Genomic DNA, 57,671 nt, shown 5'->3' on the forward strand with positions numbered 1-57,671 from the left:
CCGCGCATGCTGCTCGGTGAAGTTGGCGAGGGCCTGTTCGGACTCGGCCAGCTTGGCGCGTTCCTTCTCGATGACCGCAGGCGGTGCCTTGTCGACGAAGGCGGCGTTGGAGAGCTTGCCGCCCACGCGTTGCACTTCGCCTTGCAGACGCTGGATTTCCTTGTTCAGGCGCGCCAGCTCGGCATCCTTGTCGATCAGGCCAGCCATAGGCACCAGCACTTGCAGGTCACCGACCAAGGCAGTGGCCGACAACGGCGCCTCATCAGCATCCCCCAGGACGGTGAACGACTCGACCTTGGCCAGTTTCTTCAGCAGCGCTTCGTTTTCCTGCAGGCGGCGCTGGTCGTCGGCGTTGGCGTTCTTCAGGAACAGCGGCAGTGGCTTGCCTGGGCCGATGTTCATTTCGGCGCGGATATTGCGCAGGCCGACCATCAGCTCCTTCAGCCACTCGATGTCGCCTTCGGCAGCCGCGTCGATACGGGCTTCATTGGCCACTGGCCAAGGCTGCAGCATGATGGTCTTGCCTTCGATACCGGCCAGCGGCGCGATACGCTGCCAGATTTCTTCGGTAATGAAAGGCATGAACGGGTGCGCCAGGCGCAGCGCCACTTCCAGTACGCGCACCAAAGTGCGGCGGGTGCCACGGGCGCGCTCGACCGGGGCGTTTTCGTCCCACAGTACCGGCTTGGACAGTTCCAGGTACCAATCGCAGTACTGGTTCCAGATGAACTCGTACAGCGCCTGGCTGGCCAGGTCGAAGCGGAACTGCTCCAGCTGGCGGGTCACTTCGGCTTCGGTGCGCTGCAGCTGCGAGATGATCCAGCGGTCAGCCAGCGACAGCTCGTAGGCTTCGCCGTTCTGGCCGCAGTCCTCGCCCTTGTCCAGCACATAGCGGGCGGCGTTCCAGATCTTGTTGCAGAAGTTGCGGTAGCCTTCGACGCGGCCCATGTCGAACTTGATGTCGCGGCCAGTGGAGGCCAGCGAGCAGAAGGTGAAGCGCAGGGCGTCGGTGCCGTAGCTGGCGATACCCTCGGGGAACTCGGCCTTGGTCTGCTTGGCGATTTTCTCGGCCAGCTTGGGCTGCATCATGCCGCTGGTGCGTTTTTCCAGAAGGGCGTCGAGGGTAATGCCGTCGACGATGTCCAGCGGGTCGAGGACGTTGCCCTTGGACTTGGACATCTTCTGGCCCTGGCCGTCGCGTACCAGGCCGTGCACATACACGGTCTTGAACGGTACCTGCGGGGTGCCATCTTCGTTCTTGATCAGGTGCATGGTCAGCATGATCATGCGCGCAACCCAGAAGAAGATGATGTCGAAGCCGGTTACCAGCACATCGGTGGAGTGGAACTTCTTGAGGAACTCGGTCTGTTCCGGCCAGCCCAGGGTGGAGAAGGTCCACAGGCCCGAGCTGAACCAGGTGTCGAGTACGTCGTCGTCCTGGCGCAGGGCCACGTCGGCGCCCAGGTTGTGCTTGGCACGCACTTCGGCTTCGTCGCGGCCAACGTAGACCTGGCCGGCCTCGTCGTACCACGCCGGGATGCGATGGCCCCACCACAGCTGGCGGCTGATGCACCAGTCCTGGATGTCACGCATCCAGGAGAAGTACATGTTCTCGTACTGCTTGGGCACGAACTGGATGCGGCCATCTTCCACGGCAGCGATGGCAGGTTCTGCCAGCGGCTTGGTGGAAACGTACCACTGGTCGGTCAGCCACGGCTCGATGACGGTGCCCGAACGGTCACCTTTCGGTACTTTCAGGGCGTGGTCGTCAATGCTCACCAGCAGGCCCTGGGCGTCCAGGTCGGCAACGATCTGCTTGCGCGCGACGAAGCGGTCGAGGTTGGCGTACTGGGCCGGCAGGCGGGTGTCGACCTGCTCGTTGACGCTGCCGTCGAGGTTGAACGCCTGGGCACTGGCCAGCACGAAGGCGTTCTTGTCGAAGATGTTCAGCAGTGGCAGGTTGTGGCGCTTGCCGACTTCATAGTCGTTGAAGTCGTGAGCCGGGGTGATCTTCACGCAGCCGGTACCGAACTCGGGGTCGCAGTAGTCGTCGGCGATGATCGGGATGCGGCGGCCGACCAGCGGCAGTTCGACGAACTTGCCGATCAGTGCCTGGTAGCGTTCGTCGTTCGGGTTGACCGCAACGGCTGCGTCACCCAGCAGGGTTTCCGGACGGGTGGTGGCGACGACCAGGTAGTCCAGGCCTTCGGCGGTCTTGGCGCCGTCGGCGAGCGGGTAGCGCAGGTTCCACAGGTGGCCTTTTTCGTCGTGGTTTTCCACTTCGAGGTCGGAGATGGCCGTGTGCAGCTTGGTGTCCCAGTTGACCAGGCGCTTGCCGCGGTAGATCAGGCCGTCTTCATGCAGGCGCACGAAAGCTTCCTTGACCGCTTCGGACAGGCCGTCGTCCATGGTGAAGCGCTCGCGGCTCCAGTCTACCGACGAGCCCAGGCGGCGGATCTGGCGGCTGATGTTGCCGCCGGACTGGTCCTTCCATTCCCAGACCTTTTCCAGGAACTTTTCGCGGCCCAGGTCATGCCGGTTCTGGCCCTTGGCTTCGAGCTGGCGCTCGACCAGCATCTGGGTGGCGATACCGGCGTGGTCGGTACCTGGCTGCCAGAGGGTGTCGCGGCCTTGCATACGGCGGAAACGGATCAGGGCATCCATGATCGCGTTGTTGAACCCGTGGCCCATGTGCAGGCTGCCGGTCACGTTCGGCGGCGGGATCATGATGGTGTAGGACTCGCCTGCACCTTGTGGGGCGAAATAGTTCTCGGACTCCCAGGTGTTGTACCAGGAAGTTTCGATGGCGTGCGGCTGGTAGGTCTTATCCATGCGCGGCGGGACCCTGTGCATTTATTCGGGAAAGCCGGGAAGTATAACCAAGCTGGGGTGTTGAGGCGACAGCCGCTGGGGCTGCTTTGCAGCCCATTCGCGGCGCAAGGCCGCTCCTACAGGGATCGCGGTGCCTGCAGAAGCGGCCTTGTGCCGCGAATGGGCCGCAAAGCGGCCCCGGAATATCACTCGGTACGCTTGATCAAGCGCTCGATCCGCGCATCCAGCCGGCGCTTGATCTCGTTTTCGATATGCGGGGTGAAGTCGTTGATCACGTCCTGCATGATCATCTGCGCCGCTGCGCGCAGCTCGCTTTCCAGGTGCAGCAGGGTGTCCTGCCGGCGGGTCTGCGGGTCTTCCTCGGGCTCGACAGCGATCGGTTTGCTATCAGGTGCAGGGTGACCGGCAGGTTCTTCCAGCAGCAACGGGATCTGCTCCACCGTCTCGGTCAGCAGCGGCGGTTGCAGGTCGGCATCGCCAAGCAGCTGGCGGATCGACTCGAGGTCATCGAGCAGATGGGCGGAGTCGGGCAAAGGGGAGGGCTTGTCCATCGTCGTCAAAGTCGCTGTAAGCGGTGGTCTTGCAGAGCATAGCCCTGTTCGCGGTAGAAACGGAATCGTTCACGGGCGGATTGGCGGATGCCAGGCTCTTCCACCACGATTTCGGCCACGCGCTCGAACTGGCCGACGAAGCCCGGCACGCCGGCCCCCAGGTTGATCAGCAGGTCGCGGTGATCGCCCGCGCTGTCATCCAGGCCAAGGGCCACGCCGGCATCGGCATGCAGCTCGGCCAGGTCGTGGGGCACGAAGGCCTCACCCTTGAAGCGCCACAAACGCAGGTCCAGCTCGTTGCGCTGCTCGGCATCCTGGCAATGCAGATAGACCCGGTGACCGAGGCGCCAGGCCTTTTCGCACAGTTTGCAGGCGAAATCGAGCCGCGCCGACAGCGAGTCGGTGGGCAAGATGTAGAAGTCGACTTTGCTCATGGTGGTCATCGCCGGCCGATGGTGCGCTAGACACCACCGGCCTCACGGCATCAGGCGCCAGCGCGGTCCAGCAGGTACTGGGTCAGCAGGGGCACCGGGCGGCCTGTGGCGCCCTTGTCCTTGCCACCACTGATCCAGGCGGTACCGGCGATGTCCATGTGCGCCCAGTTGTAGGCCTTGGCGAAGCGCGACAGGAAGCAGCCTGCGGTGATGGTCCCGGCCTTCGGCCCGCCGATGTTGCCCATGTCGGCGAACGGGCTGTCCAGCTGCTCCTGGTATTCGTCGAACAGCGGCAATTGCCAGGCACGGTCGTCGGCGCGCTTGCCAGCGTCGAGCAACTGGCCGACCAGGTCGTCGTTGTTGCCCATCAGGCCGGTGGTGTGGCTGCCCAGGGCGACGATGCAGGCGCCGGTCAGGGTGGCGATGTCGATCACCGCCTGCGGCTTGAAGCGCTCGGCGTAGGTCAGGGTGTCGCACAGCACCAGGCGGCCTTCGGCGTCGGTGTTGAGAATTTCCACGGTCTGGCCGCTCATGGTGGTGACGATGTCACCCGGGCGGGTGGCGCCGCCGCTTGGCATGTTCTCGGCGCAGGCCAGCAGGCATACCAGGTTGATTGGCAGTTGCAGTTCAAGCACTGCACGCAGGGTGCCGAGCACGCTGGCAGCGCCGCACATGTCGTACTTCATTTCGTCCATGCCGGCGCCTGGCTTGAGGCTGATGCCGCCGGTATCGAAGGTGATGCCCTTGCCCACCAGCACGAACGGCTTGTCAGCCTTCTTGCCGCCCTGGTAGTTGAGCACGATCAGGCGCGGTGGCTGGTCGCTGCCCTGGCCCACGGCGTAGAACGCGCCCATGCCCAGGTCCTTGATCTTCTTCTCGTCCAGTACCTCGACCTTCAGCGCCTTGTGCGCCTTGCCCAGGTCCTTGGCCTGTTCGGCGAGGAAACTTGGGTGGCACAGGTTAGGCGGCAGGTTGCCCAGGTCGCGGGTGAAGGCCATGCCGGTGGCAATGGCGCTGGCGTGCTTGACGGCACGCTCGACTTCCGCCTGGCCGGCCTTGTCGGCCAGCAGGGTGACTTTTTTCAGGGCGCGTGGCTCGACCTTCTGGCTCTTGAAGCGGTCGAACACGTACTCGCCGTCGAGCAGGGTTTCTGCCAGCAGGCGGTATTTGCCGTAGTGGGCATCGCGGTTGTTGACTGCGACATCGTCCAGGGCCAGCACGGCATCGGCGCCATTCAGGCCCTTGAGCACGCCGGCCACGCTGGCGACCAGTTTGCGCCAGGTGCGGTCACCCAGGGCTTCGTCCTTGCCACTGCCCACCAGCAGCACGCGCTCAGCTTTCAGGCCCTGCAGGTTCTGCAGCAGCAGGGTCTGGCCTGGCTTGCCAACCAGGTCGCCGCGTTTGAGCACAGCGCTGATGGCACCTTCGCTGGCCAGGTCGACCGCCTTGGCAACGGCGCCAAGCTTGCGGTTTTCACCTACCGGAATGACCAGGGTGGCAGTTTTTACGGATGCAGCAGCTACGCTTTTTACAACCAGTTCCATGTCAGGGTCCCCGAATGATCGATACAAGTGGCGCTGTGTGTTCCAGCGCTCAGGACGGGCTTGGCCGCGTAGTCGCGCGCCAGCGGAAAAGCTGCCAGTTTGAGCCTGCGGCAAGCGTGCTGACAACCCCGATATGCGCCTTCATGCGCGGCCAAGTGACAGGCGCGGTCAATCACAGGATAATGCGCGCACTTTACATGGAGGTTCGCCTTTGGCGAACCGGCATTGGTCTTGGCTGTACTAAGTCATTGTTTGGCGCCATTGCATGGCAGTCCGCCCTGACAACCCAGGAGTGTCTGGTTTGATCGTCTTTCGTTATCTGTCCCGCGAGGTCCTGGTGACCTTGAGCGCCGTCAGCGCAGTGCTGCTGGTGATCATCATGAGTGGGCGCTTCATCAAATATCTGGCCCAGGCCGCTCAGGGCGTGCTCGATCCGGGCGTGCTGTTCCTGATCATGGGCTTCCGGCTGCCGGGTTTCCTGCAACTGATCCTGCCTCTGGGGCTGTTCCTCGGCATTTTGCTGGCTTACGGGCGGCTGTACCTGGAAAGCGAGATGACCGTGCTGTCTGCAACCGGTATGAGCCAGCAGCGCCTGTTGGGGCTGACCATGGCGCCGGCGGCCCTGGTTGCCCTGCTGGTGGCCTGGCTGAGCCTGAGCCTTGCGCCGTTGGGCGTTGCCCAGGTGCAGCAGATCATTGCCCAGCAGGACACGCTGACCGAGTTCGACACCTTGGTGCCGGGCCGCTTCCAGACCCTGCGTGACGGTTCGCGGGTGACCTACACCGAGCAGCTGTCGGACGACCGCGTCAACCTGTCCGGGGTGTTCATCTCCGAGAAGCGCTTCAACCAGGACAAGACCAAGGACCGTGCCCCGTCGGTACTGGTCGCTGAAAAGGGTCACCAGGAGATCCAGGCCGACGGTAACCGCTACCTGGTGCTGGAAAACGGCTACCGCTATGACGGCAATCCTGGTCAGGCCGATTACCGTGCGATCAAGTACGACACCTATGGCGTGCAGCTGCCCAAACCGGAAGTGGCCGAAGAAGTGACCGAGCGCGAAGCCATTCCCACTTCCGAGCTGATCGGCAAGGAGGGCCTGCGAGAGCGCGCCGAGCTGCAGTGGCGGTTGTCGCTGCCGATCCTGGTATTCGTCGTTACCTTGCTGGCGGTGCCGCTGTCCCGGGTCAACCCCCGTCAGGGCCGCTTCCTCAAGCTGCTGCCGGCAATTCTTTTGTACATGGCTTACCTGACAATGCTGATTTCCGTACGTGGTGCCCTCGAGAAGGGCAAATTGCCGATTGGCCTGGGCATGTGGTGGGTCCACGGCCTGTTCCTGTTGATCGGCCTTGGCCTGTTGTACTGGGAACCGCTGCGCCTCAAGCGTGCCGCCCGTCGTGCGGAGGTGGCCCATGGGTAAGCTGGACCGCTACATCGGCCAGAGCGTGCTGCTGGCCATTCTGGCTGTGCTGGGCATCATCCTCGGCCTGGCCTCGCTGTTCGCCTTCATCGACGAGATGGGCGACCTGAGTGATACCTACACGTTGATGGAGGCCGGCAACTTCGTCCTGCTGACAGCACCCCGGCGGCTCTATGACATGCTGCCGATGGCGGCCTTGATCGGCTGCCTGATCGGCCTGGGCAGCCTGGCCAGCAGCAGCGAACTGACCATCATGCGTGCGGCCGGGGTGTCTATCGGCCGCATCGTCTGGGCGGTGATGAAGCCGATGCTGGTGCTGATGCTGGTAGGGCTGCTGATCGGCGAATACGTGGCACCGGTGACCGAGAACAAGGCCCAGGCCGACCGTTCCCTGGCCCAGGGCGGTGGTGAGGCGCAGAGCTCCAAGCGCGGCATGTGGCACCGCCAGGGTGAAGAATATGTGCACATCAACTCCGTACAGCCCAACGGCCTGCTGCTGGGTGTGACCCGTTACCGCTTCGACAGCGAGCGCAAGATCGTCACCTCAAGCTTCGCCCGCCGCGCGCAGTACCAGAACGACCACTGGCTGCTCGCCGACGTGCGTACCACCTACTTCCGTGGCGACCACACCGAAGTGGTCGGCGCGCCGCAGGAGCGCTGGGACGTTTCGCTCACGCCAGAACTGCTCAATACCGTGATCCTGGCGCCGGAGTCGCTGTCCATTACCGGGTTGTGGGATTACATCCACTACCTGTCCGACCAGGGCCTGAACAATGCCCGTTACTGGTTGGCGTTCTGGACCAAGGTGCTGCAGCCGATGGTTACGGCGGCGCTGGTGCTGATGGCGATCTCGTTCATCTTCGGCCCGCTGCGTTCGGTCACCCTGGGCCAGCGTGTGTTCACCGGTGTGCTGGTGGGTTTCGTGTTCCGTATTGCCCAGGACCTGCTGGGGCCTTCTAGCCAGGTGTTCGGCTTCCCGCCGCTGCTGGCGGTGGTGATCCCGGCGGGGATCTGCGCCTTGGCCGGTGTCTGGCTGTTGCGTCGGGCGGGTTGATGGCCTGAGCTTCATGAAAAAGCCGACCTCAGGGTCGGCTTTTTTGTGGCTGATGGCCCTATGGCCGTAGTAGGCAACACAACGCTCAAGTCATTTCTTTTGCTTCGGTACCCGCACCAGCTGGCTTTCCGAATAGATGTCATGCCAGCCACGCTTTCGCTTGTCGATCAACACCCAGAAAAAACCCAGCCCCAGGCACAGCCATGAGGCAATGGATACCACGAAGCGCAACAATGCCTGCCACAGGCTGATGGCTGAGCCATCGGCATTCTGCACGCGCACGCCCCACACCTGCATGCCCAGCGTCTGCCCGCCATGGGTCCAGAACTTGGCAAAGAAGCCGAACAAGGCGAACAGCAGTACCGTCGACAGTAGCGGGTCGCCATCCAGTGCACCGGCCTCGGTCAGCTCACGCATGCGCGCTTCGCCAATGATCGCCATCTGGATCAGCTTGTAGGCACCGGCGGTCACGATCAGCAGTGCAGTACACAGCAGGAAGTCGTAGAACATCGCGGCCAGTCGTCGGCCAAAGCCAGCGGCGGGAAAGTCACCCTGTGGGAGAAGGTGGGGCTTGGGCATCGCTGGGCAGCTCCGAATGGAAAAGGCTCATTCTATGGAATTGCAAGCAAAAAAAAGCCCCTGCGCGTCAACGCAGGGGCTCTTTTATAGAAGTTTCAGCCTTCTGCCTGGACTTCGTCAGCCTGCATGCCCTTTTGGCCTTGCACAGCAATGAAGGTCACCTTCTGGCCTTCTTTCAGGCTCTTGAAGCCGTTACCTTGGATTGCGCGGAAGTGCACGAACAGATCCGGACCGCTTTCTGGGGTGATGAAGCCGTAACCTTTTTCGTCATTGAACCACTTGACGGTACCGTTCTGACGCTCAGCCATTGTCTTATTTCCTATGAAACTAATTTTTGATGACAGTTTCTTCTGCATTGTTTGTAAGCAAAAGATTACTGGGCTGGGTTGCAGGAAAGTAAGAGACGTCGAACGGGTTGTAGCAGATTGCGGCTACTGGCCCAGGTCACGAACTGTTGCGACCCATGCAAACACAGTACAGTGACTCTACGCCAACTCCCGAGCGAAAAACAAGCCCTTGCCCGCACGGAAAATCGATCGCTTGCCGATAACCGACCGAGTTGTCGGAAACGGCATGGCGCCTGGCCTGGCGCCATGTTCAAAAGTTATTGGGCAGGTTCGAAATCGAATATCTCGAACCTGACCGCAACCTTCACAAAGCCGTTTCAGCCACGGTAGTAACGTTGCGCCACGAAAGGCATTTTGCTGACCTTCAGGGCAACCTTCTTGCCACGCACTACGGCAAACAGTGCGGTATCGAGTGCAGCATGTTCATTATCGACATAACCCATTGCAACCGGTGCGCCGAGTGTCGGCCCGAAGCCACCGCTGCACACTTTGCCCACCGGTTTATCGTTGGCATCAACAATATCGGCGCCTTCACGTACCGGCGTGCGCTCCTGGGGCAACAGGCCAACACGTTTGCGCGCCACACCGTCGCGCTGGTGGGCAAAGATCGCTTCGGCGCCGGGGAAGCCGGCAGCACGTGCACCGTCGGCACGGCGCACCTTGGAAATCGCCCACAGCAGGCTGGCTTCGATCGGGGTCGTCTCGGTATTCATGTCATGGCCATACAGGCACAGGCCGGCTTCCAGGCGCAGCGAGTCCCGCGCGCCCAGGCCAATGGGCTGTACTTCGGGCTCGGCCAGCAGGCTGCGGGCCAAGGCGTCGGCGGCATGGACCGGTACCGAAATTTCGTAGCCGTCTTCGCCGGTGTAGCCTGAGCGGCTGACGAAGCAGTCTTCACCCAGCAGTTTTACCGGCCGGAACTGCATGAAGGTCATGCCGGCCACTTCCGGGGCCATGCGCTCCAGCACCTTGACCGCGGCCGGCCCTTGCAGGGCGAGCAGGGCACGTTGGTCGAACAGCGGCTGCACCTCGCAACGGCTCCCGATGTGTGTTTGCAGGTGGGCCAGGTCCTGGTCCTTGCAGGCTGCGTTGACCACCAGGAACAGGGTATCGTCGCCCAGGTTGGCAACCATCAGGTCGTCAAGGATGCCGCCTTGTTCATTGGTGAACATGGCATAGCGCTGCATGCCCACCGGCAGGTCGATGATATCCACCGGCACCAGGCTTTCCAGGGCCTTGGCGGCATCGGCACCGCGCAGGATGATCTGGCCCATGTGCGAGACATCGAACAGGCCGGCCTGCTCGCGGGTGTGCAAATGCTCCTTGAGCACGCCCAGCGGGTACTGCACCGGCATGTCGTAGCCGGCGAACGGCACCATGCGCGCACCCAGTTCCAGGTGCAGGGCGTGCAGTGGGGTCTTGAGCAGTGTTTCGGACATCGGTGACTCCTTGGTTTTATTGTGGGGTCAACATTCGATGATGTTGACGGCAAGACCGCCGCGGGCGGTCTCCTTGTATTTGCTTTTCATATCGGCGCCGGTCTGGCGCATGGTGCGGATGACCTTGTCGAGCGACACGAAGTGCTGCCCGTCGCCGCGCAAGGCCATGCGCACGGCGTTGATCGCCTTCACCGAGCCCATGGCATTGCGCTCGATGCAGGGCACCTGAACCAAGCCGCCGATCGGGTCGCAGGTCAGGCCCAGGTTGTGTTCCATGCCGATTTCGGCAGCGTTCTCCACCTGTTGCACGCTGCCCCCCATCACTTCGCACAGTGCCCCCGCCGCCATGGAGCACGCCACGCCGACCTCGCCCTGGCAGCCCACTTCGGCGCCGGAGATAGAGGCATTCTCCTTGTACAGGATGCCGATGGCTGCGGCAGTGAGCAGAAAACGCACCACCCCGTCTTCGCTGGCGCCCGGCACGAAGCGCATGTAGTAGTGCAGCACCGCCGGGACGATGCCCGCCGCGCCATTGGTGGGCGCGGTAACCACACGCCCGCCATTGGCATTTTCCTCGTTCACCGCCAGGGCATAGAGGTTGACCCAGTCGAGCACCGACAGCGCATCGCGCAGGCTGGCCTCCGGGTGACGGCTCAGCTGGCGGTACAGGGCTGGGGCCCGCCGCTTGACCTTGAGCCCGCCTGGCAGAATGCCCTCATGCTGGCAGCCGGCATCGACACAATCCTGCATCACTTGCCAGATACGCAGCAGCCCGGCGCGGGTTTCTGCCTCCGGGCGCCAGGCGGCCTCATTGGCCAGCATCACCTGGCTTACCGACAGGTTCTGCGTGGTGCAGTGGCCAAGCAGTTCCTTGGCGGTTTTGAACGGGTAGGGCAGCACGGTGCTGTCCTCGACGATGCGGTCGTGGCCGGCGGCATCCTCGTCGACCACGAAACCACCGCCCACCGAGTAGTATTCGCGGCTGCGGATTTGCAGGCCGGCGTCGTCGAAGGCGCGGAAGATCATGCCGTTGGGGTGGTAGTCCAGTGGCTTGCGGATCATTGCCAGGTGTTGTTTCTCGTTAAAGGCAATGTCGAGTTCGCCGAGCACACGCAGGCGGCCGCTGTCGCGGATCACTTGCAGGCGCGCGGGGATGGATTCGGTGTCGACGGTGTCCGGGTGCTCGCCTTCGAGGCCGAGCAAGACCGCCTTGTCGCTGCCGTGGCCCTTGCCGGTTGCGCCCAGCGAGCCATACAGCTCGGCCTTGACGCTGGCGGTGCGGGTGAGCAGGTCATCACGGCGCAGCCCTTCGGCGAACCGTGCGGCGGCGCGCATCGGGCCGACCGTGTGGGAGCTGGAGGGGCCGATGCCGATCTTGAACAGGTCGAAGACGCTCAGTGACATGGTGGTTCCTCCAGCCAGGGATATTAGGCGGACGGTGAAGCCTGTGGGGGCGGGCGCGCCCGCTCCCACAGAGGTCCACCTCAAGTCAGGTAGCGGGCCTGAGCGCAATCAGGCGTCCTGATAGCTCTCGATCGACGGGCAGGCGCACACCAGGTTGCGGTCGCCGAACACGTTGTCGACCCGGCCAACCGGCGGCCAGTACTTGCTTTCCACCAGGCTTGGCAGCGGGTAAACCGCTTGTTCGCGGCTGTAGCCGTGGGCCCATTCGCCAACCAGTTCGGCCGCAGTGTGCGGAGCGTTCTTGAGCGGGTTGTCGTCCTTGTCCACGGTACCGCTCTCGACCGCACGGATTTCTTCGCGGATCTGGATCATCGCGTCGCAGAAGCGGTCCAGTTCTTCCTTGGACTCGCTTTCGGTCGGTTCGATCATCAGCGTGCCGGCCACCGGGAAGGACATGGTCGGGGCGTGGAAGCCGAAGTCGATCAGGCGCTTGGCCACGTCGTCGACGCTGATGCCGCTGGTGTCCTTCAGCGGGCGCAGGTCGAGGATGCATTCGTGGGCCACCAGGCCATTGCCACCGGTATACAGAACAGGATAGTGCTCTTCCAGGCGGCGGGCGATGTAGTTGGCGTTCAGAATGGCCATCTGCGAAGCACGCTTGAGGCCGGCACCGCCCATCATGCGGATGTACATCCAGGTGATCGGCAGGATGCTGGCGCTGCCGAACGGTGCGGCGCACACCGCACCTTGGGTGTTTTCCAGCTGCGCGTGGCCAGGCAGGAACGGCGCCAGGTGCGACTTGACGCCAATCGGGCCAACGCCTGGGCCGCCACCACCGTGCGGGATGCAGAAGGTCTTGTGCAGGTTCAGGTGGGACACATCGCCGCCGAACTTGCCCGGGGCGCACAGGCCGACCATGGCGTTCATGTTGGCGCCGTCAATGTACACCTGGCCACCGTTATCGTGAATGATCGCGCAGATTTCGCCGATCGCTTCTTCGAACACACCGTGGGTCGACGGGTAGGTGATCATGATCGCGGCCAGGCGCTCGCGGTGCTCGATGGCCTTGGCGCGCAGGTCCTCGACATCGACGTTGCCGCGGGCGTCACAGGCGGTAACGACGACGCGCATGCCAGCCATGTGTGCGGTGGCCGGGTTGGTGCCGTGGGCCGACGACGGGATCAGGCAGATGTCGCGGTGCGCTTCGCCACGGCTGCGGTGGTAGGCGCGGATAGCCAGCAGGCCTGCATATTCGCCCTGGGAGCCGGCGTTGGGCTGCAGCGACACGGCGTCATAGCCGGTGGCGGCGCAGAGCATGGCTTCCAGCTCGGTGGTCATCTGCAGGTAGCCCTGGCTCTGTGCGGCCGGGGCGAACGGGTGCAGGTTGCCGAACTCGGCCCAGGTGACCGGGATCATTTCGCTGGCGGCGTTCAGCTTCATGGTGCATGAGCCCAGCGGGATCATGCTGCGGTCCAGTGCCAGGTCCTTGTCGGCCAGGCGGCGCAGGTAGCGCATCAGCTCGGTTTCGCTGTGATAGCGGTTGAATACCGGGTGTTCGAGAATGGCCGACTGGCGCAGCAGGGCAGCCGGCAGCAGGGAGCCGGTGCTGGCTGCCAGTGCGCTGAAGTCAGGCTGTGCCTGCTCGCCACCCAACAGCTGCCACAGCGACTCGACGTCAGCCTGGGTGCTGGTTTCGTCCAGCGACAGGCCGACATGTGCGGCGTCTACCTGGCGCAGGTTGATGCCCTGGGCGCGTGCCTTGTCATGCAGGCTGGCAGTGGTACCGCCGGTGGCCAGGGTCAGGGTGTCGAAGGCGCTGCCGCCCACCACCGATACGCCCAGCGCCTTCAGGCCGGCGGCCAGAATCGCGGTCAGCGCATGGGTACGCTCGGCAATGCGCTTGAGGCCGGCCGGGCCGTGGTAAACGGCGAACATGCTGGCGATGTTGGCCAGCAGCACCTGGGCGGTGCAGATGTTGCTGGTGGCCTTTTCGCGACGGATGTGCTGCTCGCGGGTCTGCATGGCCAGGCGCAGGGCAGTTTTGCCGAAGCGGTCGATCGACACGCCGACCAGGCGGCCCGGCATGTCGCGCTTGAACGCGTCACGGGTGGCGAAGTAGGCCGCGTGCGGGCCACCGAAGCCCAGTGGTACGCCAAAACGCTGGGCGCTGCCGATGGCCACGTCGGCGTCGAACTCGCCCGGTGGGGTCAGCAGGGTCAGGGCCAGCAGGTCGGCCGCGACGGCGACCAGGGCATTGGCGGCGTGGAAGCGCTGTACCACTTCACGGTAGTCGAACACTTCACCGTTGCTGGCCGGGTATTGCAGCAGGGCGCCGAAGAAGGCGCTGACATCCCCCAGCTCGCGCTCGTCACCGACCACCACCTCGATACCCAGCGGCTCGGCACGGGTGCGCAGCACGTCGAGGGTTTGCGGGTGGCAGTGCACGGAGGCGAAGAAGGCGTGGCTGGCCTTGTTCTTCGACAGGCGCTTGCAGAACGTCATGGCCTCGGCCGCAGCAGTGGCTTCGTCGAGCAGGGAGGCGTTGGCGATCGGCAGGCCGGTCAGGTCGCTGATCAGGGTCTGGAAGTTCAGCAGCGCTTCCAGGCGGCCTTGGGAGATTTCTGGCTGGTACGGGGTGTAGGCGGTGTACCAGGCAGGGTTTTCCAGCAGGTTGCGCAGGATCGGCGCTGGGGTGTGGGTGTTGTAGTAGCCCTGGCCGATGTAGCTTTTGAACAGCTGGTTCTTGCCGGCGATGGCCTTGAGCGCAGCGAGCGCGTCGGCTTCGCTCTGGCCATCGTGCGAGCCAAGCACGCTGGTGCCCTTGATGCTGTCGGGGATGACTGCGGCGGTCATGGCGTCCAGCGAGTCGAAGCCCAGGGCGGCGAGCATGGCCTGCTCGTCAGCGGCGCGCGGGCCGATGTGACGGGCAATGAATTCGTTGGCGGTACCGAGGTTGATGGTCATTGCGGAACTCCTCAGGCGTCGTCGTTGGCTTTGATAAGGCGGTCGTAGGCGTCCTGGTCGAGCAGGGCGGTAACTTCGCTCCTGTCGGCTGGGTTGAAGCGGAAGAACCAGCCTTCGCCCATCGGGTCTTCGTTGACCAGTTCAGGGCTGCTTTCGAGCTGGCCGTTGACCTCGACCACTTCACCGGCCAGGGGCATATACACGCCGCTGGCGGCCTTGACCGATTCGACGGTGGACGCTTCGCTGCCTTTTTCATACTGCTGCAACTCTGGCAGTTGCACGAACACCACATCGCCAAGGGCGTTCTGCGCGTAGGCGGTGATGCCCACGGTGACGCTGCCATCGGCTTCGACGCGCAGCCATTCGTGATCTTCAGTGAAACGCAACTCGCTCATGGGGAATCCTCGGGAAGCAGGGCGTTGGGCGCGGTGGGTCCGCGCTCTTGGGTTGGTATTCCCTTAGCAAAAACGCGGCCAATCACAAAAAATATATATAAAACAACAAGTTATTGGTTTTTTGCGTTCGCCTTGAGGTTCTTGTGGAACGAGAACGCTACAGATGGCGAAGCATAAAAAAGCGTTTGGGGATCAAACCCTTGCGCAGCCGCTTTCTAACGGGGTTGTACTGATTTCGATACGGTGTATTTAAATCGATACACCCATGGTTTCACGGGCTGTCGCTGGAACCACCGCATATCAATTCTAGGAACACAAGTTTGACCCAAGCGGCGGAATTAATAAGTTTCAAATAACCGGCTTTTTAATGAGGTTATTGCACCAATGAAACTAATCTTGATGCGTGCTGCGAAGTCAAGTTGATCAGGTAAAGATGCGGTGTCGCGATCTCAACTATTTATGTCTCCTGCATATTAGTTTGCAAATCGCTGAACTAATTATTTGCCCGCTGCGATTTTACCGGCACGGGTGCATCACCAGAATCGCCCCCCTTGAATGTTAATGCTCAGCCTGACTGCCTGGCCCGCAAAGTGGGTCAGGAAGGCTGTCGGGCAACCAGGTGTCTCGCCGTCTGGGCGGATGCAACCAACACCGGATACCAGGAAAGGAAAGTGTCATGGGAATGACGAGGCGTAAGTTTTTGATCGGCGGTGGCGTCTTGGCTGTTGCGGGGGGCGCGGGGATTCTGACCCCCCTGCTGACGCGCGAAGGCAGGCTGATCCCCGGCAAACCACGGTTTGGTTTTGTAGGGGGCACTGAGGGAGAGCTGCCCAAGCAGGCGGATGTAGTCGTCGTTGGCGCGGGCATTCTTGGGCTCATGACGGCGATCAACCTGGTCGAACGTGGCCTTTCCGTAGTTGTCGTTGAAAAAGGTGAAATTGCCGGCGAGCAGTCGTGCAGGTTTTATGGTCAGGTGATGACCTACAAGATGCCGGACGCAACTTTCCAGTTGCACCATCTTGCCAAGCAACGTTGGCGTGAAATGAATGCCAAAGTGGGTGCAGATACCAGCTATCGCACGCAAGGTCGGGTGGAAGTGCCGTTCGATGAAGAGGACCTGGAAGGCGTCAGGCAGTGGATCGATAGCAAAGGCCGTGAAGTGGCAGCGGATATACCGTTCAACACGCGAATCATCCAGGGCAATGAACTTGAACAGCGTCTGCGTGGAGCATCGTCAAACTGGAAGGTCGCGGGTTTCGAAGAAGATTCCGGTAGCCTCGATGCCGAGCGCGCATCGTTTGTCATGGCGGAGTACGCCAAGAAAATGGGCGTGCGTATCTACACCCACTGCGCCGCAAGAGGGCTGGAGACCCAGGCGGGAGCCATCTCTGATGTGGTGACCGAGAAGGGCGCCATCCGGACTTCGCGGGTGGTCGTGGCGGGTGGGGCTTGGTCCAGGCTGTTCATGCAGAACCTGGGGGTCGATGTGCCGACCTTGCCCGCTTACCAGTCCCAGCAAATCATCAGTGCGGCCCCCCGTGCACCCGGCGGCAACGTTGCATTGCCGGGGAATATCTACTTCCGTGAGCAGGCCGACGGTACCTACGCCACTTCGCCACGCGTCGTGGTTGCCCCGGTAGTGAAAGAGTCGTTCATGTACGGCTACAAGTACCTGCCTCTGCTGGCCATCCCGGACTTCCCGGTGCACATCTCGCTCAACAAGCAGCTCATTGATTCGTTCATTCAGCCAACCCACTGGAGGCTGGACGAAGTTTCGCCTTTCGAGAAAAACCGGCTGATGACGGCGGCCCCGGACCTTCCGGAGCTGAATGCATCTCTGGAAAAACTCAAGGTCGAGTTCCCTGCCTTCAGTGATGCGAAGCTGATCGATCAGTGGAGCGGTGCGATGGCCATTGCTCCGGATGAGAACCCCATCATCTCGCAGGTCAACGAGTACCCGGGGCTGGTCCTCAACACCGCAACCGGCTGGGGAATGACGGAGAGCCCGGTGTCGTCCGAGCTGTCGGCCGATTTGCTGCTTGGCAAGGCGCCCGTGCTGGACCCGAAACCCTTCAGCCTGTATCGATTCTAAGCGCACCTGGCGCAATGGAATGACCCGTGTGCGCATCATCCATGCGTGCACATGCTTGGTACTTTTCAGGAGAACACCATGAAAGTCGCTTTGAACACCGTGGCTGCACTGGCATTGGCCGGTATCGGCAGCGCCCATGCACAAGATATCGTGCGCCATGGCGCAGGCAGTTTCCCGATCTCGTCAGCTGTAGAAGTCCCCGCGGGCAAGACGGTCATCTACCTGAGTGGTTCGGTCCCGTCGGTTATCCATCCCGATGCACCCAAGGAGTCACTGGAAGCCTACGGTGACACCAAGGCACAAACCATCAATGTGCTTGAAAACATTCAGCAGCAACTGAAAGAACTGGGTCTTGGCCTCACGGATGTGGTGAAGATGCAAGTGTTCCTGGTGGGTGGGCCAGAGAACGGCGGCAAAATGGATTTTGACGGTTTCATGGCCGGCTATACCCAGTTCTTCGGGCCTGCCGCCAAACAGCCGGTTCTGCCCGCGCGTTCCGCGTTCCAGATTGCGGGCCTGGCACACCCGGCCTGGCGCGTTGAGATCGAAGTTACAGCGGTTCGTCCCTGAGCGGATGTGCTTCGTCCTGGGCCAACGCCCAGGACGGCCAGCAACAGGGTTGGCTGAGTTACCCCGCGATAAACAAGGGCAATGCCAAGTACAGCTTGATCACGATGACATTGATGATGTCGATGAAGAACGCGCCCACCATCGGCACTACCAGGAAGGCGATGTGCGAGGCGCCATAGCGCTGGGTCACTGCTTGCATGTTGGCAATGGCCGTCGGCGTTGCACCCAGGCCGAAGCCACAGTGCCCGGCCGCCAGCACTGCCGCATCATAGTTGCGGCCCATCACCCGGAATGTCACGAAGATCGCAAACAGTGCCATGACCAGCGTTTGCGCGGCCAGCAACGCAAAGAACGGTAAGGCCAGTGCCGCCAGGTCCCACAACTTGAGCGACATCAAGGCAATGGCCAGGAACAGGGACAGACTGACATTGCCCAGCACCGAAACTTCTCGTTCGAACACACGATAAAAGCCGAATGCCGAAAGCCCGTTGCGCAGCAGTACGCCCACGAAGAGTACACAAACGAATGTCGGCAGTTCGAATGCCGTGCCTCTCAATACTCCATTCAGTAATGTACCGGCCAGCAAACTGACGGCAATCAGTGCCAGCGTTTCGATAAATGAAAAAGAGGTGATCAGACGCTCTTTATTCGGCTGTTCAAAGCCTTTTGGCAGATGTGGAACTTCTTCTTCCACCCCCTGCGTCTTTACCCGCTTGATCAGCAACCTGGCAACCGGGCCACCAATCAAGCCGCCCAGTACCAGGCCGAAGGTGGCAGAGGCCATCGCCAGTTCGGAAGCCGAAGCCACCCCAAACTTTTCAGTGAACGTGGCGCCCCAGGCGGCGCCCGTGCCGTGACCCCCGGACAGGGTGATCGAACCAGCCAGCAGGCCCAGCAATGGGTCGAGCCCCAATGCCGTTGCCAGGCCTATGCCCATGGCGTTCTGCACCAGCAGCAAGCCAGTCACCACCAGCAGGAACACAGCGACCACACTGCCGCCCTTCTTCAGGCTGGCGAAGTCTGCACTCAGGCCGATGGTGGCGAAGAACGCCAGCATCAACGGTGTCTGCAATGAGGTATCAAACTGGACCTGTACATCGAAACTGCGCAATGCCAAGAGCGCCAAGGCCACTACCAATCCGCCTGCAACAGGTTCCGGGATATTGTAAGCGCGCAGGAAACCAATGCGTGCGACCAGCCCGCGCCCCAGTAGCAATACCAGGGAGGCGGCTACAAGTGTCCCGTAAAAATCGAGTTCAAACATCAGGGTACTCTTCGTTCAAGGTGACATGCGAAATAACGATGTCATCATTCTACGGCGAGCACGCCAGTCAATTGCGGCCAAGCGGCTAGGAAAAGTCTGAATGAGCTGTCGGCTTTGACGACGCGTATCAAAGTTTTCCGGGTATTCCATATTTACGCAGCCGCTGGGCAATAGCGGTATGCGAAGTTTGCAAGCGCCCGGCCAGCTGACGCGTCGACGGGTAACTGGCATACAGGCGCTGTAACAGTTCGCGCTCGAAATCACCCACGGCCTGTTCCAGGCTGGCCACTTCACCGTCCTGTCCTCTTGCCACCGAGGTGCCGGCGATGTCCAGGTCGCCGATATCCACCAGGTTGCCCTCGCAGATGGCCGCAGCGCGGAAGATTACGTTTTGCAGTTGACGCACATTGCCCGGCCACGGGTTGGCCAGCAGTGCCGAATGGGTGGCCGGGGTCAGCCGGCAGGCTGGGCGCTGGATCTGCGTGCAGGCCTGCTGCATGAAGAAGTGCGCCAGCATCAGGATGTCCTGGCCCCTGTCACGCAGTGGCGGTACCTGCAGGTTGAGCACGTTGAGGCGGTAGAACAGGTCTTCGCGGAAGCTGCCTTCGGCGACCATGCGCTCCAGGTCGCGGTGGGTGGCACTGATGATGCGCACATCCACCTTCACTTCGCGGTCGCCGCCCACCCGGCGGAAGCTGCCATCGCTGAGAAAACGCAGCAGCTTGGCCTGCAGGTAGGGTGACATTTCGCCAATTTCATCGAGGAACACCGTGCCCTGGTTGGCCAGTTCCATCAGCCCGGGCTTGCCACCGCGTTGCGCGCCGGTGAAGGCACCGGGTGCATAACCAAACAGCTCGCTCTCGGCCAGGCTCTCGGGCAGTGCGGCGCAGTTCAGGGCGAGGAACGGGGCGGCGTGGCGGCTGCTGATGGCGTGGCAGGCGCGGGCGACCAGCTCTTTGCCAGTGCCGGTTTCGCCGTGCACCAGCAGCGGTGCATCGAGCGCCGCCACGCGCAGGGCGCGGGCCTTGAGCGTGCGGATGGCGGGCGACTCGCCGAGCAGGGCATCGAAGCCTTCGGCATGGTCGTGGTGCAGGGCCGACAGGCGCTCGCCCATGCGCGTGGGCGGGTAGAGCGTGAGCAGGCCACCTGCGTTGGTGATCGGCATGGCGTCCAGCAGCAGGCTTTGGCCGTTGAGCTGCATTTCGCGCATGGGCAGGTGGAAGTTGTTGTCCAGCAGCGCCTGCAGCAGCGCGGGGTCGCCAAACAGTTCGCCCACCGAACGCCCGGCGGATTCGCGGCCGCACAGGGCGATCAGCGCCGGGTTGGCCAGCAGCACCAGGCCTGCGCTGTCCACGGCCAGTACCGGGTCGCTCATCGCCGCCAGCAGGGCGTCGAGCTGCAGGTGGCGGCGCTGGCCGGGGAGGATGTCGACCACGTCCACCGATTGCACGCCCTGCACCTCGAACAGTGCGTCATGCAGTTCTTCGAGCACGGCAGGGCTGAGGGTGGGAGCATCGATGTAAACGTTCGGCGGGACCATCTCCACCGCGTCCAGGTTGAGGTTGCGGGCACCGAGCAGGGCGAGGACTTCCTGGGTGATGCCGACGCGGTCGATGAAGCTGACATGGATGCGCATTGGGGAGGGGCAAGGTGGTGGCCGGGGAGGGCGGTAGTATGCCTTAACATCGCCGGGGCTGCGCAGCAGCCCCAAGTACGCGAAATCACTCCAGATGTTCAGGCTTGATGGGGTCGCCCGATTTCACGTCAAGCTTTTCGCGAATGTCCGCGAACATATCGTCATAGAGCTTGTGCGGCGAACTCAGTGTCTCGAATTTTTTCGGCGGCGCGAGATATGACTGAGCCTTGCGGGTCAGCAGCATGAGGAAGCTGGGCAATACCTGGTCCTTGGCGAGGAAGAACTTTTCTTCCACCGGCTTGCCTTCGATGCTGCCATGCATGCGGAACTGAATGCCTCTGCCTTCCTTGGGGTCCGACGCTGCCTCGTAGTCGATGTTCAGGTCATAGCTGTGGTCGGCACTGTTCAGCGCAGAGCGCTCGATATGTACATGACCAGGTTCATAATGGGCCATGGCTAGCTCCTTTGGAAGGTCGAAAACGGCGGGCGCCAGGCACCCGCCAACTGCATTCAACGGTAGCTGATCCCAGGCTTCTCGGTGGAGACCCGTGTGCCAGCAGTACCTTTGACAATGTCTTCAATGTTTTCCAGCGAACTGATCACTGCCACCTTGCCGGTGTTGCGGGCAAAGTCACTGGCAGCTTGCACTTTTGGCCCCATGGAGCCTGCGGCGAAGCCAAGGCGCTCGAGTTCGTCCGGATGGGCCTGGGCAATGGCTTTTTGCGTGGGCTTGCCCCAGTCAATGTAGGCCGCGTCGACGTCGGTGGCGATAATCAGAAGGTCGGCTTCCAATTGCTCGGCCAGCAGTGCAGAGCACAGGTCTTTGTCGATCACCGCTTCAATGCCCTTGAGCTTGCGGTTTTCATCGTACATGGTGGGGATGCCGCCACCGCCTGCGCAAATCACGATGCTGCTCTTTTCCAGCAGCCACTTGATCGGGCGGATTTCAAAGATGCGCTTGGGTTTCGGGCTGGCCACCACACGGCGGTACTTGTCGCCATCGGCCTTGACCACCCAGCCTTTCTCTTTGGCCAGGCGCTCGGCCTCTTCCTTGCTGTAGACCGGGCCAATGAACTTGGTCGGGTCCTTGAAGGCGGGGTCGTTGGCGTCCACTTCCACCTGGGTCAGCAGGGTGGCGAATGGCACCTCGAAATCCAGCAGGTTGCCCAGTTCCTGTTCGATCATGTAGCCGATCATGCCTTCGGTTTCGGCACCCAGCACGTCCAGCGGGTAGGCCTCGTCAGGCTTGTAGGACAGGGCCTGAAGCGACAGCAGGCCGACTTGCGGGCCGTTGCCGTGGGCAATGACCAGTTCGTTGCCAGGGTGGATCTTGGCGATCTGTTCGGTGGCGGTGCGGATATTGGCGCGCTGGTTGTCAGCGGTCATGGGCTCGCCGCGACGCAGCAGGGCGTTGCCGCCCAATGCAACAACGATACGCATGGGGAATGTCCTTTACGCAGATGGGGTGAGCACCTCGATCCTTTGTGGGAGCTGGCTTGCCGGCGATCACCGGCGAAGCCTGCCCCCAGGCGCGGGGCGATTGTCAGAGGTCAGCCAGGGTCGAAACCAGAATCGCCTTGATGGTGTGCATGCGGTTTTCCGCCTGCTCGAAGGCGATGCAGGCCGGCGACTCGAACACGTCGTCAGTCACTTCGATGCCGTTGGCCAAGTCCGGGTACTGTTCGGCAATCTGCTTGCCGACCTTGGTGTCGGAGTTATGGAACGCCGGCAGGCAGTGCATGAACTTGGTCCGCGGGTTGCCGGTGGACTTCATCAACTCGGCATTCACCTGGTAAGGCTTGAGCTGCTTGATGCGCTCACCCCAGGCTTCGATCGGCTCGCCCATCGAAACCCACACGTCGGTATGAACAAAGTCCACACCCTTGACCGCCGCTTTCGGGTCTTCGGTGAGGGTGATGCGGGCGCCGCTTTCCTCAGCGTACTTCTTGCAGCGCTCGACCAGGTCGTCATGCGGCCACAGTGCCTTGGGCGCGGCGATGCGCACATCCATGCCGAGCTTGGCGCCAATCAGCAGCAGCGAGTTGCCCATGTTGTTGCGGGCGTCGCCCAGATAGGCGTAGCTGATGTCGTGCAGCGGCTTGTCGCTGTGCTCGCGCATGGTCAGCACGTCGGCAATCATCTGGGTCGGGTGGTATTCGTCAGTCAGGCCGTTGAATACCGGCACACCAGCGAACTTGGCCAGCTCTTCGACGATTTCCTGCTTGAAACCCCGGTACTCGATCGCGTCATACATGCGCCCAAGCACGCGAGCGGTGTCTTTCATGCTCTCCTTGTGGCCGATCTGCGAAGAGTTGGGGTCGATATAGGTGACGTTGGCACCTTGGTCGTAGGCAGCGACTTCGAAGGCGCAGCGGGTACGGGTGGAGGTTTTTTCGAAGATCAGCGCAATGTTGTTGCCCTTCAGGTGCTGCTGCTCGGTACCGGTGTACTTTGCACGCTTGAGGTCGCGGGACAGGTCCAGCAGGTAGCGCAGCTCGCGGGTGGTGTGGTGTTCCAGGCTGAGCAGGTTGCGGTTGTGAATGTTGAACGCCATGATTGCTTCTCCTTGAGTCCGGTAGTGTCCCGGCCGGCGCTTTGTGGGCGCGGCCGGGTGCAATGGTCGTTAGTAATCGATCGGGTCACGCACAATCGGGCAGGTCATGCAGTGGCCGCCGCCCCGGCCCCGGCCCAGTTCGCCGGCGCTGATGGTGATGACCTCGATACCGGCCTTGCGCAGCAGGGTGTTGGTGTAGGTGTTGCGGTCGTAGCCGATGACCACGCCCGGCTCGAGGGCCACCACGTTGTTGCCGTCATCCCATTGTTCGCGCTCGGCGGCAAAGCTGTTGCCGCCAGTCTCGACCACCCGCAGCTTGTCTTTCTTGCCCAGCAACTGCTCGGACACCACCTCGAGGAACGAGGCATCCTGCGGCGCGATGTTCATGCCATAGGGCTTGCTGGAATCTGGGGTGATGATGAATGGCTTGATCTCTTTCACCACCTCCGGGAATACCGTTACCAGGTCGCGGTCGCAGAAGCTGAACACGGTGTCCAGGTGCATCGCCGCGCGGGACTTCGGCAGGCCAGCGACGATGATTTTCTCGGCCGCGCCCTTCTCGAACAGATTCTGAGCCAGTTGGCCGATGGCATGGCGCGAAGTGCGCTCACCCATGCCGATCAGCACGATGCCCTTGCCGACCGGCATCACGTCGCCGCCCTCGAGGGTGGCGTTACCGTGATCCTTGTCCGGGTCGCCGTACCACACCTGGAAGTCGGCGCCGGTGAATTCCTTGTGGAACTTGTAGATGGCGGTGGTCAGCAGGGTTTCCTGACGTCGCGCAGGCCAGTACATCGGGTTGAGCGTCACGCCACCATAGATCCAGCAGGTGGTGTCACGGGTGAACTGAGTGTTGGGCAGCGGCGGCAGAATGAAGCTGGAGTGGCCCAGGTACTTGTTGTACATCTTGATCACTTCGGCGCCTTCGCTGACTGGAAGGTCCTGGCCCGCCACGCCGCCAATCAGGAACTCCGCCAGGTGGCGTGGCTCCAGCCCTTCGAGCCAGCTGCGCACCTCGTTGGTCAGGCCGACACCCACGGTGTCAGAGGTAATCTTGCGGTCAAGGATCCACTTGAGGGCTTCGGGTTGCTGCACGATGTCGGTCAGCAGGTTGTGCATTTCCAGCACATCCACGCCGCGCTCGCGCATTTTGGTGACGAAGTCGAAATGGTCACGCTTGGCCTGGTCGACCCAGATCACATCGTCGAACAGCAGCTCGTCACAGTTGCTCGGCGTCAGGCGCTTGTGCGCCAGGCCCGGCGAGCAAACCATCACTTTGCGCAGTTTGCCGGCTTCGGAGTGGACACCGTACTTCTGTTTTTCAGCGGACATGGTTTCATTCCTCCAATTGAACGAAGACGTGGGTCAAAGGGTCAGGAAGCCGTCGTACAGGCCATAAGCTGCCACCAGGGCGCCGATGACCACGGCTGCGAAGATCAGTTTTTCCACGTTGGTGAAGATGGGTTGGCCAACTTCACGCTTGGCTTTGGCGAACAAGATCGCCCCAGGTGCGTAGAGCAGGGCCGAGAGCAGCAGGTATTTCACGCCGCCGGCGTACAGCAGCCAGATGGCGTATAGCAGGGCGATGCCGCCGATGATCAGGTCTTTCTTGCGTTCGGCCAGGGCCTGCTCGTAGGTTTCGCTGCGCAGTGCCAGCAGGAACGCATAGGCTGCCGACCACAGGTAGGGCACCAGGATCATCGAGGTGGCGAGGTAGATCAGCGACAGGTAGGTGCTGTTGGAGAACAGCGTGATTACCAGGAAGATCTGCACCATGGCATTGGTCAGCCACAGGGCGTTGGCCGGGACCTGGTTGGCGTTTTCGCGGCGCAGGAACTCCGGCATGGTGTGGTCCTTGGCGGCGGCGAACATGATCTCGGCACACAGCAGTACCCACGACAGCAGCGCCCCCAACAGCGAGATGATCAGGCCGACGCTGATCAGCACCGCGCCCCAGTGGCCGACCACATGCTCCAGTACGGCAGCCATCGACGGGTTCTGCAGCTTGGCCAGTTCCGGTTGGGTCATGATGCCCAGCGACAGCACGTTCACCAGCACCAGGAACAGCAGCACGGTGACAAAGCCGATCACTGTGGCCTTGCCCACGTCAGAGCGTTTTTCCGCCCGGGACGAGAAGATGCTCGCGCCCTCGATGCCGATGAACACCCAAACGGTGACCAGCATCATGTTGCGCACCTGGTTCATCACGCTGCCAAGCTCCGGTGTGCCTACGGCCCAGATGTCAGCGGTGAAGATGTCGAGCCTGAAGGCGAACAGGCAGATCAGGGCGAACAGCACCAGCGGTACGACTTTGGCCACGGTGGTGACCAGGTTGATGAACGCCGCCTCCTTGATGCCGCGCAGCACCAGGAAGTGCACCGCCCACAACAGGATCGATGCGCCAATGATGGCGGCCGGCGTGTTGCCTTCACCGAAGATCGGGAAGAAGTAGCCCAAGGTGCTGAACAACAGCACAAAGTAGCCGACGTTACCCAGCCAGGCACTGATCCAGTACCCCCAGGCCGAAGAGAAGCCCATGTAGTCACCGAAACCGGCCTTGGCGTAGGCATACACCCCGCCATCCAGGTCAGGCTTGCGGTTGGCCAGGGTCTGGAACACAAACGCCAGGGTCAGCATGCCGACCGCGGTGATGCCCCAGCCAATCAGTACGGCACCAACCCCTGCGCTGGCGGCCATGTTCTGCGGCAGCGAAAAGATCCCGCCGCCAATCATGGAGCCGACGACAAGTGCAACTAACGCGCCGAGCTTCAGTTTTCCAGATGAATCAGACATTTAACAACTCCTGCCAGGAGAAAGTTGACGTCAGCATAAATCTGACGCCGTTGCCGTTTGCTGACTTGTGTCAGTTTAAGGCGCCGTGAAGTAGGAAATTTCCTTCACGGGTGCTCCTGGAGAGTGCCGACAGCTTAAGCTGCAAGCCTTGCGCGCTGGCACCTCCATGTCTTTCTAGAGCAATCGCTCTGCTCAGCCTGCGATGCTTGAAACTAGCCGGTTTTGTGGGTTTCGCAAATTTTTCACAAGCATTTTGAGTTTTATCAGGAACTTTCCCAGCGGCCTTGCAACTGCTGGTTTTTAATGCCACGTACATAGACAATGCAGTTATGAGTGCTATAGCTTGATTGGCCTGTTCCATTATAAGTAACCACTCATATATGGCCGGCGAGGCTGTTTCAATGGTATGACAGCGCGAAAAATGGGGGATGCATGAGCGAACCGGGACAGAAGCTGCGCCTGGGCGCGCTGATCGCGCTGGTGGTCGGCTCGATGATCGGTGGCGGGATCTTCTCGCTGCCGCAGAATATGGCAGCGCGTGCCGATGTCGGGGCGGTGCTGATCGGCTGGTGCATCACCGCCGTTGGCATGCTGGCCCTGGCGTTTGTGTTCCAGACCCTGGCCAACCGCAAGCCGGAACTGGACTCCGGGGTGTATGCCTATGCCAAGGCGGGTTTCGGCGACTACATGGGCTTCTCTTCGGCCTGGGGCTACTGGATCAGCGCCTGGCTGGGCAATGTCGGCTATTTCGTACTGCTGTTCAGCACCCTGGGCTTCTACTTTCCGGTATTCGGTGAAGGCAATACGCCGGTCGCCATCGGCTGTGCCTCGCTGCTGCTGTGGTCGGTGCATTTTCTGGTGCTGCGCGGCATCAAGGAGGCCGCGTTCATCAACCAGGTGACCACCGTGGCCAAGGTGGTGCCGCTGCTGATGTTCGTGGTGATTGCGGCGTTCGCCTTTCGTGCCGATATCTTCACCCGTGACATCTGGGGCATGAGCAACCCGCAGTTCGGCGGCGTGCTGGAGCAGGTGCGCAACATGATGCTGGTGACCGTATTCGTGTTCATCGGCATCGAAGGCGCCAGTGTGTACTCCGGCCGCGCCGCGCGTCGCTCGGATGTGGGCAAGGCCACCGTCATCGGGTTTCTCGGTGTGCTGGCGCTGCTGGTGCTGGTCAACGTGCTGTCGCTGGGGGTGATGACCCAGCCGGAACTGGCCGGGTTGCAGAACCCGTCGCTGGCCTCGGTGCTGGAGCACATCGTCGGCCCTTGGGGTGCCTTGCTGATCAGCCTCGGGCTGGCGGTTTCGCTGCTGGGTGCGTTGCTGTCGTGGGCGCTGCTGTGTGCCGAGATCCTGTTCGCCACGGCACGGGACAAGACCATGCCGCGCTTTCTGGCCAAGGAAAACGCCAACCATGTGCCCGCTAACGCCCTGTGGCTGACCAACTGCATGATCCAGGGCTTCCTGCTGATTACGCTGTTCTCTGCCGGTACCTACACCAGCCTGATCTACCTGGCCTCGTCGATGATCCTGGTACCCTACCTGTGGTCGGCGGCGTATGCCTTGCTGCTGGCGGTACGGGCAGAAACCTATACCGGGCAGCCGGGGTTGCGGCGCAAGGACTTGCTGGTAGCGCTGGTTGCCTTGCTGTATGCCGTGTGGCTGTTGTATGCCGGCGGGCTCAAGTACCTGCTGCTGTCGGCGCTGCTGTATGCCCCCGGCGTGATCCTGTTTGCCAGGGCCAAGCATGAGCAGGGCCAGGCCTTGTTCACCACTTGGGAAAAGCTGATTTTCGCCGCAGTGCTGGCGGGCGCAGGGCTTGCGGCCTATGCCCTGTATTCAGGGTTGCTGAGCTTGTGACGGGGCGGGGCAGGCGTGCTCCGGGCGTGACCAGATCCACAGGTTGCCCAGGGTCATGCCGCCGATTGCCAGAAACACCGGCCAGTGGTGTTGCAGAAACGTCAGCATCAGCCCCGCACACAGCAGCATGCTGATGGTGGCGCTGACCTTGGCACGGCGCTGGATCACCTTGCCATTGCGCCAGTTGTAAAGGATTGGCCCGAACAGCCGGTGGTTCTCCAGCCAGGCAGAAAGGCGCGGCGAACTGCGGGTCGCCGCCCAGGCGGCCAGCAGGATGAATTCGGTGGTCGGCAAGCCGGGAATGACGATCGCGACCAAGCCCACCCCCAGGCTCACGTAGGCCAGGATTCCGTACAACAGGCGGGCGATCTTCGAGCGGGCAGGTCGGGTCATGGTCTCACTGCAAAAAGCGGTTTGGCCACCGGTAGGGTGGCCGGATTCGGCGTATCAGACCAGCGCGGTATCCGCAGCATAGGCATGTTTGAGCAGCTCGGTGAACCGCTCGAAGGCGGCCACTGCACCGCGCTCGGCAGCGGCTTCCTCCTCAGCCGACAGCTCAAGGCTATCGAGGATGCGAGTGAACTGTTTCCAGCCCTCGGCACGGCCACCGGCCGGCTCACCCAGGTGGCGGGCACCAAAGCTGTCAGACAGTTCCAGGGCCACGGCACGCTTGATCAGAAACGCAGCGCCCAGTTTGGAGCCTTCAGAGACGAAGATCCAGCCCATTGCCTCGCCCAGGCTCGGGTTGACCAGGGCGCCCGGCACGGCGGCTGGCACTTCGGTGTCCAGGTCTGCGAGGTCCAGGCGTGCCTGCTCGGCACGGCAGCGCTCGGCCAGATCGGGAACGATGGCGATCAGCTGCGGATCGTTGTACAGGGCTTGCAGCTCGGACTGGAACAGGTACTGGGCAACGACGAAGCGGGCGAAGCTTTCGCGGCTGTCGAAAGGCGCGTGGGATTTGACCAGGGCATCCAGCTCTGCGTGCGGGGCGTGGGTGATCTGGTTCAGGCGCTGGGAGCGCAGGGCTGGGCGTTCGGTCATGGGGGCAGTCCTTGGAAAGAGGGGCGTTTAGATACAAGACGAAACAGCGGCGGCGGGACAGTAAAAAAACTGGGTTGTAGTGTTGTCTGTACCGGCCTCTTCGCGGGCACGCCGCTCCCACAGGTTCAACGCAGGCCGTGGACCTATGATGTTTCTGTGGGAGCGGGCGTGCCCGCGAAGGGGCCGGTACAGGCGTAAGGGATCAGATATCCCAAACCACATTGATACCGAAGTTGCGCCCCGGCATGGTCAGGCGGTCGATGTTGGCTGGCTGGGTCACAGCCGCTTCACCCTGGCCGTCGTAGCTGCGCACCGAATCCCACTGCCAGTACTTCTTGTCGGTGAGGTTGTACAGGCCGGCGTTGATGGTCACGTCGTCGGTGACCTTGTAGTAGCCGGTCAGGTCCAGCACACCGTAGCCCGGGGTGCGGAACTTCGAGCTCGCACCATCTGGCGAGTAGAAGCTGGAGTCGTCGACGCGGGTCTTGCGCTTGACCAGTGTCCAGCTCAGCAGGCCACCGTAGTTCTGCTGCTCGTAACCGAGGCCAAACACGCCCTTCAGTGGGTTGACGGTGTTCAGCGGCTCACCGGTGTCGTCGTTACGGCCATAGGTGTAGGCAATCGAACCCTGGGTATACAGGCCTTGCGGCGCGCCGAAGCGGTCGAGGTTCAGGCGGCCCTTGACCTCGGCACCCTTGATGGTGGCGTGCTTGATGTTGTTGGCCTGGAAGGTTTGTTCCAGGTTGGCGCTTTGCACCGCATCTTCGTCGATGAAGTCGCGGTACTTGTTGTAGAACACCGCCACGTCGAAGTTACCCGCGTCGAAGTTGCCACGCAGGCCGGTTTCGTAGCTCTTGCTCTTTTCCGGTTCCAGGCCTGGGTTGCCTTCTACGCGATAACCTTCCTCAAGGTTCACGAATTTCCCGTACATGGACTTGGCGGTCGGAGTGCGGAAGCCTTCGGCATACTGACCATACCAGGTGTAGTTGTCGTTGAAGGCGTAGGTCAGGCCGAACTTGGGCGAGACGCGGTGCCACTTCTTGTCCGAGTCGTCCTGGGAGGTGGGCGCTGTGCCGGTGGACTCCAGGCCACGCAAGAATTCGTCGGTGAACTTGGGTTCCATGCGCGTGTAGTCGTAGCGCGCGCCGGGCATGAAGGTCCAGTTATTCCAGCGGATCTCGTCCTGCACGAACAGGCTGTAGGTGTTCACGGTCGGGTCCGGGAAGTCACTGACCAGAACCTGGCCGTCTGCCGGGCGTTCGGCGCCGGCGGCGGAGCAACCGGAGCCCACGGCCAGGCAGGTGCCCGTGCCGCTGCGCGAGCCAGTGATTTTCTCGTGCTTGATGGTGGTGCCATAGGTCAGCAGGTGGTCGGTGGCGCCGATGCTGAAGGCCTTGTCCAGCTGGGCATCGAATACCCACTGGCGGTCTTTGTAGGTTGTGTCACGCGTGCGCAGTACCTGGCGGCCAGGCGGTGCGTAGACTTCTTCGGTGTGCTGGTCGGTCTTGGCGATCTGGTAGTTGAGGCTCCACTTGACGTGGTCAGCGACCAGCGAATCCAGGCCGAACTCATGGTTGATGCCATAGCGCTCGCGGGTAATGGTGTCGTTGCCACTGCGCGCCTTGTAATAGCCCATGCCACCAAAGCCCGGAATGAACGGCCCGCCCACCGCGCTGAGGATGTTCTGGTCGCGGTCATCCTTGTAGCGCTCGTAGGTGAAGCCCAGGCGGGCGTCGTCGTCGTAGTTCCAGCCAAGCTTGGCCAGCACGTTGGTGGTGCGCACGTCCATCGGGTTGGCTTCGGTGCGCGACAGGCCGGCACCGCTGTGGCCGCCATGGGTTTCGGTCTCGTGGCCGTTGCGCTGGCTCAGGTGCAGCAGGCCATCGAAATCACCCTCGCGGCCGGCGACGGTGGCGGAGGTGAGCCAGCTTTCGTCGGCCGAGCTGTAGCCGGTCTTCAACCGTGCACCCACGTCCTTCCCGGGCTTGATGATGTCGTCGGGGTCGAGGGTGAAGTAGCTCACAGCGCCGCCGATGGCGTTGCTGCCGTACAGCACCGAGGCCGGACCGCGGAGGATTTCCACACGCTTGACGATTTCCGGGTCAACGTAGTTGCGTTGGGTCTGTGCATAGGGGCCGTAAAAGAAGCTGTCCGGGATCGACACACCGTCGACCTGGGTGAGGATCCGCTCGCCGTCGATACCACGGATGTTGTAGCCGTTCAGGCCGCTGCGCTGGCCGGTACCGGCCACCGACACACCCGGCTCGTAGCGCACCAGGTCCTGGATGCTGTTGACGTTCTGCCGGTCCAGTTGCTCGCGGGTCTGTACGCTGACAGTGCTCGGCACCTGGCTGACGTCCTGGGCGCTACGTGTGGCGCTGACGGTCACCTGTTGCAGGGCGATCACGTTGCCGCCGGTCTGACGTTCGAGGATCACGTTGCCGTTGCTGATCTTGCGAAAACCCAGCCCGGTACCCTGCAGCAGGCGCTTGAGGGCGGCATCTGCTGGCAGCGAGCCTTGCACGCCCGGCGAAGCCACGCCGTCAGCCAGCTCGGCGCTGAAACCGACCTGCCAGCCGGTGACCTGGCTGAAGGCATTGATCGCCGATACCAGCGGTTGCTGGCCGATGCTGAAGCGGTAATCACCCATACGCGGGCTACTGGCGCGGGCCGGTTCGGCGGCCAGCACCGGCAGGCTGCAGGCACCGCTGGCGAGCAGGGCCAGGGTCAACAGGGACAGTTGCCCGGTTCGGCGGGGAAGGGTGTACGAGCGGGTAGGACCAGTGGACATCGAAAGCGCTCCCTGATGCGCGGACTGTTATAGGTGATTGCTGTTCTCGTTTTCAAACAAGAATCAGTTGCATTGGCTATAACGAGACGGGCGGGGCAGGGCGATCGCGTAAAAATAATTTCGGGGTCAGTTCAGAATCACCAGCGCAGGGTACTCATGCAGCTGTGCCGAGGTGATGTGGGCCAGTGCGCGCAGGGTTTCCAACGGCTGGTCAAGGCGGTAGTTGCCGGTGACTGCAACGTCTTCCAGCTGCGCATTGCGGTTGATGATCCAGCCTGGGTAGTAGCGACGCACTTCAGCCAGTACCTGGCTGAGCGGGCAGTTCTCGAACACCAGGCGGCCGTCGACCCAGGCCAGGTCCTTTTGCAAGTCGGCGCGTTGGCGCTGGCCGAAGCCTTGGGGGCCGACGCTGATGCTATCCCCGGCACTCAGGCGAATGCGTTGGTCGCGTGCCCCTTGCAGGTCGACATCGCCGCGTTGTACCCGTACCTGGGCCTCGCCGTCGAGGTAGCGCACGGCAAAGTCGGTATCGCGCACCTGTGCGCGCAACGGCCCGGCCTCTACCTCAAGTGGCAGCTGTGCGCCGTCGGGTATCTGGAAGTAGGCCTCACCCTGCAGCAGGCGGGCGATCTGGCGGCCGTCACGGTGGTCGCTGGCAAATGCCGAGTTGGTGTTGAGCAGGACTTTTGCGCCGTCTTCCAGTTGCAGGCGCTGGCGCTCGCCCACCACGGTCAGGTGGTCGGCCTGCAAGCGTGTGGGCAGGTTGCCGACGGTGAACAGCCCGACCAGCAGCACTGCTGCGGTGGCCAGGGGTTTCCAGTGGCTGCGCAGGCGCCCGCGCCATGAGCGGCGTTGCTGCTGGTGCATCTGCGTGGCTGCCTGGTGCAACGGCATACCGTTCCACAGCGCCTCTGCTTCGACATAGGCCTCGGCGTTTTCCGGCGCAGCGCTCAGCCAGGCTTCAAAAGCCAGGGTGTCCTCGGTATTGGCGCATTGCAGGCGCACCAGCCAGTCCAGCGCCTCGTCCATGGCACGCGCACGGGCACTAGGCCCGGCAGGTGACGGGCGAGGGGCAGGGCTGTCGGTCACGGTAAATCCTTGAATGGTTTTTTGCGAATGATCAAGGCTAAGACGGGGTGTGGCAAGGGCTTTGCGTCGCCGTTCGCCGGCGGTCAGCTTACTTGAGGCGTTCGGCAACACCCATGCAGATCGCCATGATCAGTTTCAGTTCCTTTTGCACCGTACTGGGCGAAACACTGAGTTGTTCGGCAATTTCCAGGTAGGTGGCGCCGTGCAGGCGGCTGAGGATGAAAATGCGCTGCTGGCGTTCACTCAGCTGGTTGAGGCTGACGCTCAGGTGCTTGAGCAGTTGCTCGGCATGGGCGGCATCCTCGCTGCTGGTGGCGGGGGCGGCCACGCTGTGCAGCACTTCGTCGGGCACGTCGTCGACCAGCATGCGCGCCTGTACCCGGCGTGCGCGCAAGTGGTCCAGTGCCAGGTTGCGCGCGGTCTGGAACACGAACGGCTCGATGTGCTCGATGGGCCGTTCGCCCAGGGCGCGCGACACCCGCAGGTAGGTTTCCTGCAGCAGGTCTTCGGCCGTGCTGGGGTTGCCGACCATGCGCTGCAAGGTGCGCAACAGGGTAAGGCGCTGGACGAGGAAGACGGAGTTGAACCGGGACTGACTCACAGGGGGACCTGGCCGACGAAAGGTTAATGATAATGCTTATCATCCGTGCCGTTGGTCAAGTGTGGATGTGTTAGGAAATGGTAAAGATTGTGAGTGACGTGTGTATGGCGATGGATATCCTGTGCTTTTGAGATCGAGCGCCGCCCGCGCGGCGCTTCGCGGGACAAGCCCGCTCCCACATTTGTTTCGGGCCAGTCATGCCTGTGCAATTAGCGCGCGTACCCCTTGGTGCACGACGCGACATCGAAGGGGACAAACAAGGGACCGCGCGCCATGGATCAGGATTGATTGGCCCGAAACAACTGTGGGAGCGGGCTTGTCCCGCGAAGCGCCGCGCGGGCGGCGCTCGATCTCATAAGCGATGAAGATGCTGTGTCCGGCTCAACGGGCCTGGCACAACGCCAGGCAGTTATCCAGCATGCGGTTGCTGAACGCCCACTCGTTGTCATACCACGCCAGCACCTTGAGCATGCGCCCGTTGGCCCGGGTATGGTTGGCATCGAAAATCGACGACAGCGGGTTGTGGTTGAAATCGCAGGAAACCAATGGCAACGCGTTGTACCCCAATACCTTGGAATGCCTGCTGGCTTCAAGGAACAGCTGGTTGACCTGCTCGGCCGTGGCCTCGCGCTTGAGGTTGACGGTGAGGTCCACCAGCGACACGTTGATCACCGGTACCCGCACTGCCATGCCGGTCAGCTTGCCCGCCAGCTCCGGCAGCACAAGGCCCACGGCTTCGGCGGCGCCGGTCTTGCTGGGGATCATCGACTGCGTGGCCGACCGCGCCCGGTACGGGTCGCTGTGGTACATGTCGGTCAGCACCTGGTCGTTGGTATAGGCGTGAATGGTGGTCATCAGGCCTTGCTCGATGCCGAACTCGCGGTGCAGCACCTGGGCGATCGGCGCCAGGCAGTTGGTGGTGCAGGAGGCGTTGGAAATGACCTGATGCGAGGCCCGCAGGATGTCATGGTTGACCCCGTAGACCACGGTGGCATCGGCGCCTTTGGCCGGCGCCGAGACAATCACCTTGCCCGCCCCGGCGGTCAGGTGGGCAGCGGCTTTGGCGCGGTCGGTGAACAGCCCTGTGCACTCGAACACCACGTCGATCGCTTCGGCCTTCCAGGGCAGGTCGGCCGGGTTGCGGATGGCACTGACGGCGATACGGTCACCATTGACCGTGAGGCTTTCGTGGTCGGCCTCGACTGTGGCCTCGAACGTGCCATGCACGCTGTCGTATTTGAGCAGGTGGGCATTCATGGCGCTGTCGCCCAGGTCGTTGATGGCGACGACCTGCAGGTCCTGGCGGTAGCCTTGGGTATACAGTGCGCGCAGGACGTTGCGCCCGATGCGGCCGAATCCATTGATCGCGATGCGTAGGGTCATGGCAGTACCTCTGGCAGTCCGAGTGAAACCTGTGGCAAAAAGGAGCTTCACTGAAACGGTTTTGTTGTTGGAATTACAAGATTATTCACTGGCTGATAGAAAACAAGCCTTTTTAGTGGCAGTATTTTGTTTAAACATACAACGAGTGGTTGGGCGTTGTGCCTCCACCGATGCAGCAGGCTCCTTGCCTTGAGCCTAGGCCGCAATCGTTTGGAGAGGAAATGCCCGGTAAACCGCCCTTACAATTAGCCTGGAGTCCAGTACATGCATCCGCGCATCCTTGAGGTCACCCAACGGCTGATCGACCGCAGCCGTGCCACCCGCGAACGCTATCTGCAACTGATTCGCGGCGCGGCCAGTGAAGGCCCCATGCGTGCCAGCCTGCAGTGTGCCAACTTCGCCCATGGCGTGGCCGGTTGCGGCAGCGAGGACAAGCAGACTCTGCGCCTGATGAACGCGGCCAACGTGGCCATCGTCTCGGCTTATAACGACATGCTGTCTGCCCACCAGCCGTATCTGCACTTCCCGGAGCAGATCAAGCAGGCCCTGCGCGAGGTCGGTTCGGTCGGCCAGTTCGCCGGCGGCGTGCCGGCCATGTGCGACGGCGTGACCCAGGGTGAGCCGGGCATGGAGCTGGCCATCGCCAGCCGTGAAGTGATTGCCATGTCCACGGCGGTCGCGTTGTCGCACAACATGTTCGATGCCGCGCTGATGCTGGGCATCTGCGACAAGATTGTCCCAGGCCTGATGATGGGGGCGCTGCGTTTCGGCCACCTGCCGACCATCTTCGTGCCGGGCGGGCCGATGGTTTCCGGCATTTCCAACAAGCAGAAGGCCGACGTGCGCCAGCGCTATGCGGAAGGCAAGGCCAGCCGTGAAGAGCTGCTGGAGTCGGAGATGAACTCCTATCACAGCCCGGGTACCTGCACCTTCTACGGCACCGCCAACACCAACCAGTTGGTGATGGAGGTGATGGGCCTGCACCTGCCGGGCGCCTCGTTCGTCAACCCGTACACCCCGCTGCGCGACGCACTTACAGCGCACGCCGCGCAGCAGGTGACGCGCATGACCAAGGCCAGCGGCAGTTTCATGCCGCTGGGCGAAATCGTCGACGAAAAGGCACTGGTCAACTCCATCGTTGCCCTGCACGCCACGGGCGGCTCGACCAACCACACCCTGCACATCCCGGCGATTGCCCAGGCAGCAGGTATCCAGCTGACCTGGCAGGACATGGCCGACCTCTCCGAAGTGGTGCCGACCCTGTCCCACGTCTACCCCAATGGCAAGGCCGACATCAATCACTTCCAGGCCGCCGGGGGCATGGCCTTCCTGATCCGCGAACTGCTGGATGCCGGGCTGCTGCACGAAGACGTCAACACCGTGGCCGGCCCCGGCCTGCGCCGCTACACCCAGGAGCCGTTCCTCGACAACGGCAAGCTGGTGTGGCGCGAGGGGCCGCAACAAAGCCTGGACGAAAGCATCCTGCGCCCGGTGGCACGGCCGTTCTCGGCTGAAGGCGGCCTGCGGGTGATGGAAGGCAACCTGGGCCGTGGCGTGATGAAGGTTTCCGCCGTCGCCCCCGAACATCAGGTGGTCGAGGCCCCCGCGCTGGTGTTCCATGACCAGCAGTCGCTCGCCGATGCGTTCAAGGCCGGTGAGCTGGAGCGTGACTTTGTCGCCGTGGTGCGCTTCCAGGGCCCACGTTGCAACGGCATGCCCGAACTGCACAAGCTCACGCCCTTCCTCGGTGTTCTGCAGGACCGAGGCTACAAGGTGGCGCTGGTTACCGACGGGCGCATGTCCGGCGCCTCGGGCAAGATCCCGGCGGCCATCCATGTTTGCCCCGAGGCTTATGATGGCGGCCCGCTGGCGCGCGTGCGCGATGGTGATATCGTGCGGGTCGATGGTGTCGAAGGCACACTGCGGGTAATGGTATCGGCCGAAGAACTGGCCAGCCGCGACCTGCCGCCGGTGCCCCAGGGCAATGACCTGGGTTGCGGGCGTGAGCTGTTCGGCTTCATGCGCATGGCGTTCAGCCCGGCAGAGCAGGGCGCGAGTGCCTTTACCTCGGCCCTGGAGAACCTTAAATGAAAGACCTGCTGGTTGGCGACATTGGCGGCACCAATGCCCGTTTTGCGTTGTGGCGTGACAACCAGCTGCATGAAGTCAACGTTTTTGCCACTGCGGACTACACCAGCCCGGAGCAGGCCATCGAGGCTTACCTCGAAGGCCAGGGCATAGCCCGCGGCGGCTTGGCGGCTGTATGCCTGGCGGTAGCCGGGCCGGTCGATGGCGATGAATTTCGCTTTACCAACAACCATTGGCGTTTGAGCCGTACGGCTTTTTGCAAGACCTTGCAGGTCGACCGGTTGTTGCTGATCAACGATTTTACCGCCATGGCGCTGGGCATGACCCGCCTGCGCGATGGGGAATTTCGCGAGGTGTGCCCTGGTCAGGCTGACCCTTCGCGGCCTGCGTTGGTGATCGGGCCGGGCACTGGCCTGGGCGTGGGCTCGTTGCTGCGCCTTGGCGAACAGCACTGGCAGGCCTTGCCGGGGGAGGGCGGGCATGTCGACCTGCCGGTGGGCAATGCGCGCGAAGCGGCCATCCATCAGCAGATCCACGGCCAGATCGGCCATGTCAGTGCCGAGACCGTGCTCAGCGGTGGTGGCCTGGTGCGGCTGTACCAGGCGATCTGTGCGCTGGATGGCGACACACCCCGACACAAGACCCCGGCACAGATTACCGATGCCGCGCTGGGCGGCGAGCCACGGGCGCTGGCGGTGGTCGAGCAGTTCTGCCGCTTCCTTGGGCGCGTGGCGGGTAACAACGTGCTCACGCTGGGCGCGCGAGGCGGGGTCTATATTGTCGGCGGCGTCATTCCCCGCTTTGCCGAACTGTTCCTGCGTAGCGGGTTTGCCGCGAGTTTTGCCGACAAGGGCTGCATGAGTGGCTATTTCGCTGGCGTGCCTGTGTGGCTGGTAACCGCAGAGTTTTCCGGCTTGCTGGGCTCCGGTGTGGCCTTGCAGCAGGCCTTGGACCACAGATAAGTGTAAAGGGCCGCTGATAGTCCCGCACAGCGCGGTCCCTGTAGGAGCGGCCTTGTGCCGCGATGGGGCGCGAAGCGGCCCCAATAACAGGCAACCAAGACCTGTAACTAACAAGAGGAAGGACCACCTTGAGCACTGCCGGCAAATCGATCCTGATGGTCGACGACGACCAGGAAATCCGCGAACTGCTGCAAACCTACCTGAGCCGCTCCGGCTTCCAGGTGCATGCCGAAGCCGATGGAAAGGGATTTCGCCGCGCCCTGGAAACCACCCCCTGCGACCTGGTCATCCTCGACGTCATGCTGCCCGACGAAGACGGTTTCAGCCTGTGCCGCTGGGTACGCCAGCACCCGCGCCAGGCGCGGGTGCCCATTATCATGCTCACCGCCAGCTCCGACGAAGCCGACCGTGTCATCGGCCTGGAACTGGGCGCTGACGACTACCTGGGCAAACCGTTCAGCCCTCGCGAGCTGCAAGCGCGGATCAAGGCCTTGTTGCGCCGCGCCGAGTTCGGCCTGTCGGCGCCAGGCAGCGCGGTGCTGGCCTTCGACGACTGGCGGCTGGACACGGTCAGCCACCGTCTGTTCCATCACGACGGTGAAGAGGTGATTCTGTCCGGTGCCGACTTCGCCCTGCTCAAACTGTTCCTCGACCATCCGCAGCAGATTCTCGACCGCGACACCATCGGCAACGCCACCCGTGGCCGCGAGCCAATGCCGCTGGACCGCATCGTCGACATGGCGGTCAGCCGCCTGCGTCAGCGCCTGCGCGATACCGACAAGCCCCCCCGGCTGATCCGCACGGTGCGCGGCAGTGGCTACCTGTTGGCGGCACATGTCTGCAGTGCGCCCTGAGCGGCGCTGGCGCCTGCTGCCGCGCTCACTGCTGGGGCGCATGCTGCTGCTGACCTTGCTGGTAGTGCTCTTGGCCCAAGGCTTGTCGAGCATCATCTGGGTGGCCCAGTTGCGTGCCAGCCAACTGCAGGGTCTGCGTGCGAGCGCCAGCAGCCTGGCCCATTCGATGAGCGCCAGTGTCAGTTACTTCCGCTCGTTGCCGGTGGCCTATCGGCCCATGGTGCTCGACCAGTTGCGCAGCATGGGCGGCACGCGCTTTTTCGTCTCGCTCAACGTCAAGCCGCTGGACATGCCGGTGCTGCCCATCACTGCACGCAAGCAGGCGGTGATCGAGGTATTCCAGCAGGTACTGCACGAGCGCCTGGGTTCGCAAATGGACATTTCTGTCGAATTCGTCGGGCCTGACGACCTGCGCATTTTCAACAGCGGCCTGAAACTCGACGAGCTGCCACGCTCCTGGGCGCATTACTCATTGACACTGGAGCCGCTCAACCCGCCGGTGCTGGTGACGCAGATTCGCCTGGACGAGGGCGAGTGGCTGTACATTGCCTCGCTGCTGCCCGAGCCCTATACCAGCCTTGAGGCCGAACGCCTGCCACGGCAGCAGATCGGTTTCATCGTGCTCACCACCGCCTTGCTGCTGTTATTCATCGGGTTGTTGGTGCACTGGCAGAGCTGGCCGCTCAAGCGCCTGGCGCGCGCTGCCCGGGAGATGTCGCTGGGTGCCGATGTGGCGCCGGTGGTCGAAGGAGGGGGGAGCGAAGTGGTGGAAGTCAGCCGGGCGTTCAACAGCATGCGCGAGCGCATCAGCCGCTACCTGACCGAGCGTAGCCAGCTATTCAGTGCCATCTCCCACGACCTGCGCACGCCGATCACCCGCCTGCGTCTGCGTGTCGAACTGCTGGAGGACGAGCGCCTGCAGGCCAAGTTCAGCCAGGATCTGGACGAGCTTGAGCTACTGGTCAAAGGGGCGTTGCAGTGCGTGAAGGACACCGATATCCACGAAAACATCGAGCCGGTCGACCTTAACCATGTGCTGGAGATTCTGGCAGAGCCTTATCTGCGTGATGGCCGCATCACGGTCGACGGCCGGGCGCTGGCCCCTTACCCAGGCAAGCCGCTGGCGCTGCGACGCTGCATCGGCAACCTGGTCGACAACGCCATCAAGTACGGCGAGCAGGCGCGGCTGCGCATCATCGACAGTGCCGAAGGTTTTGTGCTGCAGGTGGACGACCAGGGGCCGGGCGTACCGCAGCAGCAGCTTGAGCAAGTGTTCGAGCCGCATTTTCGGCTGGCCGGACAGCAGCAGGGCTATGGGCTGGGATTGGGGATTGCGCGCAACATTGCCCACAGCCACGGCGGCGAGGTGAGCTTGCTCAACCTGCGCGAAGGCGGGTTGCGGGTGACCCTGTATCTGCCGCGCGGACAGGACTGAGTTGTTGGTGGTGGCAGTTCTGGCCCTATCGTCGGCAAGCCAGCCCCCACAGGTACAGCGTAAACCTTGAAAGTTTTAGGGCCTTTGTGGCAGCTGGCTTGCCGGCGATCGGGCCATTGCAGGCCACATAGATGTCACTGCCCCGTGACAATCCTGGCCTGCTTCGTGACCTGCCGGCCAAACCGGTTGGCTAGAATTCGCACACGACTGGCAAGGATCAAGCTGGCCCATGAACACCTCCAACCTGCCTTCCAGCAGCTGGCTCAACGCCCCGGCCCATGCTGCCTGGCGCCTGGCCGAAGTACAGCGCCTGCTGGCCTTCGCCAAGGCCGCGAAACTGCCCGACGGCTTCGGCAACCTGGACGCCGAGGGGCGGTTAGCGCCCGGCGCCTGCGCCGAAACCATGAACACTGCTCGCATGACCCACTGCTTCGCCCTGGCTCACCTGCAGGGCATGCCCGGCTGCCTGGACTACGTCGCACACGGCGTGGCCGCTTTGCGCGGTGCCATGCAGGATGCCAGCTACGGCGGTTGGTTCGCCCACCCCGGTGGCCACGACGACAGTGGCAAGGCGGCTTACCTGCATGCTTTTGTCGCCCTGGCCGCCAGCTCGGCAGTGGTGGCGGGCGCGGTCGATGCCCCCGCGCTGTTGGCTGACGCCATCCAGGTGATCGAAGCGCATTTCTGGAGCGAAGAAGAAGGCGCCCTGCGGGAAACCTTCTCCCGCGCCTGGCAACTGCCCGAGCCGTACCGTGGCGCCAATAGCAACATGCACGCGACCGAGGCTTTTCTGGCCTTGGCAGACGTCACCGGCAACAGCCTGTGGCTGAAGCGCGCCCTGCGCATCGCCGAACGTATCATTCATACCCACGCCGCGGCCAACGGCTACCGGGTCATCGAGCATTTCGACGCGCTCTGGCAGCCACTGCCGCACTACAACATTGAGCATCCGGCCGACCACTTCCGGCCTTATGGCACCACGCCCGGGCACGCCCTTGAGTGGGCGCGGCTGCTGCTGCACCTGGAGGCCAGCCTCGACCGGGCCGGCCTGCAGGCGCCGCAGTGGCTGGCGGATAGCGCTCGGGCCCTGTTCGACACAGCCTGCCAGCAGGCCTGGAAGGTCGATGGCGCGCCCGGTTATGTCTACACCCTGGACTGGGCCGGGCAGCCCGTAGTGCATGCGCGCCTGCACTGGGTGCACGCCGAGGCCTGCGCCGCCGCCGCAGCGCTCTTGCAGCGCACCGGCGAGGCGCATTACGAGCAGTGGTACCGCAACGGCTGGGATTTCATCGCCAGCCACTTTATCGATACCCATGGCGGCAGCTGGCACCACGAACTCGATGCAACCAACCAGCCGGCCGGGACCATCTGGCCGGGCAAGCCAGACCTCTATCACGCCTACCAGGCGCTGTTGCTGCCAGGCTTGCCGCTGGCATCCAGCCTGGCCAGCAACCTCGCCGCCAATGTAACCAGACGATGACATTCGCGCATCGCTTCGTTACCTGACGAGGCGGGCACGCTGTTTAGACTTCATGCAACGCAAGCGATCGACTTGCACGGCATAACAACAAGAAAGGTGCTTTGATGAATCCCACGTTCCGTCTCGCTGCCGCAATTTCCCTGGCTTCCTTGCTCCCGCTCAGTGCCCTGGCTGCCGAACCCAAAGGCAGCGTGGAGGTGGTGCACTGGTGGACTTCCGGTGGTGAAAAAGCGGCCGTCGATGTGCTCAAGGCCCAAGTCGAGAAAGACGGCTTTACGTGGAAGGATGGCGCCGTGGCCGGTGGTGGTGGTGCCACGGCCATGACCGTGCTCAAAAGCCGCGCCGTAGCCGGCAACCCACCGGGTGTCGCGCAAATCAAAGGGCCAGACATTCAGGATTGGGCTTCCACCGGCTTGCTCGACACCGATGTGCTCAAGGATGTGGCCAAAGAGGAAAAGTGGGACGCATTGCTCGACAAGAAGGTCGCCGATACCGTGAAGTACGAAGGTGACTATGTCGCCGTGCCGGTGAACATCCACCGCATCAACTGGCTGTGGATCAACCCCGAAGTCTTCAAGAAAGCTGGCATCGACAAGGTGCCCGCCACCCTCGACGAATTCTACGCTGCTGCCGACAAGCTCAAGGCTGCCGGCTTCATCCCGCTCGCCCATGGTGGCCAGCCGTGGCAGGACAGCACGGTATTTGAAAGTGTTGTGCTGTCGGTAATGGGAGCAGATGGTTACAAGAAGGCCATGGTCGACCTCGACAGCGCTACCCTGACCGGCCCGGACATGGTCAAGGCGCTGACTGAGTTGAAGAAGGTCGCCACCTACATGGACCCGGACGGCAAAGGCCAGGACTGGAACCTGGAAGCGGCCAAGGTCATCAATGGCAAGGCCGGCATGCAGATCATGGGCGACTGGGCCAAGAGCGAGTGGACCCTGGCGAAGAAAACTGCCGGCAAGGATTACCAGTGCGTGCCTTTCCCGGGCACCGACAAGGCCTTCCTCTACAACATCGACTCGCTGGTGGTGTTCAAGCAGAACAACGCCGGCACGTCTGCCGGCCAGCAGGACATTGCCCGCAAGGTGCTGGGTGAGGACTTCCAGAAGGTCTTCAGCAGCAACAAGGGTTCGATTCCGGTACGCAACGACATGCTCGCCGACATGGGCAAGTATGGCTTCGATGCGTGCGCGCAGACCTCTGCCAAGGACTTCCTGGCCGACGCCAAAAATGGCGGCCTGCAGCCGAGCATGGCGCACAACATGGCCACCACGCTGGCCGTGCAGGGCGCGTTCTTCGATGTGGTGACCAACTACATCAACGACCCCAAGGCCGACCCGGCCGATGCAGCGAAGAAGCTGGCGGCGGCGATCAAGGCTGCCCAGTAAAGCTGACGCGATCCCCGTTGTAGGAGCGGCCTTGCGTCGCGATGGGCTGCGCAGCAGCCCCAGAACCTGCGCACTCGATCTTCCAGGTAGGTGTTGACCTTGGGTCCGTTGGGGCTGCTGCGCAGCCCATCGCGACGCAAGGCCGCTCCTACAGGGGAGTGCGGTACCTTTGAGGTGAACCATGACCACGTCTACCGCCCAACTGCGGGCCTCACCCCTGGACGCGCTTCAGCGCTGGCTGCCCAAGCTGGTGCTGGCACCCAGCATGCTGATCGTCCTGGTGGGCTTCTACGGCTACATCCTCTGGACCTTCGTGCTGTCCTTCACCACCTCGACCTTTCTGCCCACCTACAAATGGGCAGGCCTTGCGCAGTACGCCCGGCTGTTCGACAACGACCGCTGGTGGGTGGCGAGCAAGAACCTGCTGCTGTTCGGTGGCCTGTTCATCGCCATCAGTCTGGCCATCGGTGTGCTGCTGGCGGTGTTGCTCGACCAACGCATCCGCCGTGAGGGCTTCATCCGCACCATTTACCTGTACCCCATGGCGCTGTCGATGATCGTTACCGGCACTGCCTGGAAGTGGCTGCTCAACCCCGGCATGGGGTTGGACAAATTGTTGCGCGACTGGGGCTGGGAGGGCTTTCGCCTGGACTGGCTGATCGACCCTGACCGGGTGGTGTATTGCCTGGTGATCGCCGCAGTGTGGCAGGCTTCGGGCTTCATCATGGCAATGTTCCTGGCCGGCCTGCGTGGCGTCGATCCTTCGATCATCCGTGCGGCGCAGATGGATGGCGCCAGCCTGCCGCGCATCTACTGGACCGTGGTGCTGCCCAGCCTGCGCCCGGTGTTCTTCAGTGCACTGATGATCCTCTCGCACATTGCCATCAAGAGCTTCGACCTGGTGGCGGCGATGACTGCCGGCGGCCCGGGTTACTCGTCCGACCTGCCGGCAATGTTCATGTACTCGTTCACCTTCAGCCGCGGCCAGATGGGCATGGGCTCGGCCAGCGCCATCCTCATGCTCGGGGCGATCCTGGCGATCCTCGTGCCGTACCTGTACTCGGAGCTGCGGAGCAAACGCCATGCATAGCCCTGTCGACAAACCGGCGCTCAGCCTGAGCCGTATCGCCATTCACGCGGTGTTGTGGATCGCCGTGCTGTTGTACCTGGTGCCGCTGGTGGTAATGCTGCTGACCAGCTTCAAGACCCCGGAAGACATCAGCACCGGCAACCTGCTGAGCTGGCCGGCGGTGATCACCGGCATTGGCTGGGTCAAGGCCTGGGGCACGGTCAACGGTTACTTCTGGAACTCGATCATGATCACCGTCCCTGCGGTGCTGATCTCCACCGCCATCGGCGCGCTGAACGGCTATGTGCTGTCGATGTGGCGCTTTCGCGGCTCGCAGTTGTTCTTCGGCCTGCTGCTGTTCGGCTGCTTCCTGCCATTCCAGACCGTGTTGCTGCCGGCCTCGTTCACCCTTGGCAAACTCGGCCTGGCCAGCACCACCGGCGGCCTGGTGCTGGTGCACGTGGTCTATGGGCTGGCCTTCACCACGCTGTTCTTTCGCAACTTCTACGTGAGCATCCCCGACGCACTGGTCAAGGCCGCACGGCTGGACGGTGCCGGGTTCTTCACCATCTTCCGGCGCATCATTCTGCCGATGTCCACGCCAATCATCATGGTCTGCCTGATCTGGCAGTTCACCCAGATCTGGAACGACTTCCTGTTCGGCGTGGTGTTTTCCAGCGGTGATTCGCAACCGATCACCGTGGCCCTGAACAACCTGGTCAATACCAGCACCGGGGCCAAGGAATACAACGTCGACATGGCGGCGGCGATGATCGCCGGCCTGCCAACCCTGCTGGTGTATGTGGTGGCTGGCAAATATTTCGTGCGCGGGCTGACGGCCGGCGCGGTAAAGGGGTAAGTCATGGCAACGCTCGAACTTCGCAATGTGAACAAGACCTACGGCAGCGGCCTGCCGGACACCCTCAAGGACATCCAGCTGTCGATCAAAGATGGCGAGTTCCTGATCCTGGTCGGCCCCTCTGGCTGTGGCAAATCGACCTTGATGAACTGCATCGCCGGCCTGGAGCAGATCACCGGCGGTGCGATCCTCATCGACGAGCAGGACGTCAGTGGCATGAGCCCCAAGGACCGTGACATCGCCATGGTGTTCCAGTCCTACGCGCTGTACCCGACCATGAGCGTGCGCGAGAACATCGAATTTGGCCTGAAGATCCGCAAGATGCCGCAGGCGGCCATCGATGAAGAAGTGACGCGGGTCGCCAAGCTGCTGCAGATCGAGCACCTGCTGGCGCGCAAGCCGGCACAGCTGTCCGGTGGTCAGCAGCAACGGGTAGCCATGGGCCGGGCGCTGGCGCGGCGGCCGAAGATCTACCTGTTCGATGAGCCGCTGTCCAACCTCGATGCCAAGCTGCGGGTCGAGATGCGCACCGAAATGAAACTGATGCACCAGCGCCTGAAGACCACCACCGTGTACGTCACCCATGACCAGATCGAGGCCATGACCCTGGGTGACAAGGTGGCGGTGATGAAGGACGGCATCATCCAGCAGTTCGGCACCCCGCAGCAGATCTACAACGACCCGGCCAACCAGTTTGTGGCCAGCTTCATCGGTTCGCCGCCGATGAACTTCATCCCGGTGCGCCTCACGCAACAGCAGGGGCGCCTGCTGGCCGTGCTTGACAGTGGCCAGGCGCGCTGTGAGCTGCCCTTGGGGGTGGCCGATGGCGAGCTGGATGGCCGCGACCTCATCCTTGGCATCCGCCCCGAGCAGATCGCCCTGGGCGACGGCGAGTGCAACGGCCTGCCGGGCATTCGTGCCGAGGTGCAGGTAACCGAACCTACCGGGCCGGACCTGCTGGTGTTCGTCACGCTCAACCAGACCAAGGTGTGCTGCCGCCTGGCGCCGGATGTGGCGTGCCGCGTGGGTGTCACCCTCAACCTGCAATTCGACCCGGCCCGGGTGCTGCTGTTCGACGCCGACAGTGGCGAGCGCATACGCCTGGCCAGCACGGACGCAACCGCAAAGGACAACGTGGCTCACTTCAAAGGCCGTTGACTCGTCTACACCATCAATAAGAAAAAAGAGGACGCATAGGGATGGAACAGCGCAAACGTATCAGGACATTGGGCTCGCTGGCTTTGCTCGCCGTTGTCGGCAGCAGCGGCGCGCAGGCTGCCGAGGCTTTTTCCAGTGAATCGAAGTGGATGACCGGCGATTGGGGCGGCACCCGTACCGAGTTGCTGGAGAAGGGCTACGACTTCACCCTCGACTACGTCGGCGAGGTAGCCGGCAACCTGCACGGTGGCTACAACGACGACAAGACTGCACGCTACAGCGACCAGTTCGCCCTTGGCGCACACCTGGACCTGCAGAAGATCTTTGGTTGGCACGATGCCGAGTTCAAGCTGGCGATCACCGAGCGCAGCGGCCGCAACCTGTCCAACGACCGTATCAGCGACCCGCGCGCCGGGCAGTTCAGCTCGGTGCAGGAAGTGTGGGGCCGAGGACAGACCTGGCGTCTGACCCAGATGTGGTTCAAGCAGAAGTATTTCGACGGTGCCCTGGACGTCAAATTCGGCCGCTTCGGCGAGGGCGAGGACTTCAACAGCTTCCCTTGCGACTTCCAGAACCTGGCCTTCTGCGGCTCTCAGGTGGGCAACTGGGTGGGCGGCATCTGGTACAACTGGCCGGTCAGCCAGTGGGCGCTGCGGGTGAAATACAACATCACCCCGGAATTCTTCGTACAGGTCGGCGCCTTCGAGCAGAACCCCTCCAACCTGGAAACCGGCAACGGCTTCAAGCTCAGCGGCAGCGGCACCAAGGGGGCAATCCTGCCGGTGGAGGCGGTGTGGTCGCTCAAGGTCAACGGCCTGCCGGGTGAGTACCGCCTGGGTTACTACTACAGCACGGCCAAGGCCGACGATGTGTTCGACGACGTCAACGGCAACCCGCAGGCGCTGACTGGCGGGGCCTTCAAGTCGCACTCCAGCAAGCATGGCTGGTGGGTAGTGGCGCAGCAGCAGGTCACGGATCATGGTGGCGACGTCAACCGCGGCCTCAGCCTGTTCGCCAACTTCACCGTGCACGACAAGGCCACCAACGTGGTCGACAACTACCAGCAGGTGGGGCTGGTCTACAAAGGCGCCTTCGACGCCCGGCCCAAGGATGACATCGGCTTCGGTGTGGCGCGTATTCATGTGAATGACGACGTGAAGAAACGCGCCGAACTGCTCAACGCCCAGAGTGGTATCAACGATTACGACAACCCAGGCTTCGTGCCGCTGCAACGCACCGAGTACAACGCCGAGCTCTACTACGGCTTCCACGTCACCAACTGGCTGACCGTGCGGCCTAACCTGCAGTACATCAAGAGCCCGGGCGGGGTGGATGAAGTGGACAACGCGCTGGTCGCAGGCTTGAAGATTCAGTCGTCATTCTGAGGCCATTTGTTGTAAATTTACGCCAATCCCTTTTCGGTTCCCGGCACCCACTGGCCTGCAGTGGTTGTCGGGGATAGGCCGAGACAGCGCTATCTCAAACAACAAGAGCTCTGAACCATGCCCGAACATCCGCTCCATCGCTTCTTTTCCTCGCAGCGGCCAAGGCCGACATTCGAGTGGGAGCGTTACCAGCAGCGCGATGTGCTGATCATTGATCACCCCCGTTGCCAGGCGGTATTCAGCCGCCAGGGCGCGCAACTGCTGCACTTTCAGCCGGCAGGTGAGCGGCCGTGGCTGTGGTGCGCCGAGCAGTGGCCGCAGGTGGGGGCGATCCGTGGCGGCGTGCCGGTGTGCTGGCCGTGGTATGGCCGCCACCCCAGCGAGGACCTGTGGCCAGCCCACGGCTGGGCGCGTTTGCTGGACTGGAAGCTCGTAGACAGCCGCGAAGACGAGGAGGGCGTTACCTTGAAGTGGCGCCTGGACCTGTGCGACTGGCAGGTCGACCTGCACGCCAGGCTGGGTAGCCGTATGGAACTGAGCCTGAGTACCGAGCACCAGGACAGCGAACCTTGCCAGCTGAGCCATGCATTGCTGGCCTATTGGCGGATCAGTGACGTCTCCGAGATAGCGCTGTCCGGGCTGGAGGATATCGAAGGTTATGACCGCCTGAATCGTCAGGCCTGCCGTGAAGATGGCGCGCTGAAGCTCAAGGGTGGCTGCCAGAAGGTCTACCCGGGCACGCCGCGGGTGCAGTTGCAGGACCCGGCCTGGCAGCGCGAGCTGTGCATTGACACCGGTGACAGCGATGACACCGTGGTCTGGCACCCGGGTAACCGACCGTTGATGGGCGTGACTGGCCGTGAAAGCCAGCGTTTTGTCTGCGTCGAGGCCGCCAGTGGCAGTGGCGAGGGCCTGAGCCTGGCGCCGGGGCAGCGTGCCCACCTGCGCCTGCAGGCGCACCGGCTCAGTTGAGTTCGTCGTCCTCGATCGGGTAGCGGCTGGCGTTCAGGCTTTCCTTGATCTTGCGCAGGTGTGGCTGGAAGTCGACGCCGCGGCGCAGGGTCATGCCGGTAGCCAGCACATCGAGCACGGTCAGCTGGATGATCCGTGAGGTCATCGGCATGTAGATGTCGGTGTCTTCCGGCAACGGAATGTGCAGGCTCAGGCTGCAGGCATTGGCCAGTGGCGAGCCGGCGGCAGTCAGGCCCAGCACCGAGGCGCCGTTTTCGCGGGCCAGGCGGGCCACTTCGACCAGTTCGCGGGTGCGCCCGGTGTAGGAAATGATCACGAACAGGTCGCCGGTATGGGCCACTGAGGCCAGCATGCGCTGCATCAGCACATCGGCGTGGGCCGATACAGCCAGGTTGAAGCGGAAGAACTTGTGCTGCGCATCCAGGGCCACCGGGGCTGAGGCGCCCAGGCCGAAGAAGTGGATCTGCCTGGCCTGGATCATCATGTCCACGGCACGGCTGACCTGCTGCGGGTCCAGTAGCTGGCACGCGCCGTCGAGCGAGGCGATGGCACTGGCGAAGATTTTCTGGGTGTAGGCTGCCGGGTCATCGTCGGCCTCTACCGCTCGGCTGACGTAAGCGGCGCCGCTGGCCAGGCTCTGCGCCAGCTGCAGCTTGAGTTCGGGGTAACCGCTGACGCCGAACGAGCGGCAGAAGCGGTTGACGGTCGGTTCGCTGACCTTGGCCGCCTGTGCCAGCGCAGCAATGCTGAAACGGGTGGCTTGTTGCGGGTTGAGCAGGATGACTTCGGCGACTTTGCGTTCGGCCTTGTTCAGCTCGTCGAGGCGTCCCTGGATCTGTTCCAGGAGGTTTCGCACGCGGTCCATGGGTGTGTCCTTGGGTCGGGAAGACAGCCGGCTGGCGAAGCAGCAGGCTTTTTGCACGGTCGTCTATCGTACTGTTGGTGCGGATGGCGCACCACTTGTCTGTAATACTTGTGTGTAATGTTGTGGTTTTTACTACATTATCCCTTGAAAACCGTATGTGAAAGCGGTATTCCTAGACCAACTTTAGGAAAGAACCTACATCATGGCTGCAATCAGTGTCGAACCTTGCACATTTGCCCTGTTTGGCGCCCTCGGTGACCTGGCATTGCGCAAGCTGTTTCCTGCGCTCTACCAGCTCGACCGGGCTAACCTGCTGCACCCCGACACGCGCCTGCTGGCGCTGGCCCGCGAGGCAGGCAGCGCACAGGAGCACCTGAACAGCATCGAAGCCCACTTGCGCCGGCATGTGCCCGAGGCCGATATCGAGCCTGCTGCATTAGGCCGTTTCCTGGCCCGGTTGAGCTACCAGCACCTGGACTTTCTGCAACCCGAGGGTTACCAGGCACTGGCCGAGCAGCTGCCGGGCGAACTGCCGCTGATCGCTTACTTCGCCACGGCGGCAGCGGTGTACGGGGCCATCTGCGAGAACCTCGACAAGGCCGGGCTGGCTCCGCGTACCCGGGTGGTGCTGGAAAAGCCCATCGGCCACGACCTGGAGTCGTCACGCCGGGTCAACGATGCCGTGGCACGGTTCTTCCCCGAAAACCGGGTTTACCGCATCGACCACTACCTGGGCAAGGAGACGGTACAGAACCTGATTGCGCTGCGCTTCGCCAACAGCCTGTTCGAAACCCAGTGGAACCAGAATTCCATCTCCCACGTGGAGATCACCGTGGCCGAAAAGGTGGGTATCGAAGGCCGCTGGGGCTATTTCGACAAGGCTGGCCAGTTGCGCGACATGATCCAGAACCACCTGTTGCAGTTACTGTGCCTGATCGCCATGGACCCGCCGAGCGAGCTGTCCGCCGATGCCATTCGTGACGAAAAGGTGAAGGTGCTCAAGGCCCTGGCGCCGATCACTGGCGAGGGTTTGAGCACCCGAGTGGTGCGTGGTCAGTACATTGCCGGCTACAGCGAGGGCAAGCCGGTGCCGGGTTACCTGGAAGAAGACAACGCCAACGCCAGCAGCGACACGGAAACCTTCGTCGCCCTGCGTGCCGACATCCGCAACTGGCGCTGGTCGGGCGTGCCGTTCTACCTGCGTACCGGCAAGCGCATGCCGCAGAAGCTGTCGCAGATCGTCATTCACTTCAAGGAAACGCCCCACTACATCTTTGCCCCGGAACAGCGTTTGCAAGTCGGCAACAAGCTGATCATCCGCCTGCAACCGGACGAGGGTATTTCTTTACGGGTGATGACCAAGGAGCAGGGCCTGGACAAAGGCATGCAACTGCGCAGTGGCCCGTTGCAGCTTAATTTTTCCGACACCTGGCGCAGCACGCGGATTCCGGACGCTTACGAACGCCTGTTGCTCGAAGTGATGCGCGGTAACCAGAACCTGTTCGTGCGCAAGGACGAAATCGAATATGCCTGGAAGTGGTGCGACCAGTTGATTGCCGGCTGGCGTAATGCAGGCGATGCGCCCAAGCCTTACGCGGCGGGCTCCTGGGGGCCGATGAGCTCGATAGCTTTGATCACACGCGATGGGAGGGCGTGGTATGGAGATATCTGAATTGAATTTTCCAGCGACTGTGAAGGTTCACGACCTGGCGGATGCCAAGGCGTTGGCTGCCACCCTGGCCCAAGATGTTGCCGAACGCCTTCGTGCAGCGATTGCTGCCAAGGGCCAGGCCTGCGTGGTGCTGTCGGGTGGCCGCAGCCCGGTGCCATTCCTTGAGCAGTTGGCCAGTGAAAACCTGGACTGGGCCAAGGTCACCGTCAGCCTGGCCGATGAGCGCTGGGTGCCGGTGGAGCACGCTGACAGCAACGCCGGGCTGTTGGCCCGCCATCTGCTCAAAGGCGCGGCAGCCAAGGCCCGCTTTGTCGGCCTGTACCAGCAGGCGGACAACCTCGATACCGCAGCTGGCAAGGCCGACCAGGCTCTGCTTGCACTGCCGCCAATCGACGTGCTGGTACTGGGCATGGGTGATGATGGCCATACCGCCTCGCTGTTCCCTGGCAGCCCAAACCTGAAAGCAGGCCTGGACCTCGCCAGCGGGCGTCGCTGCCTGCCGTTGCTGGCGCCGAGCGTGCCGCACCAGCGCCTGTCGATGACCCGCTCGCTGCTGGCCAGCGCCGCCTTCACAGCGCTGTCCGTGCAAGGGCCGGGCAAACTCGCTACCCTGCGCGCCGCGCTGGCTGGCAACGACCTTACTGAAATGCCGATTCGCGCTTTTCTTCACGACCCCCTGGACATCTACTGGTGCCCATGAGCCAAGGATCCACTGTCATGACCACCCTCGAACGCCCACAGCCAAAGCTCTCGATGGCCGCCAAAGCCGCCCGGATCGACGCCATTTGCGAACAGGCGCGCATCCTGCCGGTAATCACCATCGCCCGTGAGGAAGACATCCTGCCGCTGGCCGATGCCCTGGCCGCCGGTGGGATCCGTACCCTGGAAGTGACCCTGCGTTCGCAGCATGGGCTCAAAGCCATTCAGGTGCTGCGTGAACAGCGCCCGGAGTTGTGCGTAGGCGCGGGTACCGTGCTCGACCGCAGTATGTTCGCCGCTGTCGAGGCTGCCGGAGCACAGTTCGTCGTTACCCCGGGCATTACCCAGGACATCCTGAAGGCGGGCGTGGACAGTGAAATCCCGCTGCTGCCGGGCATCAGTACGCCATCCGAAATCATGATGGGCTATGCCTTGGGCTACCGCCGGTTCAAGTTGTTCCCGGCTGAAATCAGCGGCGGCGTGGCGGCGATCAAGGCCTTTGGTGGCCCGTTCGGCGATATTCGCTTCTGCCCAACCGGCGGCGTGAACCCGGCCAACGTGCGTAACTACATGGCCTTGCCCAATGTAATGTGCGTGGGGGGTACCTGGATGCTCGACAGCAGCTGGATCAAGAACGGTGATTGGGCGCGGATCGAAGCGTGCAGTGCCGAGGCGATGGCGCTGCTGGACGCCAACTGAATTTGTTGTGTGCTTTACGGCTTGTGGGGCGCTTGGTCGGCGCCCCTTTTTTTTGCCCCGAATAATGGAAAAGCCCGCTTTCAACAGCGGGCTTTTTCTTTTCGCAAGCGTGCTCAGGCTGCCTTGGCATCCTGCTGGCTCAGCGAGCGGTTCAACGCGCTGAACAGTGCCTTGAAGCTGGCCGTGGTGATGTTTTCATCGATGCCCACGCCATGCACGGGGCGGCCACCGGCCACGCGCAGTTCAATGTAGGCTGCGGCCTTGGCATTGGTGCCTGCGCCAATGGCGTGCTCGTTGTAGTCCATGATCTCCACGGCAATCGGCAGGCCGGCTACCAGGGCTTCGAGGGCACCGTTGCCCTTGCCGCGCCAGTGCAGGGTGGTTTCGCCTTCACCGGCAACTTCCACTTCCACGGCGCTGTGGCCGTTTTCTTCCTGCAGGCGGTGGCTGACCAGCGCGTATGGCGCGTTGGCCTGGAGGTATTCCTTGTGCAGCAGGCTGTAGATCTGCTGGGCGGTCATTTCCAGGCCGAGGCGGTCGGTTTCACCCTGAACCACCTGGCTGAACTCGATCTGCATGCGGCGTGGCAGGCTGATGCCATATTCCTGTTCGAGCAGGTAGGTGATGCCGCCTTTACCCGACTGGCTGTTGACGCGGATAACCGCCTCGTAGCTGCGGCCGATGTCGGCCGGGTCGATTGGCAGGTACGGTACCTCCCACAGTTCGCCTTCCTGCTGCTTGGCGAAACCCTTGCGGATGGCATCCTGGTGCGAGCCGGAGAAGGCAGTATGGACCAGGTCGCCCACGTACGGGTGGCGTGGGTGCACCGGCAGCTGGTTGCACTCTTCGACCACCTTGCGCACGCCGTCGATGTCGGAGAAGTCCAGCAACGGGTCGATGCCTTGGGTGTAGAGGTTCAGGGCCAAGGTCACCAGGTCGACGTTACCGGTACGCTCGCCATTGCCGAACAGGCAGCCTTCGGCGCGGTCGGCGCCGGCCATCAGGCCCAGCTCGGTGGCAGCAATACCGGTGCCACGGTCGTTGTGGCAGTGCAGGCTGATGATCACGCTGTCGCGGCGGCTGACATTGCGGCAGAACCACTCGATCTGGTCGGCGTAGATGTTTGGCGTGGACACTTCCACCGTGGCCGGCAGGTTGAGGATGATCTTGTGCTCAGGCGTCGGGTTCCACACCTCGATGACTGCATCGCAGACTTCCTTGGCGAACTCCATTTCAGTGGCGCTGAAGGTTTCTGGCGAGTACTGGAAGGTCCACTGGGTTTCCGGCTGCTGGGCAGCGTACTTGACGAACAGCTTGGCGGCGTTCACCGCGATGTCTTTTACGCCTTGCTTGTCCTGGTTGAAGACAATGCGGCGGAACGACGGGCTGGTGGCGTTGTACAGGTGAACGATGGCCTTCTTCGCACCGCGCAGCGATTCGAAGGTGCGTGCGATCAGGTCTTCACGGGCCTGGGTGAGCACCTGGATGGTGGTGTCGTCCGGGATGTGGCCGTCCTCGATCAGGGTGCGAACGAAGTCGAAATCGGTCTGCGAGGCAGACGGGAACGACGCTTCGATTTCCTTCACGCCCACCTGCACCAGGGTCTTCCAGAAGCGCAGTTTCTTCTCCGAATCCATCGGCTCGATCAGCGACTGGTTGCCATCACGCAGGTCGGAGCTGCACCAGATCGGCGCGGCGGTGATGGTCTTCGACGGCCAGGTACGGTCAGGCAGGTCGATGGTCGGAAAGGCGCGGTATTTCTTCGAAGGGTCTTTGAGCATGGTCATGGAAGCAATCCTTTTGTGTGCGGCCGAGATCGGGCCTGCCGAGCGATAACGAGATGAAGAGGCGAGGCGACGCGATTCAGCCTGGTAGTCGGGCGCTGACCAGGCAGAGGCTGCGATGTTGTCGGAGCAGGATGAGGGTGCTGAAGGTTTTCATGCCCTCAACCCTAACCAGAGAGGTCAGGGATGGCAAGTGTCCAGAAAAAATTGAGAGGAATGCTTAAAAAAAGCGATTAGGCGAGATTTTATGGCTGTAATTTGTTGAGTGTTTCGTGATTTTTGCGCGGTATATTTCGATGGCGCAACCCAGTGGTAAGGGTGCTGCCTGTGCTGGCCTCTTCGCGGGTAAACCCGCTCCCACAGGGATCGCGCCGCATTTGAAAGCTGCGCCGTACCTGTGGGAGCGGGTTTACCCGCGAAGAGGCCAGCATAGGCAGCGCAGGTCTCAGGGTTGGAACGCGCCGATGAAAATAGCCGGGTCCACCCGCGCATCATTCAGGCTGACGTTCCAGTGCATGTGCGGCCCGGTTGCCCGCCCGGTCGAGCCCACGCGACCGACCACCTCGCCACGGCGCAGCGATTGCCCCACCTGCACATCGATCTTCGACATGTGGCAGAACATGCTGATAAAGCCCTGCCCATGGTCGACGAACACCGTGCGGCCATTGAAGAAGTAATCCCCCACCAGGATCACCTTGCCATTGGCCGGTGTCTTGATCGGTGTCCCCGCTGGCACTGCAAAGTCCAGCCCGGCATGCGGGTTGCGCTCTTCACCGTTGAAGAAGCGGCGCACGCCGAATTTGCTCGACAGCGGGCCGTTGACCGGCTTGTCGAGGATCAGGTTGCTTGGCAGGGTCGGGCTGAAGCTGCGGTAGGCCTTGATCTGTTCGGCCAGCTCGCGGTCGATGCGCTTGAGGTCGGCCGGGTTCGGGTTGACCTGGCGAGTGTTCTTCAGCGTGATGCGCTGTTCAGGGTATTTCTTGCTCCCGACGCTGAAGGGCAGGGTGCGGCCGTCCTGGCTCAGCACGGCAGTGCCGGGCTTCTGGGTCAGCGGGATGCCGACGATGGCCAGCCAGTTGTCCTGCTCCTTCACCACCAGCACCGGCTTGCCGTCGAAACGGGCGCTGGGCGCGCTTGTGGCGGGGCCCAGGTCAACCACCGCCACGCCACCCGGCACCGGCTTGTTCAGTGTGCGGGTGATATAGCTGGCCTGGGCGCCGCCGGCGAGCAGCACGAGGGAGAGGGCGAGCAGGGGCGCGAGCAGGCGGGGCATGTGTCAGTCCAGTAATGAGAGGGTGACCGGGGTCAGGTGGTTGTCTTCGACCCGCACCTGCAGTTCGCCTTCGTTCAGGCGGGCGGTCAGGCGCTGGCCATTGCGGGTCTGTTCGGCACTGCGAATGGCCTGGCCCTGGTCGTCCAGCAGGATGCTGTAGCCGCGGGCGAGGGTGGCCAGCGGGCTCACCACCTGCAGGGTTTGCAGTTGGGCCTGGAAGCGTTGGCGGCGGTCTTTCAGCACCTCGCGCATGGCCCGTGGCAGGCGCTCGGCCAGGCTGTCCAGGCGCTGGCTCAGCAATTTCAGGTTGCGCCCCGGGTGCTGCGCGGCCAGGCGCGTGTCCATGCGTGCCACGCGCTCGCGGCGCTGATTGAGGCTGAGCATGAAAGCGCGGCGCAGGCGCATGTCCAGGTCGTCCAGGCGCTGGGCCTGCTGGCGCAGGCGTTCGCCCGGGTGGCGCAGGCGCCGGGTCAGTGATTCCAGGCGCAGCCGGTCATGGGTCAGGCGGTTCTGCATGCGCAGCAGCAGGCGCCGCTGCAGGCCGTCCAACCGTTGCTGCAAGCCACTGTTGTCGGGGGCCAGCAACTCCGCGGCGGCAGACGGCGTGGGTGCCCGTACGTCGGCAACGAAGTCGCTGATCGACACATCGGTTTCATGGCCCACGGCGCTGACGATAGGGGTGACGCAGGCGGCTACGGCACGCGCCACGGCTTCTTCGTTGAAGCACCACAGGTCTTCCAGCGAACCACCACCGCGGGCCAGTATCAGCGCGTCGAAACCAAGGCTGTCGGCCAGGCGAATGGCGCGCACGATCTGCGCGATGGCTTCACGGCCCTGCACCGCCGTGGGAATCAGGTTCAGCTCCACTTGTGGAGCGCGGCGGCCGAACACGCTGATGATGTCGCGGATCACGGCGCCGGTAGGCGAGCTGATGATGCCGATACGTTGAGGGTGGGCCGGTAGCGGTTTTTTGCGTTCGGCGCTGAACAGCCCCTCGGCACTGAGCTTTTCCTTCAGCGCCTCGAAGGCCAGGCGCAGTGCGCCGTCGCCGGCCGGCTCGACGGTGTCGAGGATCAGCTGGTAGTCGCCACGCCCTTCAAACAGCGAAACCTTGCCGCGTACCCGCACCGCCAGGCCGTCGCGCAGCGACTGGCGCACCCGCGTGGCGTTCTGCCGGAACAGCGCGCAACGCACCTGAGCGCCGCTGTCCTTGAGGGTGAAGTACATGTGGCCGGATGCCGGGCGGGCAAGGTTGGAGATTTCGCCTTCCACCCAGACGCTGCGGAACACGTCTTCCAGCAGCACGCGGGCGCGGCCGTTGAGTTGGCTGACGGTAAGGACCTCACGGTCCAGGCCGAGTCGTTCGAAGGGGTCTTTGATCATGGCAGGCATCATAAAGGACATCGGCCCCGGTTGTCTGTCTTGCCCCTACTGCCAGCCTTGACCCAATCCTTGTGGAGGCGGCCTTGCGTCGCGAAAGGGCCGCAACGCGGCCCCGGCACTTCATGCGGCGAAGCTGAAAACCTGGGGCCGCTTCGCAGCCCTTTCGCGACGCAAGGCCGCTCCCACAAGATCGCAGCCGGTGCCTTCAGCCCTGCATCGTCGCCACGAACTGCCGCACCATCTGCCCTGCATCGCGACGACAGGCCAGTGCCACTGTGCTCTGGCAATCACCGTCCAGCGCCACGAAGCTGACTGAAGCCGGCGCAATCTCACGCATGCACTGCGGCAACAGCGCCACCCCGAACCCCGCCTGAATCAGCTGCAACTGCGTGGTCTTGCGCGACAGCACCTGCGCCGCTTGCGGGAAGAAGCCTGCCTCCATGCACAGCGAAGCCGACAGGTAACTCAGCCCGCCACGGTCCCGGTGCGGGATGGAAATGAAGCGCTCTTCCCTCAGCTGCTCCAGTTTCACCCGTGGCGCGCTGGCCAACGGGTGCCCGGCAGCGACCGCCAGCAACAAGGGTTCGCTGAACAGTTCATGCAGCACCACACCTTCGTGCTGACGCAGCACCGGCAACCGCAGCAGGCCGATATCCAGCCGCCCGGCAGCAATATCTTCCAGCTGTGCCTCCGAAGACTGCTGCGCAATCTCCAGCGAAACCCCCGGGTTGTCTTTCAGGTAGTCGGCCAGGCGAGCCAGCAGCGTGCCGGTCAGCGGCACGGTACTGGAATGGTTCAGGCGCAGACTGCCTTGCAACCCCTCGCCAATGTCGCGGGTTACCCGCTCGGCTTGTGCAAGGTCGGCCAGCAAGCGCCGCGCCCGTTCAAGCAATGCTTCGCCGGCCAGTGTCAGGCGTGGCAGGCGCGCGGTGCGTTCGAACAGCGGCGTGCCCAGTTGCTGCTCCAGCTCCTTGATCTGCCGGCTAAGCGCCGACTGGGCGATGTACAG

The 57,671-nt window shown here is 62.6% G+C and carries 48 protein-coding genes (1 of these 48 cut by a window edge); 19 read left to right on the plus strand and 29 right to left on the minus strand.

The genetic code is table 11. The annotated features are described in order from the left end of the window. The 4 genes from ACK1VC_RS15695 to ACK1VC_RS15710 all read right to left on the minus strand — a co-directional run. A partial coding sequence (locus ACK1VC_RS15695; protein WP_449117982.1) for a valine--tRNA ligase occupies positions 1-2,832 on the minus strand: 2,832 nt, incomplete at its 3' end. A 185-nt stretch (positions 2,833-3,017) separates the two neighbouring features. Then, the gene (locus ACK1VC_RS15700; RefSeq protein WP_016485061.1) at positions 3,018-3,383 is read right to left on the minus strand and encodes a hypothetical protein; all 366 of its coding nucleotides are present in this window, start codon (positions 3,381-3,383) and stop codon (positions 3,018-3,020) included. A 5-nt stretch (positions 3,384-3,388) separates the two neighbouring features. After that, positions 3,389-3,817, minus strand: coding sequence for a DNA polymerase III subunit chi (locus ACK1VC_RS15705; RefSeq protein ID WP_024717624.1), 429 nt, complete (start codon positions 3,815-3,817; stop codon positions 3,389-3,391). Positions 3,818-3,867: 50 nt separating this feature from the next. Next, positions 3,868-5,361 carry a leucyl aminopeptidase gene (locus ACK1VC_RS15710; RefSeq protein ID WP_145913317.1) on the minus strand — a complete coding sequence of 498 codons (1,494 nt, stop codon included), beginning with the start codon at positions 5,359-5,361 and terminating at the stop codon, positions 3,868-3,870. Positions 5,362-5,662: 301 nt separating this feature from the next. Between ACK1VC_RS15710 and lptF the strand changes: the two genes are divergently transcribed. Next, positions 5,663-6,778, plus strand: coding sequence for an LPS export ABC transporter permease LptF (gene lptF / locus ACK1VC_RS15715; protein ID WP_016485065.1), 1,116 nt, complete (start codon positions 5,663-5,665; stop codon positions 6,776-6,778). Continuing rightward, positions 6,771-7,832, plus strand: coding sequence for an LPS export ABC transporter permease LptG (gene lptG, locus ACK1VC_RS15720; protein WP_016485066.1), 1,062 nt, complete (start codon positions 6,771-6,773; stop codon positions 7,830-7,832). Before lptF ends, lptG begins: the two co-directional genes overlap by 8 nt. Before the next feature lie 90 nt (positions 7,833-7,922). Here the strand turns inward: lptG and ACK1VC_RS15725 are convergent, their stop codons facing one another. The 6 genes from ACK1VC_RS15725 to gcvH all read right to left on the minus strand — a co-directional run bounded on the left by ACK1VC_RS15725 (position 7,923) and on the right by gcvH (position 14,960). Next, positions 7,923-8,411, minus strand: coding sequence for an RDD family protein (locus ACK1VC_RS15725; RefSeq protein ID WP_016485067.1), 489 nt, complete (start codon positions 8,409-8,411; stop codon positions 7,923-7,925). Between the two features lie 95 nt (positions 8,412-8,506). Next, the gene (locus tag ACK1VC_RS15730; protein WP_096425634.1) at positions 8,507-8,719 is read right to left on the minus strand and encodes a cold-shock protein; all 213 of its coding nucleotides are present in this window, start codon (positions 8,717-8,719) and stop codon (positions 8,507-8,509) included. A 356-nt stretch (positions 8,720-9,075) separates the two neighbouring features. Then, a complete protein-coding gene (gcvT, locus tag ACK1VC_RS15735; RefSeq protein ID WP_060517597.1) occupies positions 9,076-10,197 on the minus strand; it encodes a glycine cleavage system aminomethyltransferase GcvT in 1,122 nt (373 codons plus the stop codon). Positions 10,198-10,224: 27 nt separating this feature from the next. Then, positions 10,225-11,601: an L-serine ammonia-lyase gene (locus ACK1VC_RS15740; protein ID WP_191087312.1), complete on the minus strand. Its 1,377-nt coding sequence runs from the start codon at positions 11,599-11,601 to the stop codon at positions 10,225-10,227. Between the two features lie 108 nt (positions 11,602-11,709). Beyond that, complete coding sequence (gcvP, locus tag ACK1VC_RS15745) at positions 11,710-14,565, minus strand: aminomethyl-transferring glycine dehydrogenase (RefSeq protein ID WP_191087313.1); 2,856 nt, start codon at positions 14,563-14,565, stop codon at positions 11,710-11,712. A gap of 11 nt (positions 14,566-14,576) precedes the next feature. Continuing rightward, positions 14,577-14,960 (minus strand): glycine cleavage system protein GcvH, encoded by a 384-nt coding sequence (gene gcvH / locus ACK1VC_RS15750; protein ID WP_016485072.1) that lies wholly within the window; start codon positions 14,958-14,960, stop codon positions 14,577-14,579. A 700-nt stretch (positions 14,961-15,660) separates the two neighbouring features. On the opposite strand from gcvH, the gene ACK1VC_RS15755 reads away from it, so the two are divergent. Then, on the plus strand, positions 15,661-17,052 hold the full coding sequence (locus tag ACK1VC_RS15755) for an NAD(P)/FAD-dependent oxidoreductase (RefSeq protein WP_197708364.1): 1,392 nt from the start codon (positions 15,661-15,663) through the stop codon (positions 17,050-17,052). Positions 17,053-17,130: 78 nt separating this feature from the next. After that, on the plus strand, positions 17,131-17,622 hold the full coding sequence (locus ACK1VC_RS15760; protein ID WP_023046960.1) for a RidA family protein: 492 nt from the start codon (positions 17,131-17,133) through the stop codon (positions 17,620-17,622). A 58-nt stretch (positions 17,623-17,680) separates the two neighbouring features. On the opposite strand, the gene gltS is transcribed toward ACK1VC_RS15760, so the two are convergent. From gltS to ACK1VC_RS15800, 8 genes are all read right to left on the minus strand, one after another. Further along, positions 17,681-18,886 (minus strand): sodium/glutamate symporter, encoded by a 1,206-nt coding sequence (gene gltS, locus ACK1VC_RS15765; protein WP_191087314.1) that lies wholly within the window; start codon positions 18,884-18,886, stop codon positions 17,681-17,683. A gap of 127 nt (positions 18,887-19,013) precedes the next feature. Next, positions 19,014-20,522 (minus strand): sigma-54-dependent transcriptional regulator, encoded by a 1,509-nt coding sequence (locus ACK1VC_RS15770; protein WP_023046961.1) that lies wholly within the window; start codon positions 20,520-20,522, stop codon positions 19,014-19,016. Positions 20,523-20,607: 85 nt separating this feature from the next. After that, complete coding sequence (locus tag ACK1VC_RS15775; RefSeq protein ID WP_016485077.1) at positions 20,608-20,976, minus strand: DUF5064 family protein; 369 nt, start codon at positions 20,974-20,976, stop codon at positions 20,608-20,610. A 56-nt stretch (positions 20,977-21,032) separates the two neighbouring features. Next, positions 21,033-21,962 carry a carbamate kinase gene (gene arcC / locus ACK1VC_RS15780; protein WP_016485078.1) on the minus strand — a complete coding sequence of 310 codons (930 nt, stop codon included), beginning with the start codon at positions 21,960-21,962 and terminating at the stop codon, positions 21,033-21,035. Positions 21,963-22,065: 103 nt separating this feature from the next. Continuing rightward, positions 22,066-23,076: an ornithine carbamoyltransferase gene (locus ACK1VC_RS15785; protein ID WP_016485079.1), complete on the minus strand. Its 1,011-nt coding sequence runs from the start codon at positions 23,074-23,076 to the stop codon at positions 22,066-22,068. Between the two features lie 69 nt (positions 23,077-23,145). Next, positions 23,146-24,408 (minus strand): arginine deiminase, encoded by a 1,263-nt coding sequence (arcA, locus tag ACK1VC_RS15790; RefSeq protein WP_016485080.1) that lies wholly within the window; start codon positions 24,406-24,408, stop codon positions 23,146-23,148. 33 nt (positions 24,409-24,441) lie between these two features. Next, on the minus strand, positions 24,442-25,869 hold the full coding sequence (arcD, locus tag ACK1VC_RS15795; protein ID WP_016485081.1) for an arginine-ornithine antiporter: 1,428 nt from the start codon (positions 25,867-25,869) through the stop codon (positions 24,442-24,444). Between the two features lie 70 nt (positions 25,870-25,939). Further along, a complete protein-coding gene (locus ACK1VC_RS15800) occupies positions 25,940-26,230 on the minus strand; it encodes a hypothetical protein (protein ID WP_134792734.1) in 291 nt (96 codons plus the stop codon). A gap of 71 nt (positions 26,231-26,301) precedes the next feature. Between ACK1VC_RS15800 and arcD (ACK1VC_RS15805) the strand changes: the two genes are divergently transcribed. Next, on the plus strand, positions 26,302-27,729 hold the full coding sequence (gene arcD, locus ACK1VC_RS15805; RefSeq protein ID WP_016485082.1) for an arginine-ornithine antiporter: 1,428 nt from the start codon (positions 26,302-26,304) through the stop codon (positions 27,727-27,729). Here arcD (ACK1VC_RS15805) and ACK1VC_RS15810 read toward each other — a convergent pair. The 6 genes from ACK1VC_RS15810 to gap all read right to left on the minus strand — a co-directional run bounded on the left by ACK1VC_RS15810 (position 27,709) and on the right by gap (position 34,634). Next, positions 27,709-28,122 (minus strand): YbaN family protein, encoded by a 414-nt coding sequence (locus tag ACK1VC_RS15810; RefSeq protein ID WP_016485083.1) that lies wholly within the window; start codon positions 28,120-28,122, stop codon positions 27,709-27,711. The genes arcD (ACK1VC_RS15805) and ACK1VC_RS15810 overlap by 21 nt on opposite strands. A gap of 54 nt (positions 28,123-28,176) precedes the next feature. Further along, positions 28,177-28,770 carry a biliverdin-producing heme oxygenase gene (locus tag ACK1VC_RS15815; RefSeq protein ID WP_016485084.1) on the minus strand — a complete coding sequence of 198 codons (594 nt, stop codon included), beginning with the start codon at positions 28,768-28,770 and terminating at the stop codon, positions 28,177-28,179. Positions 28,771-28,972: 202 nt separating this feature from the next. Further along, entirely contained in the window at positions 28,973-31,561 is a 2,589-nt protein-coding gene (locus ACK1VC_RS15820) for a TonB-dependent receptor (RefSeq protein WP_024717626.1), read from the minus strand. A 126-nt stretch (positions 31,562-31,687) separates the two neighbouring features. Further along, positions 31,688-32,650 (minus strand): FecR family protein, encoded by a 963-nt coding sequence (locus ACK1VC_RS15825; RefSeq protein WP_016485086.1) that lies wholly within the window; start codon positions 32,648-32,650, stop codon positions 31,688-31,690. 88 nt (positions 32,651-32,738) lie between these two features. Further along, entirely contained in the window at positions 32,739-33,251 is a 513-nt protein-coding gene (locus ACK1VC_RS15830; protein WP_003255059.1) for an RNA polymerase sigma factor, read from the minus strand. 381 nt (positions 33,252-33,632) lie between these two features. Next, positions 33,633-34,634, minus strand: coding sequence for a type I glyceraldehyde-3-phosphate dehydrogenase (gene gap / locus ACK1VC_RS15835; RefSeq protein WP_016485087.1), 1,002 nt, complete (start codon positions 34,632-34,634; stop codon positions 33,633-33,635). Positions 34,635-34,898: 264 nt separating this feature from the next. On the opposite strand from gap, the gene edd reads away from it, so the two are divergent. The 11 genes from edd (at position 34,899) to ACK1VC_RS15890 (ending at position 48,287) form a co-directional block, all read left to right on the plus strand. Then, the gene (gene edd / locus ACK1VC_RS15840) at positions 34,899-36,725 is read left to right on the plus strand and encodes a phosphogluconate dehydratase (RefSeq protein ID WP_016485088.1); all 1,827 of its coding nucleotides are present in this window, start codon (positions 34,899-34,901) and stop codon (positions 36,723-36,725) included. Continuing rightward, a complete protein-coding gene (locus ACK1VC_RS15845) occupies positions 36,722-37,684 on the plus strand; it encodes a glucokinase (RefSeq protein WP_191087315.1) in 963 nt (320 codons plus the stop codon). Before edd ends, ACK1VC_RS15845 begins: the two co-directional genes overlap by 4 nt. A gap of 128 nt (positions 37,685-37,812) precedes the next feature. Further along, on the plus strand, positions 37,813-38,538 hold the full coding sequence (gene gltR / locus ACK1VC_RS15850; protein ID WP_016485090.1) for a two-component system response regulator GltR: 726 nt from the start codon (positions 37,813-37,815) through the stop codon (positions 38,536-38,538). Next, the gene (locus ACK1VC_RS15855) at positions 38,519-39,973 is read left to right on the plus strand and encodes an ATP-binding protein (RefSeq protein WP_016485091.1); all 1,455 of its coding nucleotides are present in this window, start codon (positions 38,519-38,521) and stop codon (positions 39,971-39,973) included. Before gltR ends, ACK1VC_RS15855 begins: the two co-directional genes overlap by 20 nt. Before the next feature lie 229 nt (positions 39,974-40,202). Continuing rightward, positions 40,203-41,453: a D-mannose isomerase gene (locus ACK1VC_RS15860; RefSeq protein WP_197884290.1), complete on the plus strand. Its 1,251-nt coding sequence runs from the start codon at positions 40,203-40,205 to the stop codon at positions 41,451-41,453. Positions 41,454-41,557: 104 nt separating this feature from the next. Next, the gene (locus tag ACK1VC_RS15865) at positions 41,558-42,844 is read left to right on the plus strand and encodes an ABC transporter substrate-binding protein (RefSeq protein ID WP_024717653.1); all 1,287 of its coding nucleotides are present in this window, start codon (positions 41,558-41,560) and stop codon (positions 42,842-42,844) included. 181 nt (positions 42,845-43,025) lie between these two features. Then, entirely contained in the window at positions 43,026-43,934 is a 909-nt protein-coding gene (locus ACK1VC_RS15870) for a carbohydrate ABC transporter permease (RefSeq protein ID WP_023048433.1), read from the plus strand. Then, positions 43,927-44,772 carry a carbohydrate ABC transporter permease gene (locus tag ACK1VC_RS15875; RefSeq protein ID WP_016485095.1) on the plus strand — a complete coding sequence of 282 codons (846 nt, stop codon included), beginning with the start codon at positions 43,927-43,929 and terminating at the stop codon, positions 44,770-44,772. The genes ACK1VC_RS15870 and ACK1VC_RS15875 overlap by 8 nt, the downstream gene beginning before the upstream one ends. Positions 44,773-44,775: 3 nt before the next feature. Beyond that, positions 44,776-45,930, plus strand: coding sequence for an ABC transporter ATP-binding protein (locus tag ACK1VC_RS15880; protein WP_191087317.1), 1,155 nt, complete (start codon positions 44,776-44,778; stop codon positions 45,928-45,930). A 41-nt stretch (positions 45,931-45,971) separates the two neighbouring features. After that, complete coding sequence (locus ACK1VC_RS15885; RefSeq protein WP_449117983.1) at positions 45,972-47,315, plus strand: carbohydrate porin; 1,344 nt, start codon at positions 45,972-45,974, stop codon at positions 47,313-47,315. A gap of 117 nt (positions 47,316-47,432) precedes the next feature. Beyond that, positions 47,433-48,287 (plus strand): D-hexose-6-phosphate mutarotase, encoded by an 855-nt coding sequence (locus tag ACK1VC_RS15890; RefSeq protein WP_016485098.1) that lies wholly within the window; start codon positions 47,433-47,435, stop codon positions 48,285-48,287. Here ACK1VC_RS15890 and hexR read toward each other — a convergent pair. Next, the gene (hexR, locus tag ACK1VC_RS15895; protein ID WP_172455959.1) at positions 48,280-49,143 is read right to left on the minus strand and encodes a DNA-binding transcriptional regulator HexR; all 864 of its coding nucleotides are present in this window, start codon (positions 49,141-49,143) and stop codon (positions 48,280-48,282) included. The two genes, ACK1VC_RS15890 and hexR, sit on opposite strands and share 8 nt — an antisense overlap. 211 nt (positions 49,144-49,354) lie before the next feature. On the opposite strand from hexR, the gene zwf reads away from it, so the two are divergent. The 3 genes from zwf to ACK1VC_RS15910 are packed head-to-tail and all read left to right on the plus strand — an operon-like array spanning position 49,355 to position 52,222. Further along, entirely contained in the window at positions 49,355-50,824 is a 1,470-nt protein-coding gene (gene zwf / locus ACK1VC_RS15900; protein WP_016485100.1) for a glucose-6-phosphate dehydrogenase, read from the plus strand. Next, complete coding sequence (pgl, locus tag ACK1VC_RS15905; RefSeq protein WP_102689975.1) at positions 50,811-51,524, plus strand: 6-phosphogluconolactonase; 714 nt, start codon at positions 50,811-50,813, stop codon at positions 51,522-51,524. Before zwf ends, pgl begins: the two co-directional genes overlap by 14 nt. Positions 51,525-51,541: 17 nt before the next feature. Further along, positions 51,542-52,222 carry a bifunctional 4-hydroxy-2-oxoglutarate aldolase/2-dehydro-3-deoxy-phosphogluconate aldolase gene (locus ACK1VC_RS15910; protein ID WP_016485102.1) on the plus strand — a complete coding sequence of 227 codons (681 nt, stop codon included), beginning with the start codon at positions 51,542-51,544 and terminating at the stop codon, positions 52,220-52,222. A 113-nt stretch (positions 52,223-52,335) separates the two neighbouring features. On the opposite strand, the gene leuA is transcribed toward ACK1VC_RS15910, so the two are convergent. From leuA to ACK1VC_RS15930, 4 genes are all read right to left on the minus strand, one after another. Continuing rightward, entirely contained in the window at positions 52,336-54,009 is a 1,674-nt protein-coding gene (gene leuA / locus ACK1VC_RS15915) for a 2-isopropylmalate synthase (protein WP_023048427.1), read from the minus strand. A gap of 442 nt (positions 54,010-54,451) precedes the next feature. Next, entirely contained in the window at positions 54,452-55,279 is an 828-nt protein-coding gene (locus ACK1VC_RS15920) for a M23 family metallopeptidase (RefSeq protein ID WP_191087318.1), read from the minus strand. A 3-nt stretch (positions 55,280-55,282) separates the two neighbouring features. Continuing rightward, complete coding sequence (gene xseA / locus ACK1VC_RS15925) at positions 55,283-56,662, minus strand: exodeoxyribonuclease VII large subunit (protein WP_191087319.1); 1,380 nt, start codon at positions 56,660-56,662, stop codon at positions 55,283-55,285. A gap of 205 nt (positions 56,663-56,867) precedes the next feature. Next, a protein-coding gene (locus tag ACK1VC_RS15930) for a LysR family transcriptional regulator (protein ID WP_016485106.1) crosses the window boundary here: on the minus strand, positions 56,868-57,671 show its 3' portion. Its footprint extends 75 nt past the window's final position; only the last 804 of its 879 coding nucleotides appear in the window; its start codon lies off the right edge, out of view; it ends in the stop codon at positions 56,868-56,870.

It is taken from the genome of Pseudomonas sp. XP2 (assembly GCF_053557975.1).

Bases quoted from the DNA above. Each gene is read 5' to 3' on its own strand.
- ACK1VC_RS15810 (WP_016485083.1), bottom strand. From the start codon at position 28,122: ATGACCCGACCTGCCCGCTCGAAGATCGCCCGCCTGTTGTACGGAATC.
- arcC (WP_016485078.1), bottom strand. From the start codon at position 21,962: ATGCGTATCGTTGTTGCATTGGGCGGCAACGCCCTGCTGCGTCGCGGC.
- ACK1VC_RS15710 (WP_145913317.1), bottom strand. From the start codon at position 5,361: ATGGAACTGGTTGTAAAAAGCGTAGCTGCTGCATCCGTAAAAACTGCC.
- ACK1VC_RS15820 (WP_024717626.1), bottom strand. From the start codon at position 31,561: ATGTCCACTGGTCCTACCCGCTCGTACACCCTTCCCCGCCGAACCGGG.
- ACK1VC_RS15910 (WP_016485102.1), top strand. From the start codon at position 51,542: ATGACCACCCTCGAACGCCCACAGCCAAAGCTCTCGATGGCCGCCAAA.
- ACK1VC_RS15920 (WP_191087318.1), bottom strand. From the start codon at position 55,279: ATGCCCCGCCTGCTCGCGCCCCTGCTCGCCCTCTCCCTCGTGCTGCTC.
- ACK1VC_RS15705 (WP_024717624.1), bottom strand. From the start codon at position 3,817: ATGAGCAAAGTCGACTTCTACATCTTGCCCACCGACTCGCTGTCGGCG.
- ACK1VC_RS15870 (WP_023048433.1), top strand. From the start codon at position 43,026: ATGACCACGTCTACCGCCCAACTGCGGGCCTCACCCCTGGACGCGCTT.
- ACK1VC_RS15760 (WP_023046960.1), top strand. From the start codon at position 17,131: ATGAAAGTCGCTTTGAACACCGTGGCTGCACTGGCATTGGCCGGTATC.
- arcD (WP_016485082.1), top strand. From the start codon at position 26,302: ATGAGCGAACCGGGACAGAAGCTGCGCCTGGGCGCGCTGATCGCGCTG.
- arcA (WP_016485080.1), bottom strand. From the start codon at position 24,408: ATGTCCGCTGAAAAACAGAAGTACGGTGTCCACTCCGAAGCCGGCAAA.
- zwf (WP_016485100.1), top strand. From the start codon at position 49,355: ATGGCTGCAATCAGTGTCGAACCTTGCACATTTGCCCTGTTTGGCGCC.
- ACK1VC_RS15770 (WP_023046961.1), bottom strand. From the start codon at position 20,522: ATGCGCATCCATGTCAGCTTCATCGACCGCGTCGGCATCACCCAGGAA.
- ACK1VC_RS15845 (WP_191087315.1), top strand. From the start codon at position 36,722: ATGAAAGACCTGCTGGTTGGCGACATTGGCGGCACCAATGCCCGTTTT.
- ACK1VC_RS15885 (WP_449117983.1), top strand. From the start codon at position 45,972: ATGGAACAGCGCAAACGTATCAGGACATTGGGCTCGCTGGCTTTGCTC.
- ACK1VC_RS15785 (WP_016485079.1), bottom strand. From the start codon at position 23,076: ATGGCGTTCAACATTCACAACCGCAACCTGCTCAGCCTGGAACACCAC.
- ACK1VC_RS15855 (WP_016485091.1), top strand. From the start codon at position 38,519: ATGTCTGCAGTGCGCCCTGAGCGGCGCTGGCGCCTGCTGCCGCGCTCA.
- edd (WP_016485088.1), top strand. From the start codon at position 34,899: ATGCATCCGCGCATCCTTGAGGTCACCCAACGGCTGATCGACCGCAGC.
- gap (WP_016485087.1), bottom strand. From the start codon at position 34,634: ATGACCCTACGCATCGCGATCAATGGATTCGGCCGCATCGGGCGCAAC.
- gcvH (WP_016485072.1), bottom strand. From the start codon at position 14,960: ATGAGCGAGTTGCGTTTCACTGAAGATCACGAATGGCTGCGCGTCGAA.
- ACK1VC_RS15815 (WP_016485084.1), bottom strand. From the start codon at position 28,770: ATGACCGAACGCCCAGCCCTGCGCTCCCAGCGCCTGAACCAGATCACC.
- ACK1VC_RS15860 (WP_197884290.1), top strand. From the start codon at position 40,203: ATGAACACCTCCAACCTGCCTTCCAGCAGCTGGCTCAACGCCCCGGCC.
- ACK1VC_RS15865 (WP_024717653.1), top strand. From the start codon at position 41,558: ATGAATCCCACGTTCCGTCTCGCTGCCGCAATTTCCCTGGCTTCCTTG.
- arcD (WP_016485081.1), bottom strand. From the start codon at position 25,869: ATGTCTGATTCATCTGGAAAACTGAAGCTCGGCGCGTTAGTTGCACTT.
- pgl (WP_102689975.1), top strand. From the start codon at position 50,811: ATGGAGATATCTGAATTGAATTTTCCAGCGACTGTGAAGGTTCACGAC.
- ACK1VC_RS15725 (WP_016485067.1), bottom strand. From the start codon at position 8,411: ATGCCCAAGCCCCACCTTCTCCCACAGGGTGACTTTCCCGCCGCTGGC.
- ACK1VC_RS15875 (WP_016485095.1), top strand. From the start codon at position 43,927: ATGCATAGCCCTGTCGACAAACCGGCGCTCAGCCTGAGCCGTATCGCC.
- ACK1VC_RS15890 (WP_016485098.1), top strand. From the start codon at position 47,433: ATGCCCGAACATCCGCTCCATCGCTTCTTTTCCTCGCAGCGGCCAAGG.
- ACK1VC_RS15880 (WP_191087317.1), top strand. From the start codon at position 44,776: ATGGCAACGCTCGAACTTCGCAATGTGAACAAGACCTACGGCAGCGGC.
- xseA (WP_191087319.1), bottom strand. From the start codon at position 56,662: ATGATCAAAGACCCCTTCGAACGACTCGGCCTGGACCGTGAGGTCCTT.
- gcvT (WP_060517597.1), bottom strand. From the start codon at position 10,197: ATGTCCGAAACACTGCTCAAGACCCCACTGCACGCCCTGCACCTGGAA.
- ACK1VC_RS15740 (WP_191087312.1), bottom strand. From the start codon at position 11,601: ATGTCACTGAGCGTCTTCGACCTGTTCAAGATCGGCATCGGCCCCTCC.
- leuA (WP_023048427.1), bottom strand. From the start codon at position 54,009: ATGACCATGCTCAAAGACCCTTCGAAGAAATACCGCGCCTTTCCGACC.
- gcvP (WP_191087313.1), bottom strand. From the start codon at position 14,565: ATGACCATCAACCTCGGTACCGCCAACGAATTCATTGCCCGTCACATC.
- ACK1VC_RS15800 (WP_134792734.1), bottom strand. From the start codon at position 26,230: ATGGAACAGGCCAATCAAGCTATAGCACTCATAACTGCATTGTCTATG.
- gltS (WP_191087314.1), bottom strand. From the start codon at position 18,886: ATGTTTGAACTCGATTTTTACGGGACACTTGTAGCCGCCTCCCTGGTA.
- ACK1VC_RS15730 (WP_096425634.1), bottom strand. From the start codon at position 8,719: ATGGCTGAGCGTCAGAACGGTACCGTCAAGTGGTTCAATGACGAAAAA.
- lptG (WP_016485066.1), top strand. From the start codon at position 6,771: ATGGGTAAGCTGGACCGCTACATCGGCCAGAGCGTGCTGCTGGCCATT.
- ACK1VC_RS15775 (WP_016485077.1), bottom strand. From the start codon at position 20,976: ATGGCCCATTATGAACCTGGTCATGTACATATCGAGCGCTCTGCGCTG.
- ACK1VC_RS15700 (WP_016485061.1), bottom strand. From the start codon at position 3,383: ATGGACAAGCCCTCCCCTTTGCCCGACTCCGCCCATCTGCTCGATGAC.